Annotated in this window: 59 protein-coding genes (1 of these 59 running past the window's edge); 49 read left to right on the top strand and 10 right to left on the bottom strand. The window is 61.8% G+C overall.

Annotated features, from left to right (window positions below; all coding sequences use genetic code 11):
- The 21 genes from FN835_RS12585 to FN835_RS12490 form a co-directional block, all read left to right on the top strand.
- Positions 1–1,111 carry the 3' portion of a phage portal protein gene (locus tag FN835_RS12585; protein WP_221930417.1) on the top strand. It extends 158 nt beyond the left edge of the window, so the window shows 1,111 of its 1,269 coding nt (coding positions 159–1,269); its start codon lies beyond the left edge, outside the window; it ends in the stop codon at positions 1,109–1,111.
- Between the two features lie 52 nt (positions 1,112–1,163).
- Positions 1,164–1,922 (top strand): head maturation protease, ClpP-related, encoded by a 759-nt coding sequence (locus tag FN835_RS12580; protein WP_246098726.1) that lies wholly within the window; start codon positions 1,164–1,166, stop codon positions 1,920–1,922.
- A 14-nt stretch (positions 1,923–1,936) separates the two neighbouring features.
- Positions 1,937–3,175, top strand: a complete 1,239-nt coding sequence (locus tag FN835_RS12575) for a phage major capsid protein (protein WP_246098725.1) — start codon at positions 1,937–1,939, stop codon at positions 3,173–3,175.
- 61 nt (positions 3,176–3,236) lie between these two features.
- Positions 3,237–3,548 (top strand): hypothetical protein, encoded by a 312-nt coding sequence (locus FN835_RS12570; RefSeq protein WP_142663576.1) that lies wholly within the window; start codon positions 3,237–3,239, stop codon positions 3,546–3,548.
- Complete coding sequence (locus FN835_RS12565; protein WP_142663575.1) at positions 3,548–4,057, top strand: head-tail connector protein; 510 nt, start codon at positions 3,548–3,550, stop codon at positions 4,055–4,057. Before FN835_RS12570 ends, FN835_RS12565 begins: the two co-directional genes overlap by 1 nt.
- 2 nt (positions 4,058–4,059) lie before the next feature.
- Positions 4,060–4,386: a phage head closure protein gene (locus FN835_RS12560; protein WP_142663574.1), complete on the top strand. Its 327-nt coding sequence runs from the start codon at positions 4,060–4,062 to the stop codon at positions 4,384–4,386.
- A complete protein-coding gene (locus FN835_RS12555) occupies positions 4,383–4,787 on the top strand; it encodes a DUF3168 domain-containing protein (RefSeq protein WP_142663573.1) in 405 nt (134 codons plus the stop codon). Before FN835_RS12560 ends, FN835_RS12555 begins: the two co-directional genes overlap by 4 nt.
- Positions 4,788–4,795: 8 nt before the next feature.
- Complete coding sequence (locus FN835_RS12550) at positions 4,796–5,179, top strand: DUF2513 domain-containing protein (protein WP_185958661.1); 384 nt, start codon at positions 4,796–4,798, stop codon at positions 5,177–5,179.
- 4 nt (positions 5,180–5,183) lie between these two features.
- Positions 5,184–5,630 (top strand): HK97 gp10 family phage protein, encoded by a 447-nt coding sequence (locus tag FN835_RS12545; RefSeq protein WP_142663571.1) that lies wholly within the window; start codon positions 5,184–5,186, stop codon positions 5,628–5,630.
- The gene (locus FN835_RS12540) at positions 5,623–5,832 is read left to right on the top strand and encodes a hypothetical protein (protein ID WP_142663570.1); all 210 of its coding nucleotides are present in this window, start codon (positions 5,623–5,625) and stop codon (positions 5,830–5,832) included. Before FN835_RS12545 ends, FN835_RS12540 begins: the two co-directional genes overlap by 8 nt.
- 62 nt (positions 5,833–5,894) lie before the next feature.
- Positions 5,895–6,347, top strand: a complete 453-nt coding sequence (locus FN835_RS12535; protein WP_142663569.1) for a phage tail tube protein — start codon at positions 5,895–5,897, stop codon at positions 6,345–6,347.
- A complete protein-coding gene (locus tag FN835_RS12530) occupies positions 6,347–6,772 on the top strand; it encodes a gene transfer agent family protein (RefSeq protein WP_142663568.1) in 426 nt (141 codons plus the stop codon). Before FN835_RS12535 ends, FN835_RS12530 begins: the two co-directional genes overlap by 1 nt.
- Positions 6,773–6,777: 5 nt before the next feature.
- A complete protein-coding gene (locus FN835_RS21770) occupies positions 6,778–6,909 on the top strand; it encodes a hypothetical protein (protein WP_281285409.1) in 132 nt (43 codons plus the stop codon).
- Complete coding sequence (locus FN835_RS12525; protein WP_142663567.1) at positions 6,909–9,854, top strand: coiled-coil domain-containing protein; 2,946 nt, start codon at positions 6,909–6,911, stop codon at positions 9,852–9,854. Before FN835_RS21770 ends, FN835_RS12525 begins: the two co-directional genes overlap by 1 nt.
- Positions 9,854–10,534 carry a hypothetical protein gene (locus tag FN835_RS12520; protein WP_142663566.1) on the top strand — a complete coding sequence of 227 codons (681 nt, stop codon included), beginning with the start codon at positions 9,854–9,856 and terminating at the stop codon, positions 10,532–10,534. The genes FN835_RS12525 and FN835_RS12520 overlap by 1 nt, the downstream gene beginning before the upstream one ends.
- Positions 10,531–11,097 carry a hypothetical protein gene (locus tag FN835_RS12515; protein ID WP_142663565.1) on the top strand — a complete coding sequence of 189 codons (567 nt, stop codon included), beginning with the start codon at positions 10,531–10,533 and terminating at the stop codon, positions 11,095–11,097. Before FN835_RS12520 ends, FN835_RS12515 begins: the two co-directional genes overlap by 4 nt.
- A complete protein-coding gene (locus FN835_RS12510; RefSeq protein WP_142663564.1) occupies positions 11,087–11,458 on the top strand; it encodes a DUF6950 family protein in 372 nt (123 codons plus the stop codon). Before FN835_RS12515 ends, FN835_RS12510 begins: the two co-directional genes overlap by 11 nt.
- Positions 11,458–13,542 (top strand): phage tail protein, encoded by a 2,085-nt coding sequence (locus tag FN835_RS12505; protein ID WP_142663563.1) that lies wholly within the window; start codon positions 11,458–11,460, stop codon positions 13,540–13,542. Before FN835_RS12510 ends, FN835_RS12505 begins: the two co-directional genes overlap by 1 nt.
- A 13-nt stretch (positions 13,543–13,555) precedes the next feature.
- Positions 13,556–16,159, top strand: a complete 2,604-nt coding sequence (locus tag FN835_RS12500; RefSeq protein ID WP_142663562.1) for a hypothetical protein — start codon at positions 13,556–13,558, stop codon at positions 16,157–16,159.
- A gap of 10 nt (positions 16,160–16,169) precedes the next feature.
- Positions 16,170–16,907 (top strand): hypothetical protein, encoded by a 738-nt coding sequence (locus FN835_RS12495; RefSeq protein WP_142663561.1) that lies wholly within the window; start codon positions 16,170–16,172, stop codon positions 16,905–16,907.
- Between the two features lie 173 nt (positions 16,908–17,080).
- Positions 17,081–17,680 carry a hypothetical protein gene (locus FN835_RS12490; protein WP_142663560.1) on the top strand — a complete coding sequence of 200 codons (600 nt, stop codon included), beginning with the start codon at positions 17,081–17,083 and terminating at the stop codon, positions 17,678–17,680.
- Between the two features lie 404 nt (positions 17,681–18,084).
- Here FN835_RS12490 and FN835_RS21250 read toward each other — a convergent pair whose 3' ends face one another.
- On the bottom strand, positions 18,085–18,246 hold the full coding sequence (locus FN835_RS21250; protein WP_185958660.1) for a hypothetical protein: 162 nt from the start codon (positions 18,244–18,246) through the stop codon (positions 18,085–18,087).
- Between the two features lie 293 nt (positions 18,247–18,539).
- Between FN835_RS21250 and FN835_RS12485 the strand changes: the two genes are divergently transcribed.
- From FN835_RS12485 to FN835_RS12460, 6 genes are all read left to right on the top strand, one after another.
- The gene (locus tag FN835_RS12485) at positions 18,540–18,803 is read left to right on the top strand and encodes a spike base protein, RCAP_Rcc01079 family (RefSeq protein WP_142663559.1); all 264 of its coding nucleotides are present in this window, start codon (positions 18,540–18,542) and stop codon (positions 18,801–18,803) included.
- A gap of 2 nt (positions 18,804–18,805) precedes the next feature.
- Entirely contained in the window at positions 18,806–20,491 is a 1,686-nt protein-coding gene (locus FN835_RS12480) for a hypothetical protein (RefSeq protein WP_142663558.1), read from the top strand.
- Positions 20,492–20,622: 131 nt separating this feature from the next.
- The gene (locus FN835_RS12475) at positions 20,623–21,453 is read left to right on the top strand and encodes an N-acetylmuramidase domain-containing protein (RefSeq protein WP_142663557.1); all 831 of its coding nucleotides are present in this window, start codon (positions 20,623–20,625) and stop codon (positions 21,451–21,453) included.
- Between the two features lies 1 nt (position 21,454).
- Entirely contained in the window at positions 21,455–21,844 is a 390-nt protein-coding gene (locus FN835_RS12470) for a hypothetical protein (RefSeq protein ID WP_142663556.1), read from the top strand.
- A gap of 158 nt (positions 21,845–22,002) precedes the next feature.
- Positions 22,003–22,809: a DNA adenine methylase gene (locus tag FN835_RS12465; protein ID WP_142663555.1), complete on the top strand. Its 807-nt coding sequence runs from the start codon at positions 22,003–22,005 to the stop codon at positions 22,807–22,809.
- 505 nt (positions 22,810–23,314) lie between these two features.
- A complete protein-coding gene (locus tag FN835_RS12460) occupies positions 23,315–23,521 on the top strand; it encodes a cold-shock protein (protein ID WP_142663554.1) in 207 nt (68 codons plus the stop codon).
- A 442-nt stretch (positions 23,522–23,963) separates the two neighbouring features.
- Here FN835_RS12460 and FN835_RS12450 read toward each other — a convergent pair whose 3' ends face one another.
- The gene (locus FN835_RS12450; RefSeq protein WP_142663552.1) at positions 23,964–24,164 is read right to left on the bottom strand and encodes a hypothetical protein; all 201 of its coding nucleotides are present in this window, start codon (positions 24,162–24,164) and stop codon (positions 23,964–23,966) included.
- 835 nt (positions 24,165–24,999) lie between these two features.
- Between FN835_RS12450 and FN835_RS12445 the strand changes: the two genes are divergently transcribed.
- The 10 genes from FN835_RS12445 (at position 25,000) to FN835_RS12400 (ending at position 33,506) form a co-directional block, all read left to right on the top strand.
- On the top strand, positions 25,000–25,230 hold the full coding sequence (locus FN835_RS12445) for a hypothetical protein (RefSeq protein WP_142663551.1): 231 nt from the start codon (positions 25,000–25,002) through the stop codon (positions 25,228–25,230).
- A 399-nt stretch (positions 25,231–25,629) separates the two neighbouring features.
- Positions 25,630–25,896, top strand: a complete 267-nt coding sequence (locus FN835_RS12440; protein ID WP_142663550.1) for a hypothetical protein — start codon at positions 25,630–25,632, stop codon at positions 25,894–25,896.
- 56 nt (positions 25,897–25,952) lie between these two features.
- Positions 25,953–26,213: a hypothetical protein gene (locus FN835_RS12435; RefSeq protein ID WP_142663549.1), complete on the top strand. Its 261-nt coding sequence runs from the start codon at positions 25,953–25,955 to the stop codon at positions 26,211–26,213.
- A gap of 603 nt (positions 26,214–26,816) precedes the next feature.
- A complete protein-coding gene (locus FN835_RS12430) occupies positions 26,817–27,656 on the top strand; it encodes an NAD-dependent epimerase/dehydratase family protein (protein WP_246098724.1) in 840 nt (279 codons plus the stop codon).
- A gap of 4 nt (positions 27,657–27,660) precedes the next feature.
- Positions 27,661–28,500, top strand: a complete 840-nt coding sequence (locus FN835_RS12425) for a sugar phosphate isomerase/epimerase family protein (RefSeq protein WP_142663548.1) — start codon at positions 27,661–27,663, stop codon at positions 28,498–28,500.
- A gap of 18 nt (positions 28,501–28,518) precedes the next feature.
- Positions 28,519–29,520 carry a hypothetical protein gene (locus FN835_RS12420; protein WP_142663547.1) on the top strand — a complete coding sequence of 334 codons (1,002 nt, stop codon included), beginning with the start codon at positions 28,519–28,521 and terminating at the stop codon, positions 29,518–29,520.
- On the top strand, positions 29,517–30,689 hold the full coding sequence (locus FN835_RS12415) for an FAD-dependent oxidoreductase (RefSeq protein WP_142663546.1): 1,173 nt from the start codon (positions 29,517–29,519) through the stop codon (positions 30,687–30,689). Before FN835_RS12420 ends, FN835_RS12415 begins: the two co-directional genes overlap by 4 nt.
- Entirely contained in the window at positions 30,686–31,081 is a 396-nt protein-coding gene (locus FN835_RS12410; RefSeq protein WP_142663545.1) for a GtrA family protein, read from the top strand. Before FN835_RS12415 ends, FN835_RS12410 begins: the two co-directional genes overlap by 4 nt.
- A 2-nt stretch (positions 31,082–31,083) precedes the next feature.
- Positions 31,084–31,869, top strand: a complete 786-nt coding sequence (locus FN835_RS12405) for a glycosyltransferase family 2 protein (protein ID WP_142663644.1) — start codon at positions 31,084–31,086, stop codon at positions 31,867–31,869.
- 41 nt (positions 31,870–31,910) lie between these two features.
- Entirely contained in the window at positions 31,911–33,506 is a 1,596-nt protein-coding gene (locus FN835_RS12400; RefSeq protein ID WP_142663544.1) for a hypothetical protein, read from the top strand.
- Positions 33,507–33,521: 15 nt separating this feature from the next.
- On the opposite strand, the gene FN835_RS12395 is transcribed toward FN835_RS12400, so the two are convergent.
- The 6 genes from FN835_RS12395 to nspC all read right to left on the bottom strand — a co-directional run bounded on the left by FN835_RS12395 (position 33,522) and on the right by nspC (position 39,556).
- Positions 33,522–33,953 carry a hypothetical protein gene (locus tag FN835_RS12395; RefSeq protein ID WP_142663543.1) on the bottom strand — a complete coding sequence of 144 codons (432 nt, stop codon included), beginning with the start codon at positions 33,951–33,953 and terminating at the stop codon, positions 33,522–33,524.
- A gap of 113 nt (positions 33,954–34,066) precedes the next feature.
- A complete protein-coding gene (locus FN835_RS12390) occupies positions 34,067–34,639 on the bottom strand; it encodes a hypothetical protein (RefSeq protein WP_142663542.1) in 573 nt (190 codons plus the stop codon).
- Between the two features lie 14 nt (positions 34,640–34,653).
- Entirely contained in the window at positions 34,654–35,700 is a 1,047-nt protein-coding gene (locus FN835_RS12385; protein WP_142663541.1) for a GlxA family transcriptional regulator, read from the bottom strand.
- A 71-nt stretch (positions 35,701–35,771) separates the two neighbouring features.
- The gene (locus tag FN835_RS12380; RefSeq protein ID WP_246098723.1) at positions 35,772–37,061 is read right to left on the bottom strand and encodes an AI-2E family transporter; all 1,290 of its coding nucleotides are present in this window, start codon (positions 37,059–37,061) and stop codon (positions 35,772–35,774) included.
- 113 nt (positions 37,062–37,174) lie between these two features.
- Complete coding sequence (locus tag FN835_RS12375) at positions 37,175–38,398, bottom strand: saccharopine dehydrogenase family protein (RefSeq protein ID WP_142663539.1); 1,224 nt, start codon at positions 38,396–38,398, stop codon at positions 37,175–37,177.
- 51 nt (positions 38,399–38,449) lie between these two features.
- Positions 38,450–39,556 (bottom strand): carboxynorspermidine decarboxylase, encoded by a 1,107-nt coding sequence (gene nspC / locus FN835_RS12370; RefSeq protein ID WP_142663538.1) that lies wholly within the window; start codon positions 39,554–39,556, stop codon positions 38,450–38,452.
- 262 nt (positions 39,557–39,818) lie between these two features.
- On the opposite strand from nspC, the gene FN835_RS12365 reads away from it, so the two are divergent.
- Positions 39,819–40,763, top strand: coding sequence for a VaFE repeat-containing surface-anchored protein (locus FN835_RS12365; RefSeq protein ID WP_142663537.1), 945 nt, complete (start codon positions 39,819–39,821; stop codon positions 40,761–40,763).
- A gap of 33 nt (positions 40,764–40,796) precedes the next feature.
- Here the strand turns inward: FN835_RS12365 and iscR are convergent, their stop codons facing one another.
- Positions 40,797–41,255 (bottom strand): Fe-S cluster assembly transcriptional regulator IscR, encoded by a 459-nt coding sequence (gene iscR, locus FN835_RS12360; RefSeq protein ID WP_142663536.1) that lies wholly within the window; start codon positions 41,253–41,255, stop codon positions 40,797–40,799.
- A 171-nt stretch (positions 41,256–41,426) separates the two neighbouring features.
- On the opposite strand from iscR, the gene FN835_RS12355 reads away from it, so the two are divergent.
- The 8 genes from FN835_RS12355 to FN835_RS12320 all read left to right on the top strand — a co-directional run bounded on the left by FN835_RS12355 (position 41,427) and on the right by FN835_RS12320 (position 52,414).
- Complete coding sequence (locus FN835_RS12355) at positions 41,427–42,086, top strand: alpha/beta hydrolase (RefSeq protein ID WP_142663535.1); 660 nt, start codon at positions 41,427–41,429, stop codon at positions 42,084–42,086.
- Positions 42,087–42,107: 21 nt separating this feature from the next.
- A complete protein-coding gene (locus tag FN835_RS12350) occupies positions 42,108–43,232 on the top strand; it encodes an HD domain-containing protein (protein WP_142663534.1) in 1,125 nt (374 codons plus the stop codon).
- 101 nt (positions 43,233–43,333) lie between these two features.
- Complete coding sequence (locus FN835_RS12345; protein ID WP_142663533.1) at positions 43,334–44,548, top strand: NADP-dependent isocitrate dehydrogenase; 1,215 nt, start codon at positions 43,334–43,336, stop codon at positions 44,546–44,548.
- A 133-nt stretch (positions 44,549–44,681) separates the two neighbouring features.
- Entirely contained in the window at positions 44,682–45,350 is a 669-nt protein-coding gene (purQ, locus tag FN835_RS12340; RefSeq protein WP_142663532.1) for a phosphoribosylformylglycinamidine synthase subunit PurQ, read from the top strand.
- A 63-nt stretch (positions 45,351–45,413) separates the two neighbouring features.
- Complete coding sequence (locus FN835_RS12335) at positions 45,414–47,210, top strand: sensor histidine kinase (protein WP_142663531.1); 1,797 nt, start codon at positions 45,414–45,416, stop codon at positions 47,208–47,210.
- A 20-nt stretch (positions 47,211–47,230) separates the two neighbouring features.
- Positions 47,231–48,556, top strand: coding sequence for a sigma-54-dependent transcriptional regulator (locus tag FN835_RS12330; RefSeq protein WP_142663530.1), 1,326 nt, complete (start codon positions 47,231–47,233; stop codon positions 48,554–48,556).
- Between the two features lie 466 nt (positions 48,557–49,022).
- Positions 49,023–51,593 carry an Rne/Rng family ribonuclease gene (locus FN835_RS12325; RefSeq protein ID WP_142663529.1) on the top strand — a complete coding sequence of 857 codons (2,571 nt, stop codon included), beginning with the start codon at positions 49,023–49,025 and terminating at the stop codon, positions 51,591–51,593.
- A 77-nt stretch (positions 51,594–51,670) separates the two neighbouring features.
- Entirely contained in the window at positions 51,671–52,414 is a 744-nt protein-coding gene (locus tag FN835_RS12320; RefSeq protein ID WP_142663528.1) for a cytochrome c biogenesis CcdA family protein, read from the top strand.
- On the opposite strand, the gene FN835_RS12315 is transcribed toward FN835_RS12320, so the two are convergent.
- Positions 52,411–53,208 (bottom strand): enoyl-CoA hydratase, encoded by a 798-nt coding sequence (locus tag FN835_RS12315; protein WP_142663527.1) that lies wholly within the window; start codon positions 53,206–53,208, stop codon positions 52,411–52,413. The two genes, FN835_RS12320 and FN835_RS12315, sit on opposite strands and share 4 nt — an antisense overlap.
- A gap of 69 nt (positions 53,209–53,277) precedes the next feature.
- Between FN835_RS12315 and FN835_RS12310 the strand changes: the two genes are divergently transcribed.
- From FN835_RS12310 to rpsI, 3 genes are all read left to right on the top strand, one after another.
- The gene (locus FN835_RS12310; protein WP_142663643.1) at positions 53,278–53,688 is read left to right on the top strand and encodes a PaaI family thioesterase; all 411 of its coding nucleotides are present in this window, start codon (positions 53,278–53,280) and stop codon (positions 53,686–53,688) included.
- Positions 53,689–53,832: 144 nt separating this feature from the next.
- The gene (gene rplM / locus FN835_RS12305; protein WP_142663526.1) at positions 53,833–54,297 is read left to right on the top strand and encodes a 50S ribosomal protein L13; all 465 of its coding nucleotides are present in this window, start codon (positions 53,833–53,835) and stop codon (positions 54,295–54,297) included.
- Between the two features lie 2 nt (positions 54,298–54,299).
- Positions 54,300–54,779, top strand: a complete 480-nt coding sequence (gene rpsI, locus FN835_RS12300) for a 30S ribosomal protein S9 (protein WP_142663525.1) — start codon at positions 54,300–54,302, stop codon at positions 54,777–54,779.
- Positions 54,780–55,121 lie beyond the last annotated feature (342 nt).

The following is a 55,121-nucleotide window of genomic DNA, read 5'->3' as shown; positions in this document are numbered from 1 at the left end:
TGCCATTGTGACGCCTCAGTCTGCGCTCAAGAATACGGCTGTTTTCCGCTGCGTGTCGCTCTTGTCCTACGCCATGGCGATGCTGCCGGTGCATCTCTATCATCAGGGCGATGCTCGGGAAAAAGCCTCGGACCATCCGTTGTTCAAGGTACTGCACCGCAAGCCCAATGGCTGGCAGACGGCCTTCGAGTTTCGCCAGCTGATGCAAGCTTGGGCGCTCCTCCATGGGAATGCCTATGCGGCCAAGGTCACGCGCGGAGATCAGGTCATTGCGCTGCTGCCCATGGACCCGGAGCGCGTTGTCGTCGAGCAGCTGGATAACCTGACGGTCAGGTACAAGTTCACCGCAAAAAACGGCGGCCAGCGCATAATGCCGGCAGAGGACGTGTTCCACCTGCGCGGGTTTACGCTGGACGGGCTGACCGGCAGGTCGCTGGTCAAACAGGCCGCAGAGGCGATCGGACTGGCGCTGCAGGCCGATCGCGCGGCGGGGCGCTTGTTCCAGAAAGGCCTGATGGCCGGTGGCGCGTTGCAAATGCCGGACAACAAAAAACTGTCCGAAGAGGCTTTTGAACGGCTGAAAGCCAGCATGTCCGATCATGAGGGTGCCGAAAATTCGAATGCCTGGATGATCCTCGAGGAGGGCCTGAAGGCCAATCCGTTCGCGACCACGGCAAAAGATAGCCAGCACCTCGAGACCCGTAGCCACCAAGTGGAAGAAATCTCGCGCGTCTTCGGCGTTCCGCGCCCGCTGCTAATGATCAACGACACCTCTTGGGGCACGGGCATCGATGTGCTCGGTCAGATTTTTGTGCGGTACGGGCTGAGCCCGTGGTTTGAAGCCTGGGAGCAGGCGATCTCGCGTTGCCTGCTCAGCGACCGGGAGCAGGATCTCTATTATGCCAAATTCAACGCGGCGGCCCTTCTGCGCGGCAGCATGAAGGATCAGGCAGAATTCTTCTCGCGCGGTTTGAGCGTGAACAACCAACAGCCCTGGCTGCATGTCGAAGAGGTCCGCGACTGGATGGACCTGCCGCTGCGGGATGATCTCGCCCAGCCCGTCAAATCCGCCGCAAAGGAGACGACCGATGACACAGCGCGCAGCGCCTGAAATCCGGGTCTCGCGCCCCGCACAGGTTCAGGCTTATGAACCGTCGCCGCAGATGATGGACCGCTGGTCGTCCGGCCTGCGGGCCGCGGACGGCGATCGGGACAATGTCATCAGCATCCTCGACGTGATCGGGGAAGACTGGTGGACGGGGGAGGGAGTGACCGCCAAGCGGATCTCGGCAGCGCTTCGTTCGATCAAGGCTGACGAAGTGATCGTCGATATTAACAGCCCGGGCGGTGACTTCTTCGAAGGCGTCGCGATCTATAATCAGCTCCGGCAGGATTCGCGCAAAATCACCGTGCGCGTCCTTGGTCTTGCTGCGTCCGCTGCCTCGGTCATCGCAATGGCGGGGGATGAGGTCCAGATCGGTCGCGCCGGGTTTCTGATGGTGCACAATGCTTGGGTCGTTGCCGTCGGCAATCGCCACGATATGGCCGAGGCCGCGAAGACCATGGAACCATTCGATGCGGCAATGGCGGCGGTCTATGCCGACAAGGCCAAGGTGGACCGCGCGAAGGCGGCAGGCTGGATGGATGCCGAGACCTGGTTCAATGGCGAGGATGCGCTCGCTGCCGGACTGGCAGATACGCTCTTGGCGGCTGATCTTGAGGATCGGACCGAAGGCGGTGCCAACGCGCTTCGCAAGGTCGATACGCTTCTCGCCAAGCAGAATGTTTCCCGGTCGGAACGCCGTGCGCTTCTGGCCGAGATCAAGGGTGGCAAGCCTGACGCTGCCACGACCGTCACGCCCGGCGCTGACGACGGAATGGCTGCACTCGTGCAGTCGATGATCGCAACGCTCAGAAAGTGAGGAACACTATGGGCATGATGAAACACCCGGCGCTGGTGGCGCGCGGGATCGTTGCCGTTCGCGCAGATGCCGGCGGTGACCCAAAGACCATGCTTGCGGCTCTGAACGCCGCATTCGAGGAATTCAAATCCACCCATACTGCTGAGTTGAAGGCACTGAAGGATGGCCAGTCCGATGTCGTTCGTACCGACAAGCTGACCAAGCTCGAGGCGTCGATCAGCAGCCTGCAGGGCGCGCTGGACACACAGGCCGCGCAAATGACCGCGCTGCAGCTTGGGGGCCCGGGCACGGATGGTGCGCCGCGCGACCCGGAATACAGCAACGCCTTCAGTGCGCACTTCCGTAAAGGCGATGTCAACGCCGCACTGAACAAAGGGGCGGATGCCGAAGGCGGGTATCTTGCGCCCATCGAATGGGACCGCACCATCACCGACAAGCTGGTCGAGGTCTCGCCCATGCGGCAGATCGCGACCATCCAGTCGATTTCCGGCGCCGGGTTCAAGAAGATCTTCAACCTTGGCGGCACAGGGTCCGGCTGGGTCGGCGAGACCGCGCCGCGCCCGCAGACCGCGACCGGCACCTTCGGGGTGATGACCTACACCCCGGGCGAGATCTACGCCAACCCGGCTGCCACCCAGCAGCTTCTGGACGACAGCGAAGTCGATCTCGAGGCGTGGCTCGCCAATGAAGTCGAGAAAGAGTTCTCGCTTCAGGAAGGCATTGCTTTCGTCGCGGGCAACGGCGTGAACAAGCCGACTGGGTTCCTGACCTATGCCGAAGGCGCGACCAACGCAGGGGCACACCCGTTTGGCGCGATCCCGACCACAACCGTCGCCGGTGCTACGGCGATCACCAGCGATGAGCTGATCGATCTGGTCTACAGCCTGCCGGGCGAGTTGTCGCAGAATGCGCGCTTCGTGCTGAACCGCACCTCGCTCGCCCGCATCCGCAAGCTGAAAGACGGCGACGGCAACTATCTGTGGCAGCCGTCCTTCCAGGCAGGCCAGCCCCAGCAGGTGCTGGCGTTCCCGGTCACGGAAATGGCGGCCATGCCGAATGCGACGGCGGGTGCTTATCCGATCGCTTTCGGCGATTTCAAACGCGGTTACCTGATCGTCGATCGCTTGGGCATCCGCGTCATGCGCGACCCCTACACCAACAAGCCCTACGTGCATTTCTACTCGACCAAGCGCGTCGGTGGCGGGCTGCTGGACCCGAACGCGCTGCGCGTCCTGCGCATGGCGGCATCCTGATGAAACGGCCGCCGGCCTTCGCGGGCCGGCGGATCACCCCCACTTTATGGAGGCCTGGAAAATGGCACCGAAGAAACAGGAAGACGCGGCGACGCAAGCAGCTGCAACAGCTCCGGACCCCGCGGTGACCGCGCCGGCTGACCCGCAACCCGCGACCGAACTCGACGGCGCGTCGGGCGCGGTGATCGAACCGGCGATCCTTGGCGCCGTCGATCTGGGCCATCCCAGTGCCGACGACAACCCGCGCGAAGGAACGGTCGCCGAGCAGAACAATATCGACTGGAACGACCCGAAGCGTGTTTCGCCCCAGGCCGATGAATTCGCCGGCCAAGGCCTCGACATGTCCGTCTATGGCAAGGGCGCGAAAGACTGATGCGCCTGCAGCTGATCACGCCACCGTCGGACCTTCCCGTGACGGTCGCTGAGGCCAAGGATTACTGCAAGGTCTCGTGGGACTATGAGGATGGCGTGATCGAAGGCTGTATCAAGGCTGCCGTTTCCTGGCTGGACGGTCGGCGCGGCGTTCTACGCCGCTGCATCGTCAATCAGGTTTGGCAGGGCGATATCGACCGGCTGGGCAGCACCATTGCCCTGCCGTTTCCTGACATCTCGGCAGTGACCGGAGTGTTTACCGATGGTCAGGCGGGCGAGATCCTGTTCGACCAAACGGCTTGCGGCCTGCGCATTCGCGGCGGTCTGGGACGGCCCGCGCGCTTCACCTTCACCGCAGGTTTTGGCGCACCGGCAGACGTCCCGCCCGCGATCACGCGCGCCATCCTGATGCTGACCGGGCATTTCTACTGGGTCCGGTCCGGGAAGTCGGATGGTATCCCGCGCGAGGTCGATGACCTGATTTCGCCGTTCCGCTTGCTTCGGGTCTGACCATGGATATTGGCGAATTCAGCAAGATGGCGGTGTTCCGTTCGCCCGTCAAAGGCCGCAATCCAGATGGCCAGATCATCACCAGCATGGAAGATCGGTTCTCGGTCTGGTGCAAATATGCGCCGATGCGAGGTGGTGAATCCGTGATGCAGGCGCGGGTGACCGCAAAATCGCCTGCCTCCGTCACCGTGTTTCGCACGCGCGACACCGATCTGATCACCAGCGAATGGGACGTGGTGATCAATGGCAAGATTCACCAGCTGAAGGAGGATCCGCGAGAGTCGGAGGATCGTGCCAAGCTGGACATGCTTGTCGAGGCAGTCGGATGAAAGCTGGCCGCATCCTTCGCCGGATCATACAGAACCGGATCATCGCACAGGTGCCCGAACTCAACGCGCAGGTCTATGACAAGACCAGCAAGGACGACCCCTATCCCAACGCCACGATGGGCCCGAGCTACTGGTCACCCGACGATGCCGATTGCATCGAGGGCAAGCTGTGGACCGGCCAGATTGACCTCTGGGACAATGCATCGAACAAGGGGGCGCTTGAGGATCTGGCTGATGACGTGGCCGCGGCGCTGAGGGGTTTCGCCGACACAGCAGACGTCGCCATGCATCCGTTCGAGGTCACACTGGTCCGTGTAATGGACGATCCGGACGGCGTGTCTGTGCACGGTGTGGTGCAGGTGGAGACTCGGGTTGAAACTGATGGTGCAGAATCACCATGAGGGTCAGCATGAAGAACGATCTGGATCTTATCCGCGCAATATTATTGGAAGTCGAAGCTCGAAATACCGCAACGGCAGAGGTCGTCGAGATCTCCGGTTGGCCAGAGCGGCTTGTAGCCCGGCATGTGGAACGGCTGTGTCAGGATGGACTGCTGGATTATACAAACGGCTATTGGGCAGGTGACGAAGGCGACGATGTCAAGGAGTACCTCGTCAAAGACCTGTCCACGCGCGGGCATCAGTTTCTGGGTGCCTTGAGATCAGGAGACGTACTTCAGCGGCTGAAAAGTGCGTTGAAGCCGTCCGAACTGGCTGCGCTTTCATTCGGCAAGCTGGCTCAGATCGCCGGAGAATTGGCGGAAAAGATCATCAGGCAAAAGCTCGGGTTATAGGACAATGGCGCAGCTTAATCCGCGCATTGTGGCAAAGCTCAAGCAGATCCCTGACGTCGCCGTCGAAGCGGCGCGCAAGGCGATGGAAGAGGGCGCGGAGGATATCTGCGACTATATCCGCAATCTGGTGCGCAGCACGTTCAAGCAGGGGTCGGGCGACATGCTGCGCTCGATCGGCTGGACTTGGGGCGATCTGCCGCCCGGGACGTTCATGATCGACGAAATCCGGTCGGGCAAGAACAAGGGCGACCAATACGCCACTTTGCGGATCCGGATTTACGCCGGAGCTGGCGACGGCTTCTATTTCCGGTTCCACGAGTTCGGGACGCGGGACGGCTTGCCGGCGCGGCCGACGTTCTATCCGGCATGGAAAGCTAAGCGCGCCGAGTTTCGCAAGAAGATCCGCGAAGCGGTCCGCGCGGCAATCAGGGAGGCATGGCGCAATGGCTAAGGCCATTTTCACGGAAGAATTCCACTTCACCAGCATGAAGCGCAACGCGGGCTGGTCAGCCTATCCGAAGCCGGAGCCGCAGTATTACCCGCGCGAATTCATCGACGCCGCCGTGAAGGCGGGGCGCGCCACCGAAGTTAAGCCGTCTGTCCGCAAGGGCAGGGCGAGTGCGGCCGATCGGGCCGATGAACCGGGTTCCTGACTGTCAGGCCCCACCCCTGCACCTCTGCCGCCTTCGGGCGGCTTTTTTCATGGAGATAAGACATGGCGGCTCCGATTACCGAACGGTTCGAGCAAATGACCCTGGAGGTCGCGACCAACGAGGGCGGCACCGAGTGGACAAAGCTGTGCGGCCTTGTGGGCGTGACGATCACCCGCACGGCGACCTGGGACACCAGTGAAGTTCCGGCTGATTGTGATGATGAAAGCCAGCCAATGCGGCAGGAACGCGACTTCCGCTCGCTGCAGGTTTCGATCTCGGCGGATGGTGTCTGGGCGCAGCAATCGAACGACATCATGCTAGACTGGTTCTACAACGGCGAGCGCAAGCTGATCCGCCTCGGCCATCAGAATGCAGCGGTTGCTGCCACGCAGTATGAACGCGGTCCCGCAATCATGACCACGCTGACCAACCAGCGCACCAAGGGCCAAAAGGTGACCGCCTCGATCCAGCTGGAGTTCGATGGCACCCCGACCCGCATTGCGCGGGCGGCATAATGGCCAATACCGTCATCCGCTGGCCTGGCGGTGAACATGCCTTCCGGCTCGGGATTGCCGAGCTGGAGGTTATCCAGCAGGCGACCGACTGCGGTCCGGAGTTCCTGCTGCACAAGATCAACGCGGGTCAGTGGGCCGCGTCTGAGCTGATTGAGGTCATCCGCAATGCGCTGATCGGTGGTGGCATGGGGGATGAGGACGCGAAGAACCTCGTGCATCGCGTGGCCAGTCAGCAGCCGCTGATACTGTTGAAGGTTCCGGCGCAGTCCGCGCTGTCACTGTGCCTCTTTGGCCCTCCGGATGATGCCGTGGGGGAGGATTTGCCGGCGGGCGATCCGACGCCGAACCCCGGCCCCGGGGAAGATGGAAGTTCAGCAGCTACTACGGATTGGGTGCGGTCCTCGGTTTCACGCCCCGGCAAGTAGGGGAAATGACGCCCTGGCAATTCATGGCCTGCGTCGAGGGTTACGGCAAAGCCAATGGCTGGAAGCAAACAGGCGGCGGGTCGGCTGACACGCTGAGCGACGACGAACTTAAGAAAATGGGCATTGTGGGCTTCTGATGGCTGAAGAACCGGATCTGATCATATCGGCGGGCTTCTCGGACGCCCAACTTGTCGCAGAACAGAACAAGGTCGTCGCCGCGTTTCGCAAGCGTGGAGAGGAGGCACAAAAGGCGTTTCAGGACGCCCAGGGCAAGGTCTCAAACACTGCGGCCGCGCGGGCCCATGCACGGGATCTCGATCGTCTGGCCCGCGCATATGACCCAGCCTATCGGGCCGCAAAGATTTACGAAGATCAGGTCAAGCGCCTTGATCGCGCTATGGATGTCGGCGCCATCAGCCAAAAGCAATACACCGCAGAGGTCGTCAGAGCAGCGCAGCAGATGAAAGGTGCCGGCGAAAGCGTCGAACAGACAGGGCGCAAAATCGGCAGCACCGGCAACCTGATGCAGCAGTTCGGCTATCAGGCGGGCGATTTCGCGGTGCAGGTGCAGGCTGGTACCAGCGCGGCGCAGGCGTTTGCGCAGCAGGCCCCGCAGTTCCTGGGCGCCATGGGCGCGTGGGGTGCCATGGCTGGGCTTGGCGTGGCCGTTGCGGTGCCTGTTGGTGCTGCCCTGCTGCGGATGGCCAAGGATACCGAGACGCTGGAGGACAAGCTCAAGAGCCTTGAGGAGACGACCACGGCCTACCTCGACGCGGTCGAGGCGCAAACCACGCCGATCGACCAGCTGCGGATGCAATACGGCGATCTGGCTGACGAAATCCAGCGGGTGAACGATGTCACCGCAAACTTCACGGGGGCCATGGCGGTACGGGATCTGCTCGGCACTGCTGCCAAGATGTCGTCGGGCTTCGGAGATCTGCGCAGCAGCATGACCCCGCAATTCGTCGCCGATCTCGAAGCCATGGATATTGGTCAGGGCAATATCGGCTTTCGCGGTTTTGATCCCTATACGATCCAAAACATGGAAAAGCGGCTCAAGATTACCCGCGAAGAGGCAATCAGGCTGGCGCAGGCCCTTGAGGCCGTCGGCAGAGCCAAGGGCCCCGCCGAGCTGGCTCCGGCAATGGAAACCTATCTCGGCCTGCTCCAGTCGGTGACGGCGGATCAGAAGAACCTCAGTGATGAGACGAAGACGATGATCGAAACCGCGATCGCCGTCTTCAAGGCCGCGGCCGATCAGGCATCTGCAGTCGAACGCGCCCGTCAGCAGGCACAGCAAGAGCTGCTCGACGCCTATGACAGCAACACGCAGAAGCTGAAAAAGCTGGCCAATGACCGGCAGACCGCAGAGGAAATGCTCGCTCAGGCGGTGAAGACCGGGGACAAGGATCGCATTGCGTCCTCGAACGAGGTCATCAAGCAGATCGACCGCGAGGCAGAAAAGGTCCGCCAGCTCGCGCGCGAATCCGACGCCTCGTACCGCTCGATGGCCCGAGCTTACAAGGAATATGCCGACAGCCGTATGGCGGGCAACGAATGGGCCAATTCCGCTGCGGGCTTCGAGGCAGAATACGTGGCCCGCCGCGCGAGCGGTGCCGGCAGCGCCGATGAGGAACTGGTTCGCGCCGTCGTAGCTCTTTCAGAACAGATGGGGATTGCCGCCAAGGATCTGCTGGCGGTTATGTCATTCGAAACCGGCGGTCGTTTGCGCCCCGATGTCATGGGGCCCACAACGAGCCAAGGCCAGCATTTCGGCCTGATCCAGTTCGGCGACAAAGGATCCGGACCCCGATATGGCGTGACCCCGGATTCCTCGATCACCGAACAGGTCATTGCGACCGGCCGCTACCTACAGGACGCGGGCGTGAAAGCCGGCGACAGTATAGCCAATATTTATGCCGCCGTTCTCGCAGGGGATGCCCGTAAGGTGAATGCGTCCGATCTCGCCGCGGGCGGCGTCGTTGGCAATGTCACTGCGGCCACGAGTGGTGATCAATTTGCCGTTCACCTCGCTCGCGCGGAGGGCATGCTCGCTGCAAATGGCAGCGCCGAGGATGCTGCAAGGAAGGCTCATGCCGAAACCACTCAGAAACTGAAGGAAGAGGTCCGGGAACGCGAGCGGATCGCCAAGCAGGTCAAAGACTACGGCCTGCAGCTGTCGAAGAACCTCCTGTCCGAGCAGAAACAGGCCGAACTGGCCGCTGAACAAGCCGAGAAGATCGCTGCCATCAAGGCGTCCGGCATGGACGAGACCGCGCAGGCGCGTGCGATCGCAGACGTCACCGCCGAGGTCGAAAAGCAGCGCGTCGTTTTCACGCTGCTCGAAGAGGCAAAGCGGCGTCAGGTAGACCTCGATGCGATGATGGCCGATGGGTCGATGACCTATCGCCAAGCCATTGCCGCCCTGGGCGAGGCCAAGCGCGACGAGATCATCGCGACCAACGAGCGCGCGATTGCCGAGGGCAAGGCCGCTGAAGCGCAACAGCTGATGGCCGATGCGCAGGAGATGACCAAGAACGGTCTGCTGGATTCGATTGTCGCAGGTGAGAGCTTCGCTGACGTGCTGAAGAATCTGGCGCAGATGTTCGCCCGCGCCGCGCTGCAGGCCGCGCTGTTCAACGAGGGCGCGCTGGCGTCCGGCTCGGGCAGGGGTCTACTGGGCGGTCTGGTCTCGGGCATCTTTGGCGGCGGCGGCCAGAGGGTTGTCGGAAACGATGCGATGGCGAATAGTCTGCGCGGCATCAACGGTTTCCGGGCCAGCGGCGGTGGCGTCAAAGCCGGTCTGGCCTATCAGGTCAATGAACACACGCCGCGTTCGGAAATCTTCGTGCCCTCGCATTCCGGCGCGATCCTCAACGTCGCACAGGCGCAGGCTGCCCTGGCAAGTCGCCCCGGTGGCAACACGCTACGCGCGACATTCGCGCCCAGCATCAGCATCGCCCCCGGCGTCACGCAGGCCGAACTGGCGATGACGATGCAGGCCGCGCGGGAAGAGTATGAGCGCAATTTCGTCAACATGCTGCAGAACAATATGCCCAGCTATCAAGAGCGGTATTCCTGATGCCACAAGTGATCGACTGGCCCTGCAGCCTGATGCGCCCGCTCGATGTCAGCTATTTCATCAAGTGGAGCTCGCGCGAGGCCGGAGCCAACCTTGGCGGTGTGCCGCAGATCATCGGTTCCGGCATGGGGGTCTGGCAGGTGGACATCACCATCCCGCGCGACTTCGACGGCACCCGGGTCAAGCAGCTCGAGGCGAAGGTGTCCCAGATGCGTGGGCGGGAGAATATCGCCAATCTCTGCATCTGCGACCCGTTCCGTTACAATGCCGGCGTCAGCCCGGTGCAGTATCCGTTTGACGACGGGACATGGTGGGATGATGGCACCGGCTTCGCCGATGCCGCCGCCGGAACGCTGAACCTGCTGACGACTGTCGCAGTCGCCGCCGGCGTCAACACGCTCACCGTCGGGGTCAGCAATCCCACCCGCCCGAATCTGCGCATCGGAGACATGTTCTCGGCAAACGGCTTTCTTTACCGGGTCGTCTCCAGCAATGCGGCCGGCCTGGTCAACTTCGAGCCGTCGCTCCGGACGCCGATCGGCGCCGGTGCCGCGCTGATCACAGATCCCCCGCGGTTTTATGGCCGCTTCGCCGATGACATGCAGGGCAGACGCACGCGCGAGCTGCTGCGGCGCGGGGAAAGCATCACACTGTCTTTCGTGGAGGCGTTCGATCGATGACCCCCGCGCTGGCCGAGTTCCTTGACAAGGATCCCGATTTCGTGCCGCTGGTGCGCCTGTTCCACCTGAATTTCGGCAGCACGCAGTATTGGCTCAACGAAACCGAGGTTCCGCTGACGTTCGCGGGGCAGGTCTGGGCCCCGTCCTATGGCGCGATCTCAGCCGATCCGCTGAAGATCTCGCCCAACCCGTTTGATGCGAACCCGGCCTATTACACCGCTTGGAAGGTCGGATCCCGCGAGGGTGAGTTGCTGGCCTATGAGGCGTTGAACAATCCGGCGGTCTGGTCGGGCAAGCTGGTGCGGCAGCTATGGGCGGTGCGCGGCTTTCCGGCGGATGCGATCGTTATGCATGTCGGACGCATCGTCGACGTAAAGCCGAAAGAGACTGCCGCGCTCGCGCAGATCCGCATCCGGACCGAAACGATCGCCGCCTATCGGAACTACACCCCATTGGGCGAATATACTGACCGCGATCAGCAGCGCCGCTCGCCCGGCGATCTGGGCTGCCAGTACGCCGCATCTCTGGTCGGCAAGAAGATCAAAGGCTGGCTTGTCGGCTGACCTTGCGGCCTATGTGCAGGCCACGGCAGGCTTGCCGTGGGCTTGGGGCAAGCAGGACTGCACTATCTGGGTTGCTGATTGGTGCGTGCTGCGCTGGGGCATCGATCCTGCGGCCCGGTTACGCGGCAAATATGACAGCGAGACCGGCGCACTGGCGCTGACCTCCTGCGGGCTGGTCGTGGCGGTTGCGCCTGAAATTGTCCTGCCGCGCAAGGTCATCCCGTCCGAGGGCGATATCGGTGTGATCGAATTCCGGGGCCGTCAGGTCTCGGCCATCTGGTCTGGCAGTCACTGGCTGTTCCGGACCCCGCGCGGCGTCGGGATGACCCGCTGCGCTGCTTTATCCATATGGGGTGATTGATGCCGGCAGTTGGCGGTTGGTTGGCAGCAGTCTGGACGGGTGCCAGCGCTGCTGGGGCGGCGGGCGCCGCCATTCTGAAAGGCGTGGCCTCGGTCGTTCTGAACATGGCGGTTGCCAAGATCACGGCACCGAAAGGCCCGCGCCCGCAGGAACTGCAGAACGAACTGAAATCCAGCAATGCGCAGCGCATTCACCATCTCGGCAGGGTTCGCACAGGCGGGGCGGTGATGTTTTGGGATTGGGCGCATACCGTGAACCTGCCTCCGGTCCTTGGCATCGATGTCCGGACGCGCCGGCTTTACAAGCTGCTGGCCGTCGCGGACGGCGGCATGACCAACGTCCTGCAGTGGTATTTGGACGGCGAGCCTGTGTCGGTTGACGCGGACGGTTACGTGACGGATCAGCCCTGGGAAAAGGGCAACGTCCGGTTGCAATGGCGCAAAGGTATCCAAGGCGATCAATGGGACGGCGGCGATTGGCCGGAGCTGCGCGGCGCGTTTCCAAACCAATGGACCGTGAACCACCGCCTTCGCGGCGTGGGGACGATCCTCGCGACGTTCGACGCCGTCGGCAGTGACGACATTGCCGAGGTGTATTCCGGCGGCGAGCCCGAGGTCACAGCGCTGATTGAGGGCATGCCGGCCTATTGGGCGTTCGATGGCAGCACGATCACCGGCGCGCGCAATCCGCCGGTTTTCCTGTCACACATCATGGCAAACCCCGCCTCTGGTCCAGTGTCAGCCGATGACATCGATCTGCCCAGTCTCTCGATCGCCCGGAACGACTGCCTGGCCAATATCCCGACAGTGGGCGGCACACGGCCCCGATATCTTGCTGGTCTCAGCTATGCAGCCTCGGACCCGATCAAAGACACGGCGCAGAAGATGCTGGACGCCATGGGCGGGCGCGCATGGGTTAACCCGGAGGGCAAGCTTGCGATTGAGGCAGGCGTGTGGCGTGCGCCCACCATCACCATCGTGGAGCGCCCGATTGTTGAGATGGAATACGGGGCAGGGACGGAACGGATCAACCGTGTGACGACGCTGGTTGCGACCTATGTCGCGCCACAGACCAACTGGCAGGAAACCAACGCCGACCCGGTCGATGATGCCGCCGCGATTGCCAGATGGGGCGAGGGAGAGCCAAAGGGCATAGATCTGTTGGCCGTCCAGCACCACGGCCAAGCGGCGCATCTGTGCAAGCAGAAACTGGCGCTGATGAATCCGGCCCGGCGGATGACCGTAAAGCTTCGGGCCTATGGCCTGCGCCTGATCGGCGAACGTCGGGTTTTCGTGACGATACCCCGGCTCGGCCTCAACGCCGTGCCTTTCTGGATCGATGCGCTGTCGTTTGATGGCACCAACACCACGGTCGAGCTGATCGAGGCGCACCCCGGCAGTTTCGATATGACGCCGGCAGAGGAAGGGGAACCGCCCTCGATCCCAGTGGAGATCGATCGCGGCACGGATGCCATGTCGGCAGCGATCACCAGCCTCGATGTCGTGACGAATGACGGAGATCCCTACATCCGGGTTGCCGGAAACTACACCTCCCGGCCCGGACTGATGGCAGCGGCGCAGTTCAAGCGCAGCGACGAAAGCGGGCCATGGACCGACATGATCCGTGAAAAGGTAGCGGCAGGGTATTCGTTCCGCACGCCGGCCTTGCGGGATCGTGCGGAATACGACGTCCGGACGTTCGTGGCTTTCACCGGGTTCGGCAGGGACGGCGATCTCGTTGCGAAGTCGCCCTACACGACGGTCACGGGCATCGAGGTCGTTGCGAACGGGACGGCCCCCGGTGCGCCCGTGGTGTTTTCGGCGAGCGGTTCAGCCGGTGGATTGTTGACGGTCATTTTCAAGCCTGACCTCGGCGCCAACTATCATCGCACGGGACTTTACCGGGCCGCTGCCGGCGCGCCCTTCAGCGCTGCGGTTCCGGTGCTGCCCTGGTCCTATGACACGTCGTCAGAGGTCACGATGACCTCGAATATCCCCGCTGCGGGTGCGCGCTACTGGCTGCAATCCGAGAACGCCAGCCAAGTCAAATCCGACCCGGTTCTGGTCGGCAATTATCCAGCCTGAAGATAGGTGAAACATGGTCGTCACGACTGATACCCCCGGCGCCATCTACGTCGGCGGTCAAGCTCCATCCAAAGAGCAGATCCGCCGTTGGATGAATGAAGTCGTCACGCAGATAAACGCGGAACTCGGCGCGGTGATCGCCAATGGCGGCAAGATATTCGCCGATCGTGCGGCGGCGGTTGCTGCTGGAAACGCTGCACTGCCCGGCACCTATGGTCGGATCATCACCATTGAGGATGGCGGCTTTGCCGTTCGCGGCCCGGGGCAGACGAGTGACGATCCTCTCTTCGGCAGCGCCCCGACCTGGGGGGTGTTGCTGCGCCTTCCCGGGCTGGCAACGTTTTTGCGCGGCGGAATTATTCCGCTCACCATCACCGGGGGTATAGCCAACTGGCCGGTTGCATCCGCGATCGGCGTGTTTGCATCGATCGTCAGCGCGATTGCGAATGGCGATTTCGTGAGTGTGTCCTTCACGTCTTCGAACAGCGGGCCGATGCAGTTGACCGTCGGCGGGATCTCGGCCGCTTCGCCGGTCCTTGGTGCCGATGGACAAGCGCTTGTCGGCGGCGAAATCGTGGCGGGGCGAAATTACATCCTGCAGCGGCGCGGCAGCAACTGGCGGATCGTGAGCGGTGATATCTCTTTCGCGGAGATGGCGACCGAACGGTTGAATCGCATCACGGCTGACGTGCTGACCGGCACGGTGCAGCTCACCCCAATTTCCGGAACTGGCGATGCCATCACCGCTGCGCTGCCCGCCGATGTCGGTGGCACAGGCATATTCGCCGCGAACCTTCGCAGGATCCGCTTTCAGGCGCAGTCGCCCAACACCGGGGCTGTCACAATCAACATCGCCGGGCAGGGCGCGGTCTCTCTGAGGAACGCGGCCGGCGGGGAACTGGCCGCTGCGTACCTCTCGGCTGGCCGCTTCTACGAGGCCGTGAAGGATGGCAGCACCTGGCGCATCCAGAGTGGCGAAGTCACCCGGTCCGAATTGTCCGCCGAGGCGGCGCTTCGTGCCTCGGCGATCGATGCGCTGAACCTGATCATGGGTGACATCAGCGCCGAATTGGAGGCACCGCTAGAGACCGTGTTGGAGAATGGCACAAACTGGACCACGTTCGACGCGCTGCGCCGCGCGATCATGGGTTGGGACGCAACCGGGCTGATCGCCATTCTCGGGGATCGGACCATCGTGAACGCCGCCCCGCGCGTCTTTGCCCAGCCGGTCGATGCCGTGGTGCAGACCGTGCAGGGGCAGACCGCCCGCGTGCTGGACACCGACGCTGACGGCAACGCGGTCTGGGTCTGGAAATACGGCGCTGATGGCGGCTTTGACGGCATCATGTCGCAGGACTTCTGGGACCGTGGCCGTGATGCGCTGAACATCGGCGGGCAGTTCCTGTCCACGACCGAGGTGGAGCTATCCGGCGTCAACGGCCAGTCCTTGACAGTCGGCGGGCCATACAACGCGGCATTCACGGTGTCGCAGGCACGCGCATTGGCAAATGACGGCTGCCTTGAGGTGGCGGGCATGACCCGCGGCGACAATGTGCTGATCGCTGACACCCTCGGGCCGCGCGGGCAGGGGTATAATCTCCTGAACCACGGCACCGGCCTTGAGCGAGGAATGCCGGGCGCTGCTGCGCCGGGGCTGGCCTTCGGAACGTTCGCCGTCCTGAACCTGCACCGCAAGGATCTCGGCCTGCCGCAAATCCCGGTCGTCACCTCTTGCCACGGTATCGCAGGCATCCCCATCGAGGAGATGGACGACGACCCCGACACGGGCAATACGACCAACGCCATTGTCTGGAGCAATTTTGCGCATTGGTCGCAGTCGTCGCTGCAGTGGGCAAATGCGGCGGGCAAGAAGATCCTGCCGGGCTGGCATGTCTGGTGCCACGGGACCAGCGCCCAGAACATGCTGCGCGGTGAGTATGCGCAAGAGTGGTGGGATTTGCAGGGTCATAGCCTCGAATTCTGGCGTTCCATCGGCTTCCCGACGCCGCGCTATATCTTCGGCCAGCCGGGCGGCAACACGAATATCACCACGCAGCCTTGGGCGGTCTGCGACGATATTCTGGATATCTGCGAGCAGGGCGGTGCCGTCCTCGGCGCGATCGAATACTGGTATCCGATCGATGACAACAACGTCCACCCGGACGCCAAGGTCACGATGATCATGGGCGAAACCAACGCCTGGGCTATCTCGGAGGTCGAGGCCGGCAATACGTGGACCATCAAACGCCCGCGCCCGGTGCGCACGTCCCCGACGCAGCTGGTCCTGCATTTCGACAGTCTGCGCGAGGATGAGACGCTCGAGCTGGAAGCCGCCACAAAATACAACGGCCAAGGCATCGACGCCTTCTTTGGCTTTCAGCTGACCGGCGGCACAATCACTGGCGTCGTCATCCGCGGCAACACCGCTGTCATCACCCACACCGGCAGCCCCACAGCGGTGAAATACGCCATGCAGGCGCAGGTCACGACTGGATTTGAGGGCAACCGCTTCACGTCGCACCGTGGCCTGCTGCGCACGTCGCTGCGCAAACAATCGAAAATCTTTGCTGACGAGATGCTGGTTCGTCCGATCCCGTCCTTCACCCTGCCTCTGTAAGGATATCGGCATGAGAACGCGCTACGACTTCACCGCACAGGACGGCACGCATTTCGGGGTCATTCTCCCCATCGAGGAAATCGTGGCCGAGATCGCCAACCCCGTGGATACGTGGACATCGGACCCCACCACGCTGACACTGGTGGACGGCAAAGTGTCGGCTTGGAACGGTCGGCTCGGGCGGCAATTCGCGCAAGCCAGCGCGGCTGTGCGCCCTGTCTATACCGGAAACGGCTTGCGGTTCATGGACCCGGCGACATTCGCGCCGAACGCCTATCTGGCCTTGGCTGGCACGCAGCTGGGCGTGCAGAACGCGATGACCGTCGCATCGCGGCAGCGCCTGACCCCCGAGAGCCTGACCACCGATCAGCATTTCATGTGGGGCTGGCATCAGCCTTTCAACCGCCTGCAATATCGCTACATCAGCGGCAACAACATCCTGCGCCTGCAAGTCGGGGCGGTAAACGTCGATGTAGACCTGCCCGCGAACCACGGCGGCGATATCGGTGCGGTCGCGGTCTACAATTACAATCCGGCCACCACCTCAGGCACGGTGACGCTGCATGTCGCGGGCGTCGGCTCGGCAACCGGCAACATCACTGCGGCGCCCGAATTCCAAGGCTTCACGATCGGCGGCGCGGGCGGCGGTGTGGTGCAGGATATGCCCGGCTGGCAAACCAAGCATGGCATCTGGACCGGCGCGGCATCTGGCGCTGATCTTGCCGCACTGCTTGCTTGGGTCGCGTAAGGCGGTTGATGCCCCGCCACCTGAGCCTTCCGATGGCGGGGACTGCGCAACTACGGGTCTGTCACCGCAGCGCGGTGCTGGGAAAATAATAGCGGTATAGGTACTGGTCCAGATGAATTTGCCCCGATCCCCGCGACTATTCACACGAGTTCGCCCATATTGGAGCCAACGAAATGACGCAAACTATCGAGAGCAAGGGACAGCGCCTTGTTCCGACCAAGCAATTTTTCTTAGACCGCTTCTGGGTCTGGATCGCAGGCGGACTATTCTGGTCCGCAGGGGCGCTGCTGCTGGCGCTGTTTACCCCTTTCTGGGGCAACATGCAGGCCATATGGCAAACGCCAAAAGCCGTCGCAGCATTACAGGCTGAGGTCACTGCAATGCGCTCGGACCTGACTGCAGCGACCGGCGACAATCGGGTGATCCGGCAGACGCCGGGCCTGAGCTATGTGACCGAGCCTGTCCACGTCGGCGAGGAGGTCGTGCTTAACCTCGTCATGGTGCGCACACAGCTGGGCGCAAAATGCATCTTCCTCGGCGGGCAGTCACTGTTCACCGAAGCGGGCGGGGTCATCACGCCGGGATCATCCACCAAGCCGTCGCGTCAGGTCGGCGAAGAGACAACAAGGCTTCGGATCAAGCTGACGCCGCCGGACACGCTGAGGCCGGGGCGGATCGAGCTCTACATGGCGCTGGATTATGAGTGCGATGGGAGGCGGGTATTTGATCGAACCGACACAGTTACCTACATGTTGTTGGCGAAGGTCAAGTAAGCGCAGAGATCGATCAAGCAGGATCGGACCAAGACGCGAACATTTCATTTAGGAACTGGGATTGAATCATGACTGGGATGACGAACTTTTCCCCATCGTCCCCGATAAGGCGAACAAGGCTTCCACGCGAGTGCGAGGTGATGCCTTCAAGCTGCCAGGGTGGTGAAGAGTAGCTTTCGGTAAGGCCTGACAAACAGTTCAGGAGATGAACATCTTTGCGCATATGAATTCCTCTACACAGCTATGATTTGCACAATGGCGACAGGGAAATGACCCCTGCCGCCTTGCCCCCCGTGGCGTCTCATGGTGAGTGCCGGTAACTGTGCGTGTCGGCTACCTTGTCGCACCAAGCCCGGAAGTACGGCATCAGCCCAAGATACGGGAGCCCGGGCAGATGCTGATCGCTAGCCGCGTTGGTCGCGCTGCTGTTTCTCGCGCTCGCCGCCCTTGTTGCCCGGCGTGCTGATATCAGCGTCGCCGCGTTGCCGCTGGTTCGGGTCCTGCTTCTGATCCTGCTGAGGGGTCTTGTCCTGCTGGGCAGGTTTCTTGTCTTGGTCGGCACCCATGTTGGGTCCTCCATAACACCGCCGGAAAATACCGGGGGATGACTGAGATGTGGGGTGAGCAACCCAAAATTACATCAGTTGGTCCCACGGTATCGCGCAGCGCCTAGTTATCACCGGAAAGAATGTGCGCGAAAATCTGGTTTTGTCCGAAATGCGCCCCCGGCCGGACGGCAATCTAGCCGGGGGCTGCCACTCTGAACGACCAAGTAAAGAAGCGGCTCTGACCCCGTATCAGACCCCCACCCCAGTCGCAATTCAGCTCCGCCGCGCGCGTGTTTTTTCATGGAGGCATCATGCCCAAGAACCGGTTCAGTAACTATTCGCTTGGCGGCAACGCCCCCGCGCTTGGCTCAATCGTTGTCACGCCCAGCAACTCGGAAGATCTGGACGAAGCGATCCGCGCTGTCACCATCGGCACAGCCGGGGTCATCGCATGGCGAGGGATCGACGATGTCGACAACGTTACGGCCAGCCTTCCGCCTGGCACCTATTCCCTGCAGGCGAAACGGATCCTCGCGACCGGCACGACGGCCACGCAGATCACCGGCTGGATCTAGCCATGTTCATCGGATTGGGCCTCGGGCTTGGCATGTTGCCCGCGATCGCTGCTGATGGAAATGCCCCGCCCATAGCCGCGCGCCGGCTGTCCGGTGATACGTGGCCAGCGCAGCCGCAAGCCTATCCGCTAAACTTGGTCCCGCAGCCTTCTGGCGAGTTCGGCTCGGCGGCAGGATGGAGCGCGCACGCGGGCCTGACGATCGACACTGCGGCGGGGCTGGCGCGGTGGAACGGCACGTCCACAGGACAGCAGTCTTTCCAGATCGCAATGGCCCAGCCCGCTGTCGCAGGTCGGGATTACAGCTTTGCGGCATCGGTCCCACGGCGCGCGGCTGGGCAGGCCAGCATGGGGTTCGGCACTCCAGGGGCCGTGACGGCGGGCGGCGTACTTGCTGCTGCCAGATCGCGCGTCGGTCGCGTCCGCGCCACGGGTGCGAGCCTGTCGGCACGGTTCCTGATCAATGCCGGTGCAGACCTCGATCTGGATCACCTGCGGGTCTATGACACCACAGCGCTGATGGGGAAGATCCTCAGGATCTTCGCCGGTATCAAGCAATCGAACGGCAACGGCGCTGAAGCTACCCCGACCCCGTTCAATTTCTTCACCCCGGAACCCCGGGCCATCATGATCCCGATGGCCGCGAACCCCACCTTTGGGGCCGAGATCGATGAGAACGGCCATGGTCGCCCGATGATCGCCTGCGATCCGATGCCACATCAGACGCCAAACAGCGGCGGCGGGCCGGGCGGTGCGTTCTGCAAGAAGGTCTGCGAGGGCCTAAGCGATGATGAAGTGATGGTGTTTCTCTGTTCGGCTTGGGCCGGGGGCGCGATGCTCGACGGCGGCGTTTGGGATCGGGACGCGGGCGGCGCGGCCATCGTGGCGATGGAGCGCGAGGTCGATTACCTGCTGGGAATTGGCGCACCGGGGTCAAATGTCGCGCATGTGGGCGTGTGCCAGGGGGAAGGCGACAGGGGACTAGATAAGGCACCTCGGCACCGGCAGAAGCTTGCCCGAACGATCACTGAACTGCGCGCGAAATGGGGCGACTTCCCGGTCACGATCATGGAAATCGGCGGCGCCGATAATAGCCCCGGATCGATCACCGATCTGATGATCCAAGAGCAAAAGAAGCTTGCGTCAAACTCAGGCGATCCTGCTGCGCTGCCTTTTTGCGAGTATATTCCGCGCAGGCTCAACGCGGGCTTTAGGCCAGACGGGACACACTACGACCAAACCGAGCAGGAAATCAGGGGCGAACAGGAGGGAGCTTCGGCGCTTCGATTGAACTATGGCGCTGAACGGCCCACCGGATTCGCGCTTAGCGATGCCGCGATCGCTCCGTTCGGCGTCACCATCACCGAACAGTGGGCGGAGGCGCTGAGCTTCGTCTTTCAGGGTTCGGACCCGAGGCGGCGCATTGCATGGCCGATCCTTCCGGCTGGCACCCGCGTCCGCTGCAAGGTGGCCACCTCGGGGGCGCTGTATTTCCGGCTATCGGTCGGCGATGGGCTAGGGCCGAGCGGCACTGTCGATCTCGTGCCGATGATGAACGCTGGCAACCATGAGATCGACGTGATCATCCCGCCCTATACGACATCCACGCATATGGGCTTTCTGATCACCACGCTCGGCACGCAGGTTCGCGTCTCGGACTGGAAAGTGGATCTGCCGCAGGGGCTTTGAAGCCCCTGCCGATGTTGTAGCAGTCGGACAGGGGCTGCGTGACCCGCTAAAGTTACGCGCCCCCAACCTACGCCTCGAATTTCAATCTGTCTACGGCCCGCCTCGCGCGGGCCTTTTTCATTGGAGCATGCATGTATCCGGCAGGATTTAAGGGTCGCGCTCAGCGGCTCACCGATATCGACGTGGCGCGCGTGGGGCGCGTCATCAGGTTGGGCGAGGACGAGGTCCGCGCTGTCATGGAAGTCGAGACCCTCGGAGGCGGCTTCGACAAGCAGGGCCGCCCGAAGAATCTATTCGAACCGCACCGGTTCTGGATTGAACTGGGGGCAGGTCCGAAGCGCACAGCGGCGGCAGAACAGGGGCTGGCCTATCCGAAATGGGGCGCCCGCCCTTATCCAGCAGAAAGCTACACCCGGCTTGCGCTGGCCATGCGGATCGACACCAGCGCCGCGCTGCGGTCGTGCAGCTGGGGCCTCGGGCAGATCCTTGGCAGCAACCACAAAGCCGCTGGCTACCCGACCGTGGGCGATATGGTCGCGGCGTTCTGCGACAGTGAGCAAGCCCAGCTGGCCGCGATGATCGCGTTTATCGAGGCTGAGGGACTGGATGACGATCTGCGCCGTCACGACTGGTCGGGATTCGCGCGCGGTTACAACGGCCCCGGCTACGCCACGCACGGCTATCACACGCGGCTCCGGGATGCCTATGCGAAGTGGCAGGCCATCCCGGATGTGCTGGAGCCGTCCTATCCGAAGATCGGGCGCGGTTCGCGCAATGCGGCCGTCACGGTCGCCCAGTCCCGCCTGCTGGCCCTCGGGTTCGACCCGCGCGGCGTGGACGGCATTTTCGGTAGCGACACCGATGCCGCGACCAGAGCTTTCCAGAAATCTGTCGGCCTCAAGGACGACGGCATCATCGGCCCCCTGACATGGGCGGCTCTCATCAAGGAAATGGATACCTAAGATGCAGGACATCATCACCAAGATCGTGGCGGAGCAAGCGGCTCTGCTGATCGTCGCCTTTGTGACCACGTCCCTCGGCGCGGCGGGCACGTTTGCCATGGCCCAGCTGGGCCGTCTGCTGGGCGAGCGGCGCACGGCCATCCTGAACGAAAAGCTGGGCAGTGCAATATCGCGCGCCACGGCAGAAGCTGTGAAGGCGGGGCTGACGGGCGAGACGGCAGAGGCGTGGATTGCGGATTATCTGCGCCAGACCATGGCCGGGACCGTGGCCAAACTCAAAGCCACGGATGCAGGTATCGCGAAACGCATTTCCGCGCAGATGGCGCAGGACCAGTTGGCCAATGCGTTGACGCGGGCAGGGGTGCCTGTGCTGGATGCGGTCCGCCGCTGATCGAAGATGCCCCTGCCGGGACGCTCGGCAGGGGACCGGACTGCGCCAACAGCCCGATCCAAGCGGCAAGTAGCAACACAACGCCGCCTCGACCAACCATAGCTTATGGTCGCCTGCACCCCGCGCGGGGCAGAGGCCGCCTAAGCGAGAATCAGACAGTGCATCAAGTGAAACCTGCGTCGCCGATCGCGCCGTGGCTTGGGGGCAAGAAACAGCTCCATGCCCGGATCATCCAGCGCATCGAGGCGCTGAACCATAAAACCTATGCGGAGCCGTTCGTCGGAATGGGCGGCGTATTCCTTCGTCGGCGGTTCAAGCCCCGGCTGGAAGTGGCCAACGACCTGAACGGCGAGATCATCAATCTTTTCCGCATCCTGCAGCGACACTATCCACAGTTGATGGAGGTGATGAAGTTCCAGATCTCCAGTCGGCGCGAATTTGATCGGCTTCGGGTCACGGATCCGCGCACGCTTACCGACCTCGAGCGCGCCGCCCGCTTCCTTTACCTGCAGCGGCTATGCTTTGGAGGAAAGGTCAATGGTGTCTTCGGGGTGTCGCCCACGTCCGGGCCGCGTTTTTCGATGGCGCGGCTGGAGGTGATCCTCGAGGAAGCCCGCGAGCGGCTGGACGGCGTTGTGCTGGAGTGCCTGGACTGGCGCGATCTGATAGAACGATATGATGGACGGGAAACGCTGTTCTACCTCGATCCGCCATATTTCGGCGGTGAATCCGACTATGGCAAAGGCATGTTCGAAGCGGCGGATTTCGATGAAATGGCTGATCGGCTCGCTGCAATCGAAGGCGCGTTCGTCATGAGCATCAACGATACGCCGGAGATCCGCGCCGCATTTCAGATTTTCCATTTTGAAGAGCTGAGCCTGACCTACTCGGTCAGTTCGTCAGGATCGACCGACGCAAAAGAACTGCTGATCAGCAACCGCGAGAATAATGGATTGCTCCTTTGATCGTGGCCTCCATCGGCGCGCCGAAGGAGGTATTCATTGAGTAAGAAACCCATTGCAACAATTCAGTTAGTAAACCGAAATGCACTCGGATTGCGTTACGATGAACATGCGTAGAAAACGGGCCATCAAATGAAAAAGAAGCGGGGGGACACCCGCCCGCTTCCTTCTGTCACCTTCTCATAACTTGGGTAGCACGTATCTTTCTTTGAGAATACTCAAATAAACGTAAATAGGTGCCACACCGCGAAGTGCGCGGCTACCAGTCTGAATAGGCTCACTAATAAAATTCGGGATCGACCAAGCTCGCTTGAGGATTCCTACTCGGGTAGCCCGGCAAGGACACGTCACCCGAATAATCCTTGCTAACTGCGGCGCTTCGGTCCATGTTAGCCGAGCTATGTTATTCCCCTATACACCTGTCTCCTTTCGGTCTCAGTCGTGTTTTGGCTTGACTGAGGCCGGGTCGTCGCATTCTGCGGGCGACATGCAAAATGGAGAAATCACGATGGCAAATGGCACCGTGAAATGGTTCAACCCTACCAAAGGTTTCGGGTTCATCGCACCGGAAAACGGCGGAAAAGATGTGTTCCTGCACATTTCCGCTGTTGAACGCGCCAATCTCACGACAATTGCTGATGGGCAGCGCGTCACTTTCGACATCGAATCCGGCAGAGACGGTCGCGAATCCGCCCGAAACCTGGCGCTCGCATAATTGATTAGACCCGGCCCGGCAACAGGTCGGGTCTTTTCTTGAGGTAGATATGACACCGAAAGCCGAGAGCTTATTCAAACCCGTTACCAAGCAAACGGTAATGGATCGGACGACCGCCGAGTCCCGGCATATCACTTCCGAAGAGACCCGTGAACGGAACGAGCGAACTGCTTTTCTCAAAGCCGCGCGACTTGCCAGAAAGGCACTTGTACAGTCCCTCCCACAGCCTCCAAGCGCGAAACCGGAAAAAGCAAAGCGCAGGCAGAAATCGCCCGTAGTGTCAGGAGTCATAACCAGTAAATGAGGGTTGCGGCGACGGCGATGTCTTAGAGGAATCCCGTTAGGCAGCGCGCTTGTCATAGACCTAAGGTTTCCGCGGGACTTCGTAAAGAATGATTCTGGACGTGCCATCTGCTCTGCGTTCAGGGCGGTGAATCCCACCTTATGGAGCGATCGGAGCGCGGTATCCCAGACGAGCTGCTTCGGCCACTATATAGTTGCGCAGCTCTTCTAGCTCGTCGTCGGTCTCACCATACACTTGCGCGATGCTCACCGCATCTAGCGGGCGATCATCGTGCTGGCTTTCCACCATCTTTTTCAGCGCTGCGGATATTGCACGCTTTGCCTCACCAATGCCTGCCATCTGATCCAACCTTTCGCGGATTACATTCCGCATTCTGCACCGCGCGATATGGTTTGCAAACGTTCGGTAACCCATTGTTCAGTATTGAGCGGAAATCGAACAAGTTTGTAAATTTAGGTTGACTTTATTAAACTCCCTGTATGGTTAAGCTAACCGGGGGCAGACAAGAAGCCCGCCTGGTTTGCGCCTGCGGATGGTTCGCCGATGTTCTTCGCAGGCATCTGCGTTCGCTGCTGGACCAGCATCCGAAAGGTGAAGGACGTCGAGACAACCGACACCTGTTCGGCTTCCTGTCCGGCCCGCCGAATGCCGAGGTAGGGGCCGTTCATCCCAAGGCTACGCCGGTGATCCTGCGGAGGCCCGAGGAATGGCAGGATTGGCTGATTTTGCCGTGGCCCGACGCTTAATCGATGCAGCGCCCGCTGCCGGATGGTGCGCTCCTCCTCATCACATAGGATTTTGTTAGTCGCCGGAACGACACTGCCGACGCATCGTTGACTGCCTAGTCGTTGACAGTGTCCAAACTCCGACGGCCGGGGGAAGGCCCTCACCCTCAGGCGAGGGCCTGACTTCCCTCATGGAGAAAGTTCATGCCCCTAGGCCGCCCCATTCGATCTGTCAATTACGAGGACGCCAGCGGACATTTCCGGATTGTCGCTGACACGAACTCTATGGGCCGTGCCCTTCTAAGCCGCTGCAACGTGAAGGACCCTGCCTTTCGTGCAGCAGCCCGAGCCATTGTGGAATTTGAACAGGTTGGCGGAGACGCGGAAGACGTCCGTAACAAATTTATCGACGCCTTAATTGAGGCAGGGGTTTACGTGAGGGCAGAATAATGAGCGGGCCGAAGCATCCTGACGAATATGATGATCGTTTCTTGGACTGCGAGGCGGACCTCGAGGCCGATATTCTCGCGGTGCTTGATCGAGCTGCTGCCGCAGGCTGGAAGCGCGCGGAAGCTTTAGCGGCCATAACCTCTCTGATCGACAACATCGCCCTGGGCGATCAGGCCAACGCTGAGACGCAACGCAAGATCGATGAAGAGATGCAACGCTTGCGGGACTGAACCGGCCTCCCTGCGCTAAGGTGGAGTGTCCCCAAAGCGTGGAACAAAAGCCATCATATGCGGTTGGTTGGTACGCTGTCCCTTTCCGGTCACTTCCGAGCGCAATGCCCCTGCGATGAAGTTTTCTCTGGTCGCAGGGGCCACCGCCTAGCAACTGACAATCTGGACGAGGCGTTCCTATTCTGTTCTGCTCGCGCGCAGAAGGGAATCAGACATGGTTCAGCCATACATCGTCACAATTCTATGCAGCTGCGGACATCGTGCCGAGGTGCAACTTCCCCGTCCGGTCAGCAGGCAGGAAGTCCTGAACAAAGCGCGATGCTCTAAGTGCGGCAAGCTAGGCGCAGCTGATATGCAATTTGCCACCCAAACGAATGCGGCTTCTGCACAGGGCTTCTGATGGGTGATCGGTGGACCCGCGTCCAGACCTTTGCTGAAATCGAATCCGCCGACGATTGGACAGTGCTTCGGAATGGGCTGGTCGTGGGTCGGGTGTTCAAGGACATCACCCAACACAACCGGCCAGAGACGTGGCGCTGGTCGGTCATCACCATCCCATCCGCAAACAGCTATGCCGAGACGCTGGAGAAGGCGCTTGAGCAAGTCCGGGCACGAGCTTCCGATAAATGGGGGCATCCGCCGTATGGATGGAAAACTCTAGCGTGAGTTGCTTTTCAGATTTTTAATGGAAGGGCGGTCCGTATGGATTAGGTAAACGACCCATGGATGATCGTGACCCTATAAGCTCGATCGACAGCCTTGAGGGCAGGCGGATGTTCGAGCGCGAATCAATTCTCGACGCTCGAGCACATCTGCGCGACGTGATCTCGCAACTGCAGCATAGCGATGTCGTTGGGTGGATAGCTTACGGTCGCTATGTCGAACAATACGGATGCACGGACGCTGAAGTCAGGGAACGCATGCTTGCCGGGCAAATAAAATTCAAAAAGGTTCGCGGTAAGCTTCTACTCCTGGCAACCTAGCTGGAAGCGTTTGTCCCGCATCAAAGATCTACGGGACATCTTACTTTGTGATCGTTGGCCTACAGGGGCCTGATGGTTGATCAAGGTCGCCTCAGATCAGCGGCGGAGCTAGTTTCCAGACTGCCTCGTAAGTGATTGATTATCATGGGGCGAGTAACGAGCCTGTTTCCGGGCGATGGGCTTGATAAGTCTTGGAATTGGCCGTTCTGTCGGGATCACCAGATTTCATCGCATCGCTTCTATCGGCGTGGCTGCCCTGTCGGTTGCGCCCGGCCGATATGGTTGTTGCGGCGCGCACCTGTGCTTTGCGGCAGGTCGGCGCGGTCAGGATGAATGGACTAAATACCTGACCTATAAGGCAGTAGCACTGTCATATGCGTGTTTCGCAGGACATCGCTAAATGTCGCCATCAAGGCGGGTTGCTTGACGAAACATGTCAGAGATGCAACCCAATATGTGTTATTATGTATGCGTTAATAAGTGTCGGGTGACATGGCGGGTGATGCGCTAATAGGTGCGACAGGTTTTGTCGGCGGGAATTTGCGTCTGAAAAGACATTTTTCCGCGTTCTTCAATTCCTCTAATATTACTGAATCTGCGGGTGTGACTTTCGACACGGTTGTCTGCGCCGCCGCGCCGGGATCGATGGTCGAAGCCAACCGGGCGCCGCAAAATGACACGGCCCGCATCGATCAGATCATGGGGCACTTGTCGCGGATCAAGGCCAAAAAGCTGGTGCTGATTTCGACCATCGCGACGCTCAAGGACTTTGGCCATGGGCAGGATGAGGGCACGACCGCCTATGAGGAAGATCTTGCCTATGGGCGCAACCGGCGCAGGCTTGAAGCGTTCTGCGCCGAGAATTTCGACCGCCATCTGATCCTGCGACTACCTGCGCTGTTCGGGCATGGCCTGCGCAAGAATATGCTGTTCGATCTGATGAACCCGCTTCCGTCGATGCTGACCCACCAGCGGCGCGACGCGCTTGCTGCGGCGTTGGAACCTGCGACGGCGGCGCGGCTTATGTCCTTTTACCGCTTCGACGACGTGACGACGATGTGGCATCTGGACCGCAACGCGGTCGATGCCTCGGATGACAGGCAGCAACTGGGCGCGGCAGTCAAGGCAGCGGGCTTCGAGGCCCTACGGTTCACCAATCCTGCATCGCAGTTCCAGTTCTTTGATCTGTCGCAACTGTCGGATGTCATCGACAATGCTATGGATGCAGGGCTGTCTTTGCTGCATCTGGCGCCCGAACCGCTGCAGGCGCAGACCGTGGTCGCCGCTTTGCGCGGAGAGCAGATGCCCGAAAGCACGGCCCGCATTCATCGCGAAGACATGCAGACCCGTCATGCCAGCCTGTTCGGCCAATCCGGGCGCTACACCGCCAGCGCAGAACAGGTGCTGGCGGGGCTGAAGCAATTCCTTGCAGCGGGGGGCTAGGCACATGCGCGGGTTTGCGGTTTCCAACATCGCCTGGCCGTTCGCAGATCGTCTGGAGGCCTATCGGCTGATGGCCGGGCACGGCATCACCGGCATCGAGATCGCGCCGGGGATGCTTTTCGCTGACGCTGACGATGCGTTCGATCCGCCGCCAAATCTGATCCGTCAGCGTCTGGCCGAGATCGAGGCTGCCGGGCTGGTTCCCGTCTCGATGCAATCGCTGCTTTTCGGCGTCAAGGATGTGGCGCTTTTCGGTAATGCTGCGCAGCGTCAGGCATATGTCGCCGCTTTGTCCCGTGCGATCCGACTGGCCGGGGCGCTTGGCATTCCGCATCTGGTGCTGGGTTCTCCGCGTGAAAGGGTGGTGCCGGACGACATGCCGCCGACCGAGGCCGCAAGCATCGCGACGGATATTTTCGCGAGGCTTGGCGGATTGGCCCAGTCCTGTGGCTGTCGCTTGGGGTTGGAGCCCAACCCTGCGATCTATGGAACGAACTTTGCCACGCATACCGATGTGACGGCGGGTATCGTGCGGGATGTCGCCCATCCGGGGTTCTGCATGACGCTGGATATCGGCAGCCTGCACATCAACGGTGAACTGTCCGACCTGCCGCAGATCATGAATCGGGACAGCGACATCATCGGCCATGCGCATCTTTCCGAGCCGCAACTGACGCTGGCACCGAACGATGTCGGCACCGCCGCCCGGATCGTCTCGGTCCTGCGCGAAAGCGCCTATGCGGGCTGGCTTTCGATCGAAATGCGCGCAAGCGGGCCGGAATCCTGCGCCGCGCTTGGCGTCGCGCTGACAAGGCTGCGCGATGCCCGGATGCAGGTGGTCTGACATGAAAGGGGGCCGGATATGCTGCGCGACGACATTCTGATCTCGGCCTGCGTTCACGACGTTGCCCCGACAGCGGAAAGTGCCGAGGCGTTGCAGCGACTGGCACGACGGCTTGGCGCAACCTTTCGCTATTGGGAGATCTTGCTGGCGGTGCCCGCCGATGCCGGCAGCGACTGGACTGCGGCCTTTGGTGCGGTGGCCAATCTGCGATTGCTGCGGTTGCGTCAGGGGTTGGGGTCTTATCGGGTGCGCGCCGTGCTGGCGACCGAAGCGATTGGCGATGTGGTGCTGATCGCCTCGATCAACGAAACGGACTTTCTTGATGCCAGCCAGATGATCCTGCAGGCGCATGACACCAACAGCATCGTCATCGCGGATCGCGGCAAAAGCTCGTTTCTTGACATGGCGCTGGGTGTTGCCGGGAATGGCAGCGGTTTCCGGGTCAATGCGCGTTTCATGCAGACCCTTGCCATGCCGCGCGCCTTGCTGACGCGGCTGCTGAACCAGCCCGAAAAGCAGTTGGCGCTGCGCTTTCCGCCGCGCGATCTGTCGATCCCGATCAACCTGTATCGCGCGGATGCCGATTTCCTGACGAAAGGCCGCCGCCGCGGGCTTGGAAGCCGTCTGCATCTGGCGCAGCGCCTGATCGTCAGTTCGGCCCCGAATGTCCTGCTGACGCTAAGCGTTGCTTCGTGCCTGACCGCGTTGGTGGGGTTTCTGTTCCTGATCTACGTGATCCTGGTCTGGTTGTTTCACAGCACGGTTCAGCCGGGATGGGTCACCACCTCGGCCATACTTGCGGTCTCGGCGGGATTTCTTGGGCTGATGGGGCTGGGTCTAAGCACGGGGATGCAAAAGATCATCGACCTGCTGGCGCGCGAGGATAATGACGACATTCTGGAGGAGATCAGCCAGATCAACGTCTATGCCGGTATCCACGAAGACCTGAACGTGCATTACGAACGCGGCGCGATCCCCGAGGTCACGGCGACCGCAGCAACACCGGGTCGCGTGACATGAACCATGTCGCCTCCATGCCCCGTCACGTCGATGCGCTGATCGTCGGGGGCGGGTTCTTCGGACTGTGTCTGGCGCTGTTTCTGCGCTCGGTCACCCGGTCGCTGCTGTTGGTCGAGACCCGCCCGCAACTGATGGATCGTGCATCTCGGGTCAATCAGGCGCGGGTGCATACGGGGTTTCACTACCCGCGCAGCGCCCTGACGGCGGGGCGTTCGCTTAGCCTGCATCGCCGCTTTGCCGACGATTTTCCAGAAGCGATCCACGACCGCTTCGACATGGCCTATGCCATCGCGTCGCAACAATCCAAGGTCACGGCACGGCGGTTCTATCGGATGTTCGCCGATATGGGGGCACCCATCGCGGTCGCCGGACCTCAGCTTGCATCGCTGTTCGACCGCGACCGTATCGCGGGGATTTTCGCCTGCACGGAATATGCGTTCGATTATACCCGGTTGCGCGACCAGCTTGCCCATCATGCCGACGCAGCCGGGATCGAGATTCGGCTTGGCACCTCGGCCATCCATCTGGCGCCGACCGCGACGGCGGCCTGCGTCACGCTGTCCGACGGGACCGAGGTTATCGCAAAGCACGTGTTTGACGTGACCTATTCGCGTATCAATCACTTGCGCGTGGCAGCAGGGCTGCCGCTGCTGGCGCTGAAGCACGAAGCTGCGGAAGTCGCGCTTGTCGTCCCACCGCCCGAGCTGGAGCGTGTAGGGGTCACGGTGATGGACGGGCCGTTCTTCTCTACCATGCCATACCCGGCGGCGGGCCTGCATTCGTTGACGCATGTGCGTTACACGCCGGGGGCAAGCTGGACCGATGACGGTCAGGGGCTGCGTCAGCATTTGCGCTATGACGTCGCCGCCCCGCAGGTCGGCAGTCGCGCGCGTTTCATGGTTCAGGATGCCGCGCGCTTTCTGCCCGTGCTGGCCGGGGCCGAATGGCGCAGTTCGATCCACGAGGTAAAGACAGTGCTGCTGCGCAACGAAGGTGATGACGCGCGTCCCATTCTTTACCGCCGCGATCCGGGGGCGCATCTGACCTCGATCCTGGGGGCCAAGCTGGACAATATCTACGATCTGTTCGATCAGGTCCGCCTGTGCGAGCCGCGATTTGCGAAAGCCACCGACAGGCTGATCACGGCCAGCGGAAAGGTTGCCGTATGACCGCGACCCCACAGGCGCTGCGTTATCTGATCGTCGTGGTTCTGGGGTTGGGCGTCGATCTGGGCCTGGCGGTCATGCTGGTCGGCGCCGGAGCGCCAAGGCCGCTGGCAAGCGCGGCCGGGCTGATCTGTGGCGCGGCGTTCAATTTCGCGCTGCACCGGGCATGGACATTCAAAAGCACACAGCCTCAGGCGGTCCTGCCGCAGATCGTAAGCTACGCGGTCTCGATCGGAATGATCCTGTTGGTCCGGCTGATCGTGCTGGCCGTGCTGGACCGACTTCCGATGCCCATCAGCGATCCTCTGGCCATTTTTCTGGCGACCGGATTTTCATTCATCGTGAATTTTTTCGTGCTTCAACGCCTTGTTTTCAAGGGAAGGGTCGATTCTTGAACATGCTCAATGACAGCGGCTGGCAATTGCCCGCATCCGAGACGCTGGAACTGGCCCCCAAGCGGCACAAATATGCGCTGGTCATCCCGGTGATCAACGAAGGACAGCGGATTCGCGGCCAGTTACAGCGCATCGCTGCCTTGCCCGACCATCCCGATACGATCATTGCCGATGGCGGTTCGACCGATGGATCGCTGGACCCGGAATTTCTGACACAGCAGGGCGTGCGCACCCGTCTGACCAAGACGGGGCCGGGCAAGCTTAGCGCGCAGTTGCGCATGGCCTATGCTTATTGTCTGCGGCAGGGCTATGACGGCATCGTCACCATCGACGGCAATGGCAAGGACGGGGTCGAGGCGATTGCCGGCTTCGTCGCGCGGCTGGACGCGGGCGACGACTATGTGCAGGGGTCGCGTTATGCGCAGGGCGGTCAGGCGGTCAACACGCCGTTGGACAGGGCCTTTGCCAACCGGATGATCCATGCGCCGATGCTTAGTCTGGCATCGCGGAAGAAGCTGACCGATACGACCAACGGTTTTCGTGCCTATTCCGCGCGTTACCTGCTTGACCCGCGTGTCGCGCCGTTCCGCGACGTGTTCAATCGCTATGAGCTGCTGTTCTATCTGACGGTCCGCGCGGGCCAGCTTGGATACAAGGTCAGCGAAATACCCGTCACGCGCGCCTATCCTTCGGGGGAAAAGCCGCCGACCAAGATCAACGGTTGGAACGCGCGACTGGCTGTTCTGGGACAGACCATCGCCGCAGCAACCGGAAAGTTCGCCCCCTAAAATGCCCTAGTCACGCGCAAGCGTCCCGGAGTTCCGAGTTCATGTTTCCAAAGCGTCATCTGCCTTTTGTCTTCGCGGCGCTGGTGCCCTTGCTGATGCTGCTGGTCGTGGCGCAAACCCCGGTCGAGCCCTGGGGCGACGAGGCGATGTTGATCACCAACCTGCTGGTGCCGGATCTGAACATCTTCGCGCCGCTGCCGCATTACGAACAGGCCGCCCCGGTGGGCTATCTGTGGCTTTCGCGCCAGCTGCTTGAGATATTCGGCGCCGAGCCGCCTTTTCACGTGCTGCGCTATCTATCGGCGCTGTTCATCGGGTTGGGTGTCGTGCTGATCCTGTCGATCGCGCCGATCCGCCGGGACTGGATGGCCAAGATCATCGTGGTGGCATTGCTGCTCGGCTCTCCGATGATCTGGATCTATGCCAACGAGATCAAACACTATTCCGCGGAATTCTTTGCCTCGGCGCTGGTTCTGGCCTGCGGGATACCGCTGGTGACGCGCAGCGATATGGCCGCGCTTTCGCTGTTCTTGCTGGCGGTGGTCGTGGCAGGGCTGGTGTCGTTCACCGTTCCCGTCGTCGTGGCGGGGATGCTGATGGCGATTGCCGTCATGCGCCTGCGCAGCGATCAGCCTGATCGGTTGGCCCCGGCAGTGGTCGTCACCGCGGTTCTGGCGATGGTCTATCTGGGTGCCATATATCTGTTCCTTAATCGCGGGTTGGTCGTCTGGCAGATTCAGGCCTATGCGCATGTCTACAGCCCCGAAGCGGGGCAGGGGCTTGCCGGGCTGCTGGTCAAGCGGTTGGGCGGGCTGCTGGATGCCGTAGTCAATGCCTTTGGTCCAAGCTGGCTGTCGCGCGTGCAGGGGGGGCTGCATCTGATCGGCCTGCCGCTTGGGCTGTCTTATCACGCAATTCGACTGATCGCCCTGGCGCTTTTTGCGGCGCTGGTCATCATCGCGCGCAAGTCCGCGCCCGGTCTGGTCGGGCTGACGCTTGGCGTTTTCGCGGCGGTGGCGGTCTTGCAACTGGCGGGGATGCTGCACCTGTCCTATCCGCGTCATGCGATTTTCCTGATGCCCTTTACGGCGGCGCTGATGGCGATCTCGCTCTCGCGTTTGCTGGGGGCTTCATTGCCGCAGAAGTCCGGCGCGGTGATTGTTGCGACGGCCTTGGTGATGGGGCTGTGGCTGGGCATCGGCACGGCGCTTACGCGGCAGACGCAGGAACTTGGCAAGATGCTTGCCCATATCCGCGACACCGCCCCCGAGGCGCCGGTCTGGATCAACGGCAGCGGTCAGCCGGTGTTCGAACTGCTTGCACCGCGGCCGAACACCGTGCTGGGAGAGATGGACAGCGCAAGCGGTCCCGTCGCATGGCAGGTGCGCGGGGCCGAGTTCCTGCCGCCTGCGCAGCATGGTGGCGAATGGCTGGGCAATCCCGACTATCCGCAATCCATCGCCGCGCAGGCTGCGGGTCAGACGGAATTGTGGCTGCTGTTCAACAACGATCCGTCTGCGCAGGACCGCATCCCGTTCCTTTCGGTTGCAGCCAAGACCGTCGGTCCCTGTAACCCTGCAATCGAAGGGCATGGCGCGGGTCTTTATTATTGCGCAAGGCAAGGCGCGGCGAACTGATCCGCCGGCACAGCCTCAGCGCGAAAAGGCTTGGATCAGGTTCATGACCGCCAGCACTTTTTGCGTATGGCGATCAATGCGATAGATGCGGTTGTCATCGCGATAGTAATCCCAGCTGCGCCGATCCTCCAGCTGATAGCGGTGCGGGTCGCGCAGATGGGTATAGGCGCGGCGGTCAAAGACATCGCCCACATGCGGGTGGCGGTGGCGACGCGCCTGTCCGGGTGGGACGCAGGCGCGGTCTTTTTTCGCCAGGCCCGGCGGGCAAAAGGCGTGGCGGCGGTCGTGCCGCTTGTCGTCACGCAATTTGTCGTGGTGGCGATGATCATCGTGGCGGTGTTCGTGCCGGTCATGGCGGTCGCGTCCGCGATGATCGTCTGCGAGCGCCGTGCCAGAGGCAAGCGTCGCGAAGATAAGTGCGCTGCCCAGCATATTGCCAAATTTCATTTCGGGATTCCGTTGAAGTCCTTGATCCCGCTTTGATTGCGCCCGCAATTTGCGCAAGGCAATGACCCAAGATTTCGTGATCGTTTGCGGGGCAATTCCTTGCCGATCAGGCGTCAGCCAAGGCTGTCATAACGCCTTGCGATCCAACTGATGTCGTAAAGCAACCAGATCAGTCCCAGCACTGCCAGCCTGCGCGACGAATTGCGCGGATGCGTGGCAAACAGCGCCAGCGCTGCCCCGGCCAGCAGGCGCAGCGGATATTCGGGACCAAGCAGGCGCAGATGCTCGGTCCCTTTCATCAGCGTGTCGATCAGGTCGAAGCCGAATGACAGCGCGAACAGGCCAAAGAACCAGCGGCGGCGGCGCAGAAAGAAATCCTCGCTGCTGGCATGGTCGGTGGCGGCGTCGGGAAAGATCAGCGTCGCCATCAGAAAGAACAGCGCAGCATAGGACAGCACGAAGACATAAGCGCCGAAATGCCAGACAGGGATGTCCCGCAGCGCAAATTCCCACCACCAGAAATGCACGGCGCTAAGCAGCAGCACGAACGCCCAGACGATCTGGGCGTGCATCGCCTGCGTCCGGCCGGGTTGCTGGATACGGCGCGACAGGCCGGACAGGACACGGGTGATGGACAAGCCAAGGATCAGGCTGACCAGAACCCGCAGGTGGCCGTAAGCATCCATTGCAACTCCCGCGCTTATGCGGGGGCAGCCTCGGGCTCGGCCCCGTCCATGTCAAGCGCACGTTCCTGCCGCCACAGATCGGGCGTCGTCCCTTCGGTTTCGCGAAACACCCGGATCAGGTGCGAGGCGTCGCAAAAGCCCGTCTCTTCGGCGATGCGGGTGACGGTGCGGTCCGTGCGCGCCAGTAGCATCCGCGCCTGCGCCAGCCGGATGCGGATCGAGGCATCGGCGGGCGGGATGCCCAGATCGGCGTTGAAATGCCGTTCCAGCTTGCGCCGCCCCACGCCCAGATCGCGGGCGATGCGGGCGATGGGCAGGGGGGCGTGCAGGTTTTGCTGCATCGACAACAGCGCGCGGCGCACCAGCGGATCGCGGGCGTTCAGTTCCAGCGGCAGGCCGGGCTGGGGACGGTCGCCGGTCATCGGCTCGTCGATCATCAGGATCGACAGGCTTTTGCGCGCCGCCGCGCGGCCAAGGTGACGATCGACAAGAAATGCTGCCAAATGCGCGGCGCTGACACCACCCGAACAGGACAGCCGGTCGCGATCCACCACGAAAATCTGGTCCGACACGGGGCGCATCTTTTCGAATTCCGCCAGAAAGTCCTGATGGTGGAACCAGCTTACGCAGCAGCGGTAGCCGTCCATCAGCCCCAACCGCGCCAAGGCGAACATGCCCGTGCACAGCCCGCCCAGATGGACCTTGGCTGTCGCCGCGCGTTGCAGGAAGGCGTTCTGTTCCAGCGAAAGCCCGGCACCGCTGTCGATCAGCCCGCCGACCACGATGATGTAATCAAAGCGGGATGGGTCGCCCAGCCGTTCATCAGGTTCGATGCGCAGCCCGCAGGACGACTGCACCGGCGCCATATCCGCAGACAGAACCGACCAGCGGCAGCGCAGCTGACGCGAGCCGTCGCCATCATCCGCGGCCAGCCGCAGCACGTCCATGAAATTGGCAAATGCCGACAGCGTAAAGCGCGGCGCCAGCAGAAAACCGATGCGCAACCGCGGTGCCGGGGGCTGCTGCGATGTCTTGGTCTGGCTATCAACGGTTTCGGGCATGTAAGACGCGAATCAACAATGGCTATTGTCGCGATCATGCCATCTGTTTTGTCTGCGTCCAGTAATTCCTGTCACCCCTTTGACACAAATGCGCCAGAAGACGGCGAAGGGGGCGGTTCCTCATCCTCGGCCTCAAGCTGGGGTGGATCTTCGCCTGCAAGGAAGTTGCCGAACTTCTCAAGCCCCGGAATGTGATCGGCCAGCACCCGCATCACCACCAGCAGCGGCACGGCGACGATCATGCCCAGCACGGACCACAGCCATGCCCAAAGTGCGACGGTCAGAAACACCACAACCGTGTTCAGCTGCAATTTGCGCGAGACGAAATAGGGCGTGATCAACTGCCCCTCGATCGAGGTGATGGTCAGATATGTCACTCCGACCATCAGCGGCGTGAAAAAGTCGTCAAAGACGAAGATCCCGACCAACGAGGCGATGATGACCCCGGTGACCGGCCCCAGATAGGGGATATAATTCAGCAGGAACGCCGACACGCCGAACAGCATCGGGCTGGGCATGTCCCATGCCCACATCGCCAAGCCTATGGCGATGCCAAGGCAGGCGTTGATCAGCGTGATCGCGCCAAGATAATCGCCCAGCCTTTGTTCGATCTCGCGCAGCGCCAGATAGGCTGCGCGCTTCTCGCTCATCCGGTCGAAGCTTTGCACGATCTTGAGATAAAGCAGATCGCCCGAAGAAATCAGGAAAAACAGCATGAACAGGGTGAAGATGATCTGGCCGATGAAAGCCGGGCCAAGCTCCATTGCGCCGGTCAATGCCGAGGATTGCGGGGCTGAGTTCACCTCGACCTGAATATGCTGGTCGGGGGGCTGCGGTGCGCCGGGGGTCGGAACACTGGTGACCGTGCCCGTCACGGTGCCGGTGACATTGCTGGTCGGGTCGTCGTTGGGGGTGGGTGCTGCCGGGGTGGATTGACCCTCGGGCAGGGTGCCGCCACCACCGCCGGTCAACTCGTCGATCTTGGCGGCGGCGCGTTCCAGCCCCTTGAAATTGCTTCTGATATCGTCAAAGCGTTGCTCAAGCCGGTATTCGATCAGCGATGAGTTGTCGATCAGCCGGTTGATCGGACCCGAGACGATGAAGCCGATCACCGACACCAGCACGACCAGCCCCAGCGACACGATGGTCGCGCTGATGACCGGGGCGATGTGCAGCCGCTCCATAAAGCGGCGAAACGGCGAGAACACGAAGAACAGCAGAATCGCCAGCGTCACGGGCATCAGGAATGCGCGGGCCTGCGCGAAAAAGCTGAACATCAGCAACAGGAAGATCCCGATGACCGCCCAGTTCGCCACACGCGGCAGGCTTTGCCGTTCCCGGTGATCGGAAAGGGGAAACATGTGGTTCGGATTTTCCGGTGACATCGCATCCCCCAAGCGCCGCTTGCTGGAAACGAGAAACCCCGCAGTCAGGTTCCTGATCGCGGGGTTGATGTTGATTAAATTCTGGCGACTTACAGCGGGTGATCGCCCGTCGCGTCGATGACGCGGGTGGGCAGGCCCAGATCGCCCAGCAGTTCAAGGAACGGCCGCGCGGGCAGTTCCTCGACATTGGCCATCTTCTTGACGTCCCAGGTGCCGCGCGCCACAAGGATTGCCGCCGCGACCGGGGGGACACCCGCAGTATAGCTGATGCCCTGGCTGCCGACCTCGTTGAAGGCTTCCTTGTGGTCGGCGACGTTGTAGATGAACACCTCGCCGGGTTTGCCGTTCTGCGTGCCTTTGACCAGATCGCCGATGCAGGTCTTGCCAACATAGTCCGGCGCAAGGCTGGAGGGGTCGGGCAGCACGGCTTTGACCAGTTTCAGCGGCACGACCTCGGTGCCTTCGGCGGTTTTCACCGGCTGTTCGGACAGCAGGCCAAGGTTTTGCAGCACGGTAAAGACGTTGATGTAATGCGCCCCAAAGCCCATCCAGAAACGCACATCGGCGTCCTTGTAGCGGGCGGACAGGCTGTGCACCTCGTCATGGCCGGACAGATAGGCGGTCTGTTTGCCGACGACGGGCAGATCCCATTCGCGGCCTACCTCGAACATCTTGTTTTCCTGCCACGCGCCTTTCTGCCAGCTATAGACGGTGCCGGTGAATTCGCGGAAGTTGATTTCCGGGTCGAAATTCGTGGCGAACCAACGGCCATGCGAGCCTGCGTTGATGTCCACGATGTCGATGGATTCGACCTTGTCGAAATATTCATCCTCGGCCAGACGGGCATAGGCGTTCACCACGCCCGGATCGAAGCCGACGCCCAGAATGGCAGTGACGCCCGCGGCCTCGCAGGCCTCGCGGCGTTTCCATTCGTAGTTGCCATACCAAGGCGGCGTTTCGCAGACCTTGGCGGGGTCTTCGTGGATCGCGGTGTCCAGATAGGCCGCGCCGGTATCGATGCAGCCTTGCAGGACGGTCATGTTCACGAAGGCCGAGCCCACGTTGATGACGATGTTCGCGTCGATCTGGCGGATCAGGGCCGCCACGGCATCGCTGTCCATGGCGTCCAGCGGATGCGCGGTAAATTCGACCTTATGGCCTTTTTCACGAATGCTCGTGATGATCTGCTCGGCCTTGCTGACCGTGCGGGATGCGATGTGCAGTGTGCCGAATTCCTTGGCATTCTGCGCCACCTTATGCGCGACCACCTGCGCGACGCCGCCGGCGCCGATGATGAGCACGTTTTTGGCCAATTCGATCTCCTTTTCTTGGCAGGGAATGTTTCGTCGGGGGTTCTCTGGCTGTTAAGACAAGCTGGATTTGTAATCGTCGTAGGTGAACCGGCGAGCTTCGCGGATCGTTCCGTCTTCTTCACGGATCGCGATCGACGGCATGGGCACGCCGTTGAACCAGTTCTTTTTCACCATCGTATAGCCCGCCGCATCCGCGATGCTGATGCGTGAACCGACTTGCAGCGGCTGGGGGAAGCGCGCTTCGCCGAAGATGTCGCCCGCAAGGCAGGTCTTGCCCGCGATCTGATAGGCGTGCTCGCCCTCCTGCGGCAGCTTGGCGATTTCGCGATAGATCAGCAGGTCCAGCATATGCGCCTCGATGCTGCTATCGACGATGGCCACGTCCTTGCCGTTATGGATCAGGTCAAGGACGCTGACTTCAAGCGACGCGGATTTGGTGATGCTGGCTTCGCCCGGTTCAAGGAAAAGCTGCACGCCGAATTTCTGCTGGAACGCTTTCAGTCGCGCGGCCAGACGGTCCAGCGGATAGCCGTCGCCGGTGAAATGGATGCCGCCGCCCAGCGAAACCCAGTCCAGCTTTTCCAGGAAGCCGCCGAATTCGGCTTCGATCCGGCCAAGCTGGGCGTCGAACAGGTCAAAATCGCCGTTTTCACAATTGTAGTGGATCATCACGCCCGAGATGCGGTCCAGCGCGGATTCCAGCTTGGGCAGGTCCCATTCGCCAAGGCGAGAGAAGGGGCGCGCCGGATCGGCCAGATCGAAACCGCTGGTCGAAAAGCGCGGATTCAGGCGCAGGCCCATCTTGATGCCGCGTGCCGCCGCCTTGTCGGAATAGCGGTCCAGCTGACCAAGGCTGTTGAAGATGATCTTGTCAGCGTAACCCAGCGCCTCATCAATCTCATGGTCGGCCCATGCGACGGAATAGGCGTGGGTTTCCTTGCCGAATTCCTCATGCCCCAGCCGCAGTTCGAACAGCGAGGACGAGGTGGTTCCATCCATGAACGGTCGCATGAAGTCGAAAGCCGACCACGTGGCAAAGCATTTCAGCGCCAGCAGGCATTTCGCGCCGGACTGTTCGCGCAGATGCTGGATGCGTTCCATGTTGACCCGCAGTTTCGCAAGGTCGATCAGGTAGTAAGGCGTCTGAAGATCGGACATGGGCAGATCCCTTCGCTGCGGCGGGTCGAATGAACCCGGTCATTTAGGCCCCCCTTCGGGATTTCGCAAGGAATGGTGACGGCGGCGTGACGTCGCAGTTGGTAGCGGTCAGGGCGGCGCATCATTGATGCGCGGAGGGGTTGTATTGACGCAACGGCAATAGGCTCAATTTTGCCGGGAAATCTGGGGCTTTAGGCAGAACCCCGCTATGTCCGATTCGGGTGACTTGAACAGAATCGTTCATAGTTCTACCGGAGCGAGCATGACAAATCGCACACAAAACAGACTTAATCTCCCCAAGGCCGCAGCGATTGCCGCGCTGGCTTTGACCGGACTGATGCAGCCCGCCCATGCCGCCGAACCCGCAGTGGCTACGAAAGCCGCCAAGGGCGTGACCCTGACCAGCGCCGTGGTCGAAGATGCCGACGAGAACCGCTTTTTCATGCGCACGGGCGGCATCGCGCGTGACGACGTGACCTTTGACGGCCTGACCCCCGGCCAGCCCTATACGCTGGTCGCTCAGCTTTATCACGTTGGCGAAGGCAAGCTGGTGGGCGCCCCCACGCTGGAAAACCTGATCCCGGATGCGGCCAGCGGCAAGACCAGCTTCATGCTGCCGGTTCCGCCGAACCGCACGGAATTCAATATCGACTATGCCGTCTATCTGACGCTTTACGAAGGTCAGGTCGATCTGGCAGGTCTGGCTACGGCAAAGCCCCTGGCCGAGATTCGCGACACGAAAAGCGAAGCGACCGTGCTTCAGGTCCACGCCGTGCAGCGTGTGACCGTGACCGCGGCTGATTCCGCCGATGGCGATCGCGCCTTGCCGGGCAATGGCGGCAAGATCACCGCCAAGGTCGATTACGAAAATCTGGTCGAGGGTTATCCCTATACGATCTGGGGTGAACTGATGAAGCCCTCGGGCCAGTCCACCGGCATTTTCGCCAGCATCGCCGAATACAAGCCCGAAGGTAAGAACGGCTCGGTCACGCTGGAATTCACCGTGCCCGAAGGGTTCGAAGGCGTGGCGCTGGTGCCGTCGGTCGGGCTTTATCACAAGAAGCGCGTGACCATCGGCGAAAACGGCGCGCTGTCGGTTCTGCCCGATGCGCCGAACCCGGTGATGATCGCAGCGGACCCGAACCTGAACGTGCCGGAAAAGACCATCTCCATCGGCACGCTGTTCGAAGACCTGCCGGCGGAATGATCCCGGCTGCGCGGTCCCTTGCGGGGCCGCGCCTTAATCGTCCACGATCGACAGGATTTTTGGCAGCGCGGGGCAGGGCAGCAGCTGGTTCTTGGCCACATCCGCCAGCGTATGGTTGTGCAGAAACACATAGACATGGGCCGAAAGCCCCTCCCACAGCCGGTTCGACAGGGTTTGCGCCCGCGACCCGGAAATCCCGCCCGACGCGCCCGCGCCGACATGCAGGGCGCTGACGGTTTCATCGACCGCCTCAAGGATGTCCGCCACGCGGATGGTTTCGGGCGCCCGCGCAAGGCGGTATCCGCCGCCCGGACCGCGCACCGATTCGACCAGCCCCGCACGGCGCAGCCGCACGAAAAGCTGTTCCAGATAGGGCAACGAGATGTCCTGCCGCTTGGAAATCTCGGCTAATGAGGTGAGGTCGTCATTCCTGGCGATTGCCAGATCGACCAGCGCGACCATCGCGTAGCGGCCTTTTGTGGACAGTTTCATCGTTGCCTCTCGTGATAGTTGACGCAACGCAGCCTTCGGGCTAATCCGCTTGCGCCGTCTTGACAGCGTCTTGACTATGCCGGTCTTGCTTGATTCAGCCGCGCTTCCCAGATTGACGATCTAGAGCCGCGCCGTCACAGGGTCAAGAAACCCGAGTCCCAAAGGAAGCCTATGCCCGAACTGATTTTCCCCGGTCCCGAAGGTCGTCTTGAGGGGCGCTATCATGCGCAGCCCGCACCGGACGCCCCCATTGCCATCATCCTGCACCCCCATCCCCAGTATGGCGGCACGATGAACAACCGGGTGGTCTATAACCTGCACTATGCGTTTCACCGCTTGGGCTTTACCGTCATGCGCTTCAACTTCCGGGGCGTCGGTCGGTCGCAGGGCGAATTCGACCAAGGCATAGGTGAGCTGTCGGATGCCGCATCCGCGCTGGATTACCTGCAGGCCATGAACCCCAACAGCAAACATTGCTGGGTCGCCGGTTTCAGCTTTGGCGCGTGGATCGGGATGCAGCTTCTGATGCGCCGCCCGGAAATTACCGGCTTCATCAGCGTGGCCCCGCCCGCGAACATGTATGATTTCAGCTTCCTTGCGCCTTGCCCGTCCTCGGGGTTGATCATCAACGGCACTGCCGACCGCGTGGCACCGCCCAAAGACACCCATACACTGGTGGGCAAACTGCGCGAGCAGAAGGGCATCACCATCACCCACGAGGAAATCGAGGGCGCCGATCACTTCTTCCGCGACGATGAGGCGCATATGAAGCCGATGATCGACAAGGTGCAGACCTATGTCCGTCGCCGCCTGACCGAGAATACCCGCTAAGACGACCAAAGGCCCATTCGCATGACCGACCTGACCCGCCGCTTTGCCTTCTTGAACGAGGCCGACAGGCTGAAGTCGGTCGATCGTGCGAATGTGCTGATGGACCTGTCGCGCCCCGAAAACAGTGCCGAACACAGCTGGCACGTCGCGCTTTATGCGCTGGTGTTCGGCGGCTCGGACCGGGCGATTGCCATGATCCTGCTGCATGATCTGGTGGAAATCGACTGCGGCGACCATCCCATTCATCTGGAACATGACGGCCCCGCCGTCGCCGCAGCCGAGCTTGCGGCGGCGCAACGGTTGTTTGCCATGCTGCCCGATGGCGGGCGTCTGCTGGATCTGTGGCAGGAATTCGAGGCGGGCGAGACCGAGGATGCCCGCTTTGCCAAGCGCGTCGATCACGTGCAGCCTATGTTTCAGGTGCTGGGCGCGCCCCAGCCGCTGCCCGAACATCTGCGGATCGTCCGCGACAACATGACCGCAGGCCGGGCCGCGCGCCTTTGGACAGAATGGCCCGAGGTGATGGCGGCAGGCCAAGCCCTGCTGGACGGCGGACAGGTCAGCGCCGACATGATCGGGCCGCTGGCCTTTCTGGCCGAGGCGGATCGCCTGAAATCCGTCTATCGCGCCAGTCTGCTTTGCGATGCCTCGCGCACGGAAAACAGCGCGGAACACAGCTGGCATCTGGCACTTTATGCGCTGGTCATGGCGCCGTTCGCGGGCGAGGGTGTCGATATTGGGCGCGTCATCCGCATGTTGATCCTGCACGATCTGGTCGAGATAGACACGGGCGACGTGCCGATCCATTCGCAAGGCGGCGCAGCCCATCACAGCTCCGCGCAGATGGCCGCGGAAGATGCGGCGGCGGACCGCCTGTTCGGAATGTTGCCCGCCCCCCAAGGCGCTGCGCTACGCGCGCTTTGGGCTGAGTTCGAGGCGAATGATACGCCGGATGCGGTCTTTGCCAAATCGCTGGATCGGGCGCAGCCGGTCATGCAGAACATCGCATCGGGCGGCGGGTCATGGGTTGCCTATGATGTGACCTACGACCAGTTGGTCGAGCGCGTGGGGGTCCGCATTCAGCGCGGAGCGCCGGCTTTGTGGGATTGGCTGAGCGAAAGCGCACAGGTCTATTTCGGGCGCTGATTTTGCCGGTTTAAACGGTATGCAATTGCATACACGTCTTTCCCTTTGCTTGGATAGCAGATATACGGCCCACAGCCGAATCCTAACCAAAGGGACCACCCATGTCGAAGATCAAGGTAGCCAATCCTGTCGTCGAACTCGACGGCGACGAGATGACCCGGATCATCTGGGACTTCATCAAGCAAAAGCTGATCCTGCCCTATCTGGATGTGGACCTGAAATACTACGATCTGGGCATCGAGGAGCGTGACCGCACCGAAGACCAGATCACCATCGACGCCGCACATGCGATCAAGCAATACGGCGTGGGCGTGAAATGCGCGACCATCACCCCCGACGAACAGCGGGTCGAGGAATTCGGCCTGAAAAAGATGTGGAAATCGCCCAACGGCACCATCCGCAACATTCTGGGCGGCGTCATCTTCCGCGAACCGATCATCTGCAGCAACGTGCCGCGTCTGGTCCCGCACTGGACGCGCCCGGTCATCGTCGGCCGTCACGCCTTTGGCGACCAGTATAAAGCCACCGACTTCCGCTTCCCCGGCAAGGGCAAGCTGACGATCAAATTCGTCGGCGAAGACGGCGAGACGATCGAACACGAAGTGTTCCAGGCGCCGTCCTCGGGGGTGGCAATGGCGATGTATAACCTGGACGATTCGATCCGCGACTTTGCCCGCGCTTCGATGAACTATGGTCTGCAGCGCGGTTTCCCGGTTTACCTGTCGACCAAGAACACCATCCTGAAAGCCTATGATGGTCGCTTCAAGGATCTGTTCCAGGAAGTGTTCGACGCCGAATTTGCCGACCAGTTCAAAAAGGCCGGCATCACCTATGAACACCGCCTGATCGACGACATGGTGGCTTCGAACCTGAAATGGTCGGGCGGCTATGTCTGGGCCTGCAAGAACTACGACGGCGACGTGCAGTCGGACACCGTTGCGCAGGGCTTCGGCTCGCTGGGGCTGATGACCTCGGTGCTGATGACGCCCGATGGCAAAACCGTCGAGGCCGAGGCCGCGCACGGCACCGTGACGCGCCACTATCGCGAACACCAGAAGGGCAACCAGACCTCGACCAACTCGATTGCGTCGATCTTTGCCTGGACCGGCGGCCTGAAGCATCGCGCCAACCTCGACAACAACGAGGCGCTGCTGAACTTTGCCAAGACGCTGGAGCGTGTGACGGTTCAGGCGGTCGAAGACGGCCACATGACCAAGGATCTGGCGCTGCTGGTCGGTCCCGACCAGAAATGGCTGACCACCATGGGCTATCTGGAAAAGGTGGACGAATACCTGAACAAGGCACTGGCGGGCTGATCCCGTCACCAAGCCACGCAAGGGCCGGGGGAACCTCCGGCCCTTTTCACGTTCCGTCCGATCTTGCGCGAAGCGGCTTAACAGTTCGGTCGCATTGCAGTAAGGGAGGCGCAGGAAACACCCGGAGTCGCCCATGAAAGCCGCCGTCATCACCTTTCCCGGATCGAATTGCGATCGCGACCTTGCGGTTGCGCTGACGCAGGCGGGGGCGCAGGTGACGCGCGTCTGGCACAAGGACGACGCGCTGCCGCAGGGCACCGATCTGGTTGCCGTGCCGGGCGGTTTTTCCTTTGGCGACTATCTGCGCTGCGGCGCGATTGCTGCCCATTCGCCGATTGCCAACGCCGTCCGCGCCCATGGCGCCAAGGGCGGCTATGTGCTGGGCATCTGCAACGGCTTTCAGGTTCTGACCGAACTGGGCCTGCTACCCGGCGCGCTGATGCGCAATTCGGGGCTGAAATTCATCTGCCGTGAGGTGGCGCTGAAGGTGGAAACCTCGGCCAGCCCGTTCACCTCGGCCTATCAGGCGGGTCAGGTGATCCGCGTGCCGGTCGCCCACCATGACGGCAACTATCAGATCGACGCCGAAGGGCTGGCGAAGCTGAAGGATCAGGACCGGATCGCCTTCAGCTATGCGCCGGGCATCAACGGCTCGGTTCAGGACATTGCGGGGGTTCTGTCCGAAAACCGCCGGGTGCTGGGCATGATGCCCCATCCCGAACGCGCGGCGGATGCCGTGCATGGCGGAACGGACGGCGCGGGTCTGTTCGCATCGGTGATGCAAGACCTTGTAACGGTCTGACTTGAGCCGTTGACCTTCGCGCATTAGATTGACTCGTCCCCTGTGGGGCGATGCCGGAGGCATATGCGAGACAAACAGGTTTCCACGGAGACGCCGGAGGGCGGTCGCTCGGCAGTAGCCGGGCGGTGGGGTCTGCGCGGCATCATCGCGGCGCTTCTGCTGATCGCGGTCGGAACCATCTGGCTGACCAACAGCTGGCTGTCTTCGCGTTTTTCGGAAAATACCCGCGTGCGGACCGAACTGCGCTCGGCTTTGTATACCGGCAACCTGCTTTCGGAATTGCAGCGCACCTCGGTCGTGCCGCAATTGCTGGCACGAGATCCGGCGCTGATCTCGGCCCTGTCCAGCAACGATTTTTCCGGCACCTCGGCGCGGCTGATCTCGGCCCAAAAGGAAATTGCCGCATCCTCGATCCGGCTTCTGGATGCGTCGGGGCGGACGGTCGGTTCGACGGACCGCAACCTGATCGGCACGAATTACGTGCAGGAACCGTTCTACGTGGAATCGCTGCGGTCCAAGGATACGGTCTTTACGGTATCGCCTTCGCCGCAGGGGGCTTACGAATTCGCCTATTCCCGCGCCGTGGTGGCCGATGGGCGCACGCTGGGCGTCGTCGTGGTCGGTGCGGACCTGACGCGGCTTGTGCGGTCCTGGGCGGGGATTTCGGACGCCATTGCGGTCACCGACAGCTCCGGCCAGATCATCCTGTCCACCGAACCTCGCTGGCGTGGCCTGACCCTGCCCGAGGCGCTGGCGGTCCGTTCGGCACCGTCCGCGATTGCGCGGGCGTTTCAAGTCACAGCGGACTGGGCCGCGCCGCCGGTCGATGCTTATGTGCAGGGCAAGGCGGTGATGCAGGCGGAAACGCGCATTCCGTTCCGCGGCTGGAAGATGATCGCGTTCACCACCTACGATTCGGTGCGCGAGCGGGTGAACGCGGTTCTGGCCATGGTCATCATGGGCTTCGCGATCTTGCTGGCAGCGGTGTTCTATCTGCTATCTCGCCGTGCGCGGGTCGAATCCGCCGCCTATATGCGCGAATCCGAGGATCTGCGCGCATTGAACATGCGCCTGACCCGCGAAATTGCCGAGCGTGAGCGGGTGCAGAAGGAACTGCGCGTGGCCGAACAGACCATGCAGCAATCGTCCAAGCTGGCCGCCTTGGGCGAGATGTCGGCAGGCGTCAGTCACGAATTGAACCAGCCGCTGGCCGCGATGAAGACCTATCTGGCCGGTGCGCGGCTTTTGCTGCAACGCGGCCGGGGCGAGGAAGCGCTGTCCAGCTTTCAGCGCATCGACGATCTGGTCGAACGCATGGGCGCGATCACCCGCCAACTGAAATCCTATGCGCGTAAAGGCGGCGAGGCGTTCGAGCCGGTCGATCTGCGTGCCGCGCTGTCCAGCGCACTCGTCATGATGGAGCCGCAGTTGCGCGGCAAGACAATCCGGCTGCAGCGTAATATCCCACGCTATCCGGTCATGGTCTATTGCGACCGCATCCGTCTGGAACAGGTCATCATCAACCTGCTTCGCAATGCGATCGACGCGATCAAGCCGGTGCGCGATCCCGCGATCGAGATCACGGTAAGCTCCGGCTCTCACGCATTCTTGTCTGTCCGGGACAACGGTCCGGGCGTTTCCGATCTGGAAAAACTCTTCGAACCCTTCTTTACCACCAAGAAGCCCGGCGAAGGCACGGGATTGGGGCTTGCGATTTCGTCCGGGATCGCCGCTGATTTCGGCGGACGCCTGACCGCGCATAACGCCGAAGGTGATGAAGGCCGAGGAGCCGTATTCGAACTTGAACTGCCGCTGCACGATCCGGGTCGGAAAACCGGATCGCCGCTTGCGGCAGAGTAGATATGAAAGGTGACGCGCGTATGAGCCGCACGATGAAGATTGCAGTGGTCGATGACGAACCCGATATGCGGGAATCGATCAGCCAGTGGCTGGCCTTGTCCGGGTTCGACACCGAAACCTTCGCCAGCGCCGACGATGCGTTAAAGGTCATCTCGGCCGATTGGCCGGGGGTCATCATCTCGGACATTCGGATGCCGGGCACGGACGGGATGACGTTCCTTAAGCGCCTGATGGGCATCGACAGTGGTTTGCCGGTCATCATGATCACCGGGCATGGCGACGTTCCGATGGCGGTCGAAGCCATGCGGATCGGCGCCATGGATTTCATGGAAAAGCCCTTCAATCCCGAACGTCTGACCGAACTGGTCAAGCGCGCGGGGCAGGCCCGCCGCATGACGCTGGACAACCGCGCCCTGCGCCGCGACCTGTCCGAAGGCCAGCAGGTCATGTCCAAGCTGATCGGCGCCAGCCCCGTCATGGACCGCCTGCGCGAGGACATTCTGGACCTGGGCCAGGCTGACGGTCACGTGCTGATCGACGGCGAAACCGGCACCGGCAAGACGCTGGTGGCGCACGCGCTTCATGCCGTGGGGCCGCGCGCGTCCAAGAAATTCGTGCCGATTTCCTGTGCCGCCTATAATGACGAAGTGCTGGCCGGCAAACTGTTCGGCCCGGTCGAAAACGGCCTGCCCGCCGTCGAGGAAGCCCGCGGCGGGACGCTGTGTCTGGAAGACATCGAGGCGCTGTCCGACGGCCTTCAGGCCCGCCTGCTGGCCTTTATTGCCGAACAGGGCACGCCTGCCGAAACCCGGATCATCGCGATTTCCAACGCACGCGGCGAAGGCCGCAAGGCCGAGGATTCGCTGCGTCCCGACCTGTTCTATCGTCTGACCGCACTGAAGATCACCCTGCCGCCCCTGCGTTCGCGCGGCGAGGATATTCTGGCGCTGTTCACCCGCATGACAGAACAGTTCAGCGAAGAATATGGCTGCGAACCCCCGCAGGTCACCGCGCAGGAAGCGGCGCAGCTTTTGCAGGCCCCTTGGCCGGGCAATGTGCGTCAGTTGATCAACGTGGCCGAACGTGCGGTGCTGCAGAACCGTCGCGGCTCCGGCTCGATCGCGTCGCTGCTGATGGCGGATGGCGAAGACACGCAAGAAGCCACGACGACCGAGGGCAAGCCCTTGAAAGAATATGTCGAAAGCTTCGAAAAGATGCTGATCGACAATACCATGCGTCGCCACAAGGGCAGCATCGCCGCCGTCATGGACGAATTGTGCCTGCCACGCCGGACGCTGAACGAAAAGATGGCGAAATACGGCCTGAGCCGCAGCGATTATCTGTAACGCCTGCTGCCCGCGCGGGTGATCGCCGCGCGGGCAGGGCAGTGGCGCCATCGGTCATTTGGTGAAAAACCGATTGTAACCACGCGGCCTTACCCGCTATCTTCCAAATCAAGAGGCATGTGTCGCAACTTGTGGTTGCCTGCCTCGAACAGTTTCGCGGCGCGTCCGCCAGCCGGGACACCCAAAGGGTGCAGGTGGTGCGATGCGCGGAAAATCAACGCCTAAGCCCCAAGGGGCCTCTGGGCATCGTGATCGCCGTCCGGGCCGCTTTGCGGCGGATCGGGCCAAGAAAGGTAAAGAGACGCGATGGATCGCGCAGCGCAGCTTGATCGTGAACGGTGCCGGGGAAATGCCCCCAGTGCCGCGATTGCTGCTATCCGCCTGATCCGCCACGCTCATTCATGCAGCAGCCGTTCGTCAGCACCGCCTTTGCGCGGGTCCGGGCGGGTGCGCGAAAGTCGGATATATGTCAAAGAAAATGCTGATCGACGCCACACATGCCGAGGAGACTCGGGTTGTCGTGGTCGATGGAACCAAGGTCGAGGAATTTGATTTCGAGACCGTCAACAAGCGACAGCTTGCTGGCAACATTTACTTGGCCAAGGTAACGCGGGTCGAACCCTCGTTGCAGGCGGCCTTTGTGGATTACGGCGGAAACCGTCACGGTTTTCTGGCCTTTGCGGAAATCCACCCGGATTATTATCAGATCCCCGCAGCCGACCGTCAGGCCCTGCTGGAGGAAGAGCGCGCCGCCGCTGCCGCCGAAAGCGAAGAGGCTGAAAAGCCCAAGCGCAACGCGCGCCGCCGCAAGACCGCCAAACCTGCCAGCGCCGATCAGGGCGATGCCGTGATCTCGGAAGACATCGCCGGGATGACCGTGGTCGATCCGTCCGAGGGCGAAGGCGATGCGGTCGAACTGGCCGAACACGCCGCAGCGGCCGAGCCGATCGCCGCCGACGAGCATGTCGATGATGCCGGTGATGAGCCGCACGAAGAAGCGCATGACGACGACGCAATCGAATCCGTCGCCGAAGAAGACGTGGCCGAGGAAATCTCTGCTCCGAAAAAGCCTCGTGCGCGCCGCTACAAGATTCAGGAAGTCATCAAGGTCCGGCAGATCATGCTGGTCCAGGTCGTCAAGGAAGAGCGTGGCAACAAGGGCGCGGCCCTGACCACCTATCTGTCGCTGGCTGGTCGCTACTGCGTCCTGATGCCCAACACCGCCCGCGGCGGCGGCATCAGCCGCAAGATCACCAACGCAGCAGACCGCAAGAAGCTCAAGGAAATCGCGTCCGAACTGGAGGTGCCGGAAGGCGCTGGCCTGATCATCCGCACCGCCGGAAGCCAGCGCACCCGGACCGAGATCCGCCGCGATTACGAATATCTGATGCGGCTGTGGGAACAGATCCGCGAACTGACCTTCAAGTCCATCGCGCCCGCGCCGGTCTATGAGGAAGGCGACCTGATCAAGCGGACCATCCGCGACATCTATTCGAAAGACATCGACGAGGTTCTGGTCGAGGGCGAGCGCGGTTACCGCACCGCCAAGGACTTCATGAAGATGATCATGCCGTCCCACGCCAAGAACGTGAAGCATTACGACGACCAGATCCCGCTTTACGCGCGCTATCAGGTCGAGGGCTATCTGGGCGGCATGTTCAACCCGGTGGTGCAGCTGAAATCGGGCGGCTATATCGTCATCGGCGTGACCGAGGCGCTGGTCGCCATCGACGTCAACTCGGGCCGCGCGACTAAGGAAGGGTCGATCGAGGACACCGCGCTGAAGACGAACCTGGAAGCCGCCGAGGAAATCGCGCGCCAGCTGCGTCTGCGTGACCTGGCCGGTCTGATCGTCGTCGATTTCATCGACATGGAAGAGCGTCGCAACAACGCCGCCGTCGAAAAGCGCTTCAAGGACAAGCTGAAAACCGACCGCGCCCGCATTCAGGTCGGCCGCATCTCGGGCTTTGGCCTGCTGGAAATGTCGCGTCAGCGTCTGCGTCCGGGTATGCTGGAATCGACCACGCAGCCCTGCGCGCATTGCCATGGCACGGGTCTGATCCGGTCTGATGACAGCCTTGCGCTGACCATCCTGCGCGCCATCGAAGAAGAAGGCACGCGCAAGCGTTCGCGCGAAGTTCTGGTCAAGGCGCCGGTCGCCGTGGCAAACTTCCTGATGAACTCCAAGCGCGAGCATATCGCCAATATCGAAGCGCGTTACGGCATGTCGGTTCGGGTCGAGGCTGATCCGACGCTGATTTCGCCCGATTACGCGATCGAGAAGTTCAAGACTGCGACGCGTAACGTGCCCGAGGTCGTGTCGCCCGTGGTTTCGGTCGATGCCAAGCTGATGGCGCAGATCGACGAGGACGTGGCCGACGAGATCGAGGACGAGGACGACATCGAGGACGCCGCCCCCGCCGCTGAGGAGGTCCGCAGCGATGCCCCCGAGAATGGCGAGCAGGGCGAGGGCAATGGCAAGCGCCGCCGCCGCCGCCGCCGCCGCCGCGGTGGCAAGGGCGGGGACGAGGCGAATGGCGATGACTCCCGCGCCGACGATGCCGAGGAAGCCGCCGGCGAGCAGGTCGAGATCGCAGCCGTCGAAACAGCGCAAGCCGTCGAAGCTGTCGAGACCGTCGAATCTGTCGAACCCGCCGAGGAGGATGCCAAGCCCCGCCGTCGCCGTTCGCGTCGCCGCAAGGGCGAGGAGGCCGAGACCGCCGAGGTTGTCGATCTGACTTCCCTGCCGGTCGAGGAGACGCCTGCCGCCGAGGTCGAAGCCGCCGCCGCCAAGGCGATCGAGGCTGAGGCTGCGCCGCAAGCCGAAACCCCGGCTGAAACCGCGCCGCTCGGCGTGCCCGCCGAAACTGCGGCCGAGCCGGAAGCGCCTGCGGAAACCGCCGCGCCCGAGGCTGAAGTCGCGGCTGAAGCCGTGGCCGAGACCGCTGCCGAAGAAGCCCCTGCATCGGAGCCGGAGCCGGTCGTCGAAGACCTTGCCCCGCGTCCCAAGCGCCGTGGCTGGTGGTCGGTGGGCTAAGTGCCCGCGATGCAATGACATCATAGTGACAGGCGCGGGTCTTTCCCGCGCCTTTTTCATCGCGCAATGTGGCGACCATGTTGGGAATCGAACTTGCAGACGCCGCCTTTCTGCCTGCCGCGACGGTCGCGTTGCTGGCGGGTATCCTGTCTTTTCTGTCGCCTTGCGTGCTGCCCATCGTGCCGCCCTATCTGGCCTATATGACCGGGGTAGGGGTCGGAGGGTTGAAATCGGGCGAACGCAGCGCCGTTGTTCCGGCGCTGTTCTTTGTTCTGGGGCTTTCGACGGTCTTTTTGCTGATGGGCATGGCCGCTTCGGCATTCGGGCGGCTGTTCCTGCAGTATCAGGACTGGCTGGCGCGCGGCTCGGGCATCGTGATCGTCGTGATGGGGCTGCATTTCCTGCGCGTGATCCGCATCCCGTTTCTGGACAACGAAGCGCGGGTGGATGCGGGCGACAAGGGCGGCACCTCGTTCGGGGCCTATGTGCTTGGGCTGGCCTTTGCCTTTGGCTGGACGCCCTGCATCGGCCCACAGCTTGGCATGATCCTGTCGCTGGCCGCCACAGGGGCCGAGGCGGGACGCGGCGCGGCCCTGCTGGCCGTCTATGCGCTGGGTCTGGGGATACCGTTTCTGCTGTCGGCTATCTTTATCAACCGGGCGATGGGCCTGATGAACCGCATCAAGCCGCATCTGAAACTGATCGAGCGTGTCATGGGCGCGTTGCTGATCGCCGTCGGTATCGCGCTGGTGACGGGAGCATTCCCCACCTTTGCCTATTGGCTGCTAGAGACGTTCCCGTGGCTGGCCCGGCTGGGCTAGTCCCAGTTCGGCGCACGTTTTTCCAGGAAAGCCTGTATCCCCTCGGCAGTGTCGGGGCGCAGCAGGTTTTCGCAGATCACCTCTCCTGTCGCGGCATAGGCATCGGTCAGCGCCATGCTGCGCTGGCGGTGAAAGGCGCGCTTGCCCATCTGGACCGCTGCGGGCAGCTTGGCCGCGATGGTTTGCGCCAGCGCCATGGTCTCGGATGCCAGCGCGTCGGGTGCGCAAACGCGATTGACCAGACCCAGTTCCTGCGCCCGCGCCGCGTCGATGAAATCGCCGGTCACCAGCAGCTCAAAGGCATTGCGCGGCGGGATCGCGCGGATCAGGGCAACCATCGGGGTCGAACAGAACAGCCCGATATTCACGCCATTGACGCCAAAGCGCACGCCGTCGGCAGCAACCGCGAGATCGCAGCTGGCGACCAGTTGGCACCCGGCGGCGGTTGCGATGCCCTGCACCTCGGCGATGACGGGCTGGGGGAGGGCCGGCAGTTTCTGCATCATCTGCGCGCAATGCGAAAACAGCCGACGATATGCGGCGGCGCCATTGTCGTCGTCATCGCGCGCGGCCTGAAATTCGCGCAGGTCATGGCCCGCGCAGAACGCCTTGCCCATCGCGGCGATGACGACCGCGCGGGCGTCGCTGGCCGCGACCTCGTCCAGCGCGGCGGAAAGCGCGTCGATCATCGCGGTCGAAAGCGCGTTGTAATTGCCCGGACTGTTCAGAACCAGCCGCACGACATGGCCATGATCCTGCCGCAGAACCAACGGTTGCGGATCTCCGTCCTTCATACCTTCCTCCCTTGTCGTGATCTCCTCCAGCGGCCAGTCTAGCGGCGGATGGGGCAGGGGGAAACGATGATGGATCGCGAGGCGCTGAATGCTTTTCTGGACCGGGCCTTTCCGCAAGTCGCAGGCCAGATCCGGGTCGAGGACGTGGGTGAGAGCCTGACCGCCCGCCTGATCGTGGCCCCGCAGCACCTGCGCCCCGGCGGCACGGTCAGCGGCCCGTCGATCTTTGCGCTGGCGGATGTGGCGATCTATCTGGCGATCCTGTCGCGGATCGGCGAGGTGGCGCTGGCCGTGACCACGAACGCCTCGATCGACTTCATGCGCAAGCCGGATGCCGGGCGCGATCTGCTGGCCGATTGCCGCATCCTGAAACTGGGCAAGGTGCTGGCCGTGGGCGAATGCCTGATCCGTTCCGAGGGTGGGGTCGATCCGGTCGCGCGCTGTTCGATGACCTATTCGATTCCGCCAAAACGGCCCTGAAACAGGGCTTTATGTTGGGGTATTTTAATACCTATTTAACAATTCATTGAATTTGCTGAGGTATTTCGCAGTCGTCACGCTTGATTTACGCGCGGGATTGGCCGATATACCCGCATCTCGAATTACACCCCTAAAGGGACGACCATGAAAACCTATACCGCAAAACCGGCGGAGATCGAGAAGAAGTGGATCCTGATCGACGCAGAGGGCGTCGTTCTGGGCCGTCTTGCGACGATCGTTGCCATGCGCCTGCGTGGCAAGCACAAGCCGACCTTCACCCCCCACATGGACATGGGCGACAACGTCATCATCATCAACGCCGACAAGGTGCAGATGACCGGCGACAAGCGCGATGCCAAGAAATACTACTGGCACACCGGCCATCCGGGCGGCATCAAGCACCGCACCGCACGTCAGGTCCTGGAAGGCGCCCACCCCGAACGCGTCGTGATCAAAGCCGTTGAGCGCATGATCTCGCGCAACAAACTGGGCAAGCAGCAGATGACCAATCTGCGCGTCTATGCCGGTGCCGAGCATCCGCACGAGGCCCAGCAGCCCGAAGTTCTGGACGTCAAATCCATGAACGCCAAGAACACCCGGAGCGCATGATTATGGCCGAAGACATCAAAACCCTGGACGACCTGAAATCGGTCACCACCGCGGCTGTCGTCGAAAAGCCGCTTCACGAAGCTCAGCGCGACGCGCAGGGCCGCGCCTATGCCACCGGCAAGCGTAAAGACGCTGTCGCCCGAGTTTGGGTGAAACCGGGTTCGGGCAAGGTCTCGGTCAACGGCAAGGACATGGCTGTCTACTTCGCCCGTCCCGTGCTGCAGATGATCCTGCGCCAGCCCTTCGAGGTTGCCGGCGTTTCGGGCCAGTACGACGTTTACGCCACCGTCACCGGCGGCGGTCTGTCGGGTCAGGCCGGCGCTGTGAAGCACGGCATCTCGAAGGCTCTGCAGCTGCACGAACCGTCGCTGCGCGCCGCTTTGAAAGCCGCTGGCTTCCTGACCCGCGACTCGCGCGTTGTCGAACGGAAGAAATACGGCAAGGCGAAAGCCCGTCGCTCGTTCCAGTTCTCGAAGCGCTGATCTGCCTTCGGTTGCGAATACGGAAAACGCGGTCCCTTGGGGCCGCGTTTTTCATTTCCGGGGTCCCTTTCCCGCTGTCTGCCGGGGCAGGGCAGGGGGCGTCTTGCGCAGAATGCCATGCCTATAAGCAGGCGGCGAATTATCTGCCCGACCTCGCGACAGTAAAATGACAGTAAATCAGCGGCTTGATGATTTTCTTCCTCGATCGCGCATTTTTCTTCTTGCAACGTTTTGCATGAGGGCCTAGATACCCCTTCACCGAACGGCGGAGACGCTGAACGGGACGGGACGGGTCGCTTGTTGGTGGTTCTGACCGTGGAAATTCTGGAGATTTGATGGCTT

Origin of the sequence: Paracoccus laeviglucosivorans (genome assembly GCF_900182695.1) — a bacterium.
GTDB classification, from domain to species: domain Bacteria; phylum Pseudomonadota; class Alphaproteobacteria; order Rhodobacterales; family Rhodobacteraceae; genus Paracoccus; species Paracoccus laeviglucosivorans.
The sequence above is the reverse complement of the archived record's forward strand: the minus strand, read 5'-3'. Positions and strand labels throughout refer to the sequence as shown.

What these genes read in the sequence shown, in the direction of transcription:
- FN835_RS12580 (WP_246098726.1), top strand. Translation starts at nt 1,164, where the DNA reads ATGATGGACCGCTGGTCGTCCGGCCTGCGGGCCGCGGACGGCGATCGG.
- FN835_RS12575 (WP_246098725.1), top strand. Translation starts at nt 1,937, where the DNA reads ATGATGAAACACCCGGCGCTGGTGGCGCGCGGGATCGTTGCCGTTCGC.
- FN835_RS12570 (WP_142663576.1), top strand. Translation starts at nt 3,237, where the DNA reads ATGGCACCGAAGAAACAGGAAGACGCGGCGACGCAAGCAGCTGCAACA.
- FN835_RS12565 (WP_142663575.1), top strand. Translation starts at nt 3,548, where the DNA reads ATGCGCCTGCAGCTGATCACGCCACCGTCGGACCTTCCCGTGACGGTC.
- FN835_RS12560 (WP_142663574.1), top strand. Translation starts at nt 4,060, where the DNA reads ATGGATATTGGCGAATTCAGCAAGATGGCGGTGTTCCGTTCGCCCGTC.
- FN835_RS12555 (WP_142663573.1), top strand. Translation starts at nt 4,383, where the DNA reads ATGAAAGCTGGCCGCATCCTTCGCCGGATCATACAGAACCGGATCATC.
- FN835_RS12550 (WP_185958661.1), top strand. Translation starts at nt 4,796, where the DNA reads ATGAAGAACGATCTGGATCTTATCCGCGCAATATTATTGGAAGTCGAA.
- FN835_RS12545 (WP_142663571.1), top strand. Translation starts at nt 5,184, where the DNA reads ATGGCGCAGCTTAATCCGCGCATTGTGGCAAAGCTCAAGCAGATCCCT.
- FN835_RS12540 (WP_142663570.1), top strand. Translation starts at nt 5,623, where the DNA reads ATGGCTAAGGCCATTTTCACGGAAGAATTCCACTTCACCAGCATGAAG.
- FN835_RS12535 (WP_142663569.1), top strand. Translation starts at nt 5,895, where the DNA reads ATGGCGGCTCCGATTACCGAACGGTTCGAGCAAATGACCCTGGAGGTC.
- FN835_RS12530 (WP_142663568.1), top strand. Translation starts at nt 6,347, where the DNA reads ATGGCCAATACCGTCATCCGCTGGCCTGGCGGTGAACATGCCTTCCGG.
- FN835_RS21770 (WP_281285409.1), top strand. Translation starts at nt 6,778, where the DNA reads ATGACGCCCTGGCAATTCATGGCCTGCGTCGAGGGTTACGGCAAAGCC.
- FN835_RS12525 (WP_142663567.1), top strand. Translation starts at nt 6,909, where the DNA reads ATGGCTGAAGAACCGGATCTGATCATATCGGCGGGCTTCTCGGACGCC.
- FN835_RS12520 (WP_142663566.1), top strand. Translation starts at nt 9,854, where the DNA reads ATGCCACAAGTGATCGACTGGCCCTGCAGCCTGATGCGCCCGCTCGAT.
- FN835_RS12515 (WP_142663565.1), top strand. Translation starts at nt 10,531, where the DNA reads ATGACCCCCGCGCTGGCCGAGTTCCTTGACAAGGATCCCGATTTCGTG.
- FN835_RS12505 (WP_142663563.1), top strand. Translation starts at nt 11,458, where the DNA reads ATGCCGGCAGTTGGCGGTTGGTTGGCAGCAGTCTGGACGGGTGCCAGC.
- FN835_RS12500 (WP_142663562.1), top strand. Translation starts at nt 13,556, where the DNA reads ATGGTCGTCACGACTGATACCCCCGGCGCCATCTACGTCGGCGGTCAA.
- FN835_RS12495 (WP_142663561.1), top strand. Translation starts at nt 16,170, where the DNA reads ATGAGAACGCGCTACGACTTCACCGCACAGGACGGCACGCATTTCGGG.
- FN835_RS12490 (WP_142663560.1), top strand. Translation starts at nt 17,081, where the DNA reads ATGACGCAAACTATCGAGAGCAAGGGACAGCGCCTTGTTCCGACCAAG.
- FN835_RS21250 (WP_185958660.1), bottom strand. Translation starts at nt 18,246, where the DNA reads ATGGGTGCCGACCAAGACAAGAAACCTGCCCAGCAGGACAAGACCCCT.
- FN835_RS12485 (WP_142663559.1), top strand. Translation starts at nt 18,540, where the DNA reads ATGCCCAAGAACCGGTTCAGTAACTATTCGCTTGGCGGCAACGCCCCC.
- FN835_RS12480 (WP_142663558.1), top strand. Translation starts at nt 18,806, where the DNA reads ATGTTCATCGGATTGGGCCTCGGGCTTGGCATGTTGCCCGCGATCGCT.
- FN835_RS12475 (WP_142663557.1), top strand. Translation starts at nt 20,623, where the DNA reads ATGTATCCGGCAGGATTTAAGGGTCGCGCTCAGCGGCTCACCGATATC.
- FN835_RS12470 (WP_142663556.1), top strand. Translation starts at nt 21,455, where the DNA reads ATGCAGGACATCATCACCAAGATCGTGGCGGAGCAAGCGGCTCTGCTG.
- FN835_RS12460 (WP_142663554.1), top strand. Translation starts at nt 23,315, where the DNA reads ATGGCAAATGGCACCGTGAAATGGTTCAACCCTACCAAAGGTTTCGGG.
- FN835_RS12450 (WP_142663552.1), bottom strand. Translation starts at nt 24,164, where the DNA reads ATGGCAGGCATTGGTGAGGCAAAGCGTGCAATATCCGCAGCGCTGAAA.
- FN835_RS12445 (WP_142663551.1), top strand. Translation starts at nt 25,000, where the DNA reads ATGAGCGGGCCGAAGCATCCTGACGAATATGATGATCGTTTCTTGGAC.
- FN835_RS12440 (WP_142663550.1), top strand. Translation starts at nt 25,630, where the DNA reads ATGGGTGATCGGTGGACCCGCGTCCAGACCTTTGCTGAAATCGAATCC.
- FN835_RS12435 (WP_142663549.1), top strand. Translation starts at nt 25,953, where the DNA reads ATGGATGATCGTGACCCTATAAGCTCGATCGACAGCCTTGAGGGCAGG.
- FN835_RS12425 (WP_142663548.1), top strand. Translation starts at nt 27,661, where the DNA reads ATGCGCGGGTTTGCGGTTTCCAACATCGCCTGGCCGTTCGCAGATCGT.
- FN835_RS12420 (WP_142663547.1), top strand. Translation starts at nt 28,519, where the DNA reads ATGCTGCGCGACGACATTCTGATCTCGGCCTGCGTTCACGACGTTGCC.
- FN835_RS12415 (WP_142663546.1), top strand. Translation starts at nt 29,517, where the DNA reads ATGAACCATGTCGCCTCCATGCCCCGTCACGTCGATGCGCTGATCGTC.
- FN835_RS12410 (WP_142663545.1), top strand. Translation starts at nt 30,686, where the DNA reads ATGACCGCGACCCCACAGGCGCTGCGTTATCTGATCGTCGTGGTTCTG.
- FN835_RS12405 (WP_142663644.1), top strand. Translation starts at nt 31,084, where the DNA reads ATGCTCAATGACAGCGGCTGGCAATTGCCCGCATCCGAGACGCTGGAA.
- FN835_RS12400 (WP_142663544.1), top strand. Translation starts at nt 31,911, where the DNA reads ATGTTTCCAAAGCGTCATCTGCCTTTTGTCTTCGCGGCGCTGGTGCCC.
- FN835_RS12395 (WP_142663543.1), bottom strand. Translation starts at nt 33,953, where the DNA reads ATGAAATTTGGCAATATGCTGGGCAGCGCACTTATCTTCGCGACGCTT.
- FN835_RS12390 (WP_142663542.1), bottom strand. Translation starts at nt 34,639, where the DNA reads ATGGATGCTTACGGCCACCTGCGGGTTCTGGTCAGCCTGATCCTTGGC.
- FN835_RS12385 (WP_142663541.1), bottom strand. Translation starts at nt 35,700, where the DNA reads ATGCCCGAAACCGTTGATAGCCAGACCAAGACATCGCAGCAGCCCCCG.
- FN835_RS12380 (WP_246098723.1), bottom strand. Translation starts at nt 37,061, where the DNA reads ATGTTTCCCCTTTCCGATCACCGGGAACGGCAAAGCCTGCCGCGTGTG.
- nspC (WP_142663538.1), bottom strand. Translation starts at nt 39,556, where the DNA reads ATGTCCGATCTTCAGACGCCTTACTACCTGATCGACCTTGCGAAACTG.
- FN835_RS12365 (WP_142663537.1), top strand. Translation starts at nt 39,819, where the DNA reads ATGACAAATCGCACACAAAACAGACTTAATCTCCCCAAGGCCGCAGCG.
- iscR (WP_142663536.1), bottom strand. Translation starts at nt 41,255, where the DNA reads ATGAAACTGTCCACAAAAGGCCGCTACGCGATGGTCGCGCTGGTCGAT.
- FN835_RS12355 (WP_142663535.1), top strand. Translation starts at nt 41,427, where the DNA reads ATGCCCGAACTGATTTTCCCCGGTCCCGAAGGTCGTCTTGAGGGGCGC.
- FN835_RS12350 (WP_142663534.1), top strand. Translation starts at nt 42,108, where the DNA reads ATGACCGACCTGACCCGCCGCTTTGCCTTCTTGAACGAGGCCGACAGG.
- FN835_RS12345 (WP_142663533.1), top strand. Translation starts at nt 43,334, where the DNA reads ATGTCGAAGATCAAGGTAGCCAATCCTGTCGTCGAACTCGACGGCGAC.
- purQ (WP_142663532.1), top strand. Translation starts at nt 44,682, where the DNA reads ATGAAAGCCGCCGTCATCACCTTTCCCGGATCGAATTGCGATCGCGAC.
- FN835_RS12335 (WP_142663531.1), top strand. Translation starts at nt 45,414, where the DNA reads ATGCGAGACAAACAGGTTTCCACGGAGACGCCGGAGGGCGGTCGCTCG.
- FN835_RS12330 (WP_142663530.1), top strand. Translation starts at nt 47,231, where the DNA reads ATGAGCCGCACGATGAAGATTGCAGTGGTCGATGACGAACCCGATATG.
- FN835_RS12325 (WP_142663529.1), top strand. Translation starts at nt 49,023, where the DNA reads ATGTCAAAGAAAATGCTGATCGACGCCACACATGCCGAGGAGACTCGG.
- FN835_RS12320 (WP_142663528.1), top strand. Translation starts at nt 51,671, where the DNA reads ATGTTGGGAATCGAACTTGCAGACGCCGCCTTTCTGCCTGCCGCGACG.
- FN835_RS12315 (WP_142663527.1), bottom strand. Translation starts at nt 53,208, where the DNA reads ATGAAGGACGGAGATCCGCAACCGTTGGTTCTGCGGCAGGATCATGGC.
- FN835_RS12310 (WP_142663643.1), top strand. Translation starts at nt 53,278, where the DNA reads ATGGATCGCGAGGCGCTGAATGCTTTTCTGGACCGGGCCTTTCCGCAA.
- rplM (WP_142663526.1), top strand. Translation starts at nt 53,833, where the DNA reads ATGAAAACCTATACCGCAAAACCGGCGGAGATCGAGAAGAAGTGGATC.
- rpsI (WP_142663525.1), top strand. Translation starts at nt 54,300, where the DNA reads ATGGCCGAAGACATCAAAACCCTGGACGACCTGAAATCGGTCACCACC.